At 44.4% G+C, this 57,671-nt stretch carries 49 protein-coding genes, 4 tRNA genes and 5 pseudogenes (2 of these 58 cut by a window edge); 30 read left to right on the forward strand and 28 right to left on the reverse strand.

Annotated features, from left to right (window positions below):
- The 4 genes from sapC to pspF all read right to left on the reverse strand — a co-directional run.
- Positions 1–667, reverse strand: partial view of a putrescine export ABC transporter permease SapC gene (sapC, locus tag Vt282_RS05360; protein ID WP_162046607.1) — the 5' portion only. The gene continues 221 nt to the left of window position 1, outside the view; the window shows 667 of its 888 coding nt (coding positions 1–667); it begins with the start codon at positions 665–667; its stop codon lies off the left edge, out of view.
- Positions 654–1,616 (reverse strand): ABC transporter permease, encoded by a 963-nt coding sequence (locus tag Vt282_RS05365; protein ID WP_162046606.1) that lies wholly within the window; start codon positions 1,614–1,616, stop codon positions 654–656. The genes sapC and Vt282_RS05365 overlap by 14 nt, the downstream gene beginning before the upstream one ends.
- Positions 1,617–3,224, reverse strand: coding sequence for an ABC transporter substrate-binding protein (locus Vt282_RS05370; RefSeq protein ID WP_162062764.1), 1,608 nt, complete (start codon positions 3,222–3,224; stop codon positions 1,617–1,619). It abuts the gene before it with no gap.
- A 292-nt stretch (positions 3,225–3,516) separates the two neighbouring features.
- A complete protein-coding gene (gene pspF, locus Vt282_RS05375; protein WP_162063685.1) occupies positions 3,517–4,512 on the reverse strand; it encodes a phage shock protein operon transcriptional activator in 996 nt (331 codons plus the stop codon).
- 191 nt (positions 4,513–4,703) lie between these two features.
- Between pspF and pspA the strand changes: the two genes are divergently transcribed.
- From pspA to Vt282_RS05410, 7 genes are all read left to right on the forward strand, one after another.
- Positions 4,704–5,372 carry a phage shock protein PspA gene (pspA, locus tag Vt282_RS05380; protein ID WP_162046603.1) on the forward strand — a complete coding sequence of 223 codons (669 nt, stop codon included), beginning with the start codon at positions 4,704–4,706 and terminating at the stop codon, positions 5,370–5,372.
- A gap of 102 nt (positions 5,373–5,474) precedes the next feature.
- Positions 5,475–5,708 carry an envelope stress response membrane protein PspB gene (pspB, locus tag Vt282_RS05385; RefSeq protein WP_162046602.1) on the forward strand — a complete coding sequence of 78 codons (234 nt, stop codon included), beginning with the start codon at positions 5,475–5,477 and terminating at the stop codon, positions 5,706–5,708.
- A complete protein-coding gene (gene pspC / locus Vt282_RS05390) occupies positions 5,701–6,087 on the forward strand; it encodes an envelope stress response membrane protein PspC (RefSeq protein ID WP_162046601.1) in 387 nt (128 codons plus the stop codon). The genes pspB and pspC overlap by 8 nt, the downstream gene beginning before the upstream one ends.
- Before the next feature lie 191 nt (positions 6,088–6,278).
- Positions 6,279–7,310 carry an efflux RND transporter periplasmic adaptor subunit gene (locus tag Vt282_RS05395; protein WP_162062765.1) on the forward strand — a complete coding sequence of 344 codons (1,032 nt, stop codon included), beginning with the start codon at positions 6,279–6,281 and terminating at the stop codon, positions 7,308–7,310.
- A gap of 2 nt (positions 7,311–7,312) precedes the next feature.
- Positions 7,313–8,398 carry an efflux RND transporter periplasmic adaptor subunit gene (locus Vt282_RS05400; RefSeq protein ID WP_162062766.1) on the forward strand — a complete coding sequence of 362 codons (1,086 nt, stop codon included), beginning with the start codon at positions 7,313–7,315 and terminating at the stop codon, positions 8,396–8,398.
- Positions 8,388–11,519, forward strand: coding sequence for an efflux RND transporter permease subunit (locus tag Vt282_RS05405; RefSeq protein WP_162062767.1), 3,132 nt, complete (start codon positions 8,388–8,390; stop codon positions 11,517–11,519). The genes Vt282_RS05400 and Vt282_RS05405 overlap by 11 nt, the downstream gene beginning before the upstream one ends.
- Positions 11,519–12,094 (forward strand): DNA-3-methyladenine glycosylase I, encoded by a 576-nt coding sequence (locus Vt282_RS05410; RefSeq protein WP_162062768.1) that lies wholly within the window; start codon positions 11,519–11,521, stop codon positions 12,092–12,094. The genes Vt282_RS05405 and Vt282_RS05410 overlap by 1 nt, the downstream gene beginning before the upstream one ends.
- 338 nt (positions 12,095–12,432) lie before the next feature.
- On the opposite strand, the gene Vt282_RS05415 is transcribed toward Vt282_RS05410, so the two are convergent.
- Positions 12,433–13,638, reverse strand: a complete 1,206-nt coding sequence (locus tag Vt282_RS05415) for a cystathionine beta-lyase (RefSeq protein ID WP_162062769.1) — start codon at positions 13,636–13,638, stop codon at positions 12,433–12,435.
- A 203-nt stretch (positions 13,639–13,841) separates the two neighbouring features.
- Positions 13,842–15,292 (reverse strand): annotated as a pseudogene (gene cls / locus Vt282_RS05420) (cardiolipin synthase).
- A gap of 385 nt (positions 15,293–15,677) precedes the next feature.
- Here cls and Vt282_RS05425 point away from each other — a divergent pair.
- From Vt282_RS05425 to Vt282_RS05435, 4 genes and pseudogenes are all read left to right on the forward strand, one after another.
- A pseudogene (locus Vt282_RS05425) lies at positions 15,678–16,628 on the forward strand (sodium-dependent transporter); the annotation flags it as partial.
- 48 nt (positions 16,629–16,676) lie between these two features.
- Positions 16,677–17,006 (forward strand): annotated as a pseudogene (locus tag Vt282_RS21645) (sodium-dependent transporter); the annotation flags it as partial.
- 61 nt (positions 17,007–17,067) lie between these two features.
- The gene (locus Vt282_RS05430) at positions 17,068–17,763 is read left to right on the forward strand and encodes a TIGR01621 family pseudouridine synthase (RefSeq protein ID WP_162062770.1); all 696 of its coding nucleotides are present in this window, start codon (positions 17,068–17,070) and stop codon (positions 17,761–17,763) included.
- Between the two features lie 8 nt (positions 17,764–17,771).
- Positions 17,772–18,707: a class I SAM-dependent methyltransferase gene (locus Vt282_RS05435; protein WP_162062771.1), complete on the forward strand. Its 936-nt coding sequence runs from the start codon at positions 17,772–17,774 to the stop codon at positions 18,705–18,707.
- 71 nt (positions 18,708–18,778) lie between these two features.
- On the opposite strand, the gene Vt282_RS05440 is transcribed toward Vt282_RS05435, so the two are convergent.
- The 5 genes from Vt282_RS05440 to Vt282_RS05460 form a co-directional block, all read right to left on the reverse strand.
- Complete coding sequence (locus Vt282_RS05440) at positions 18,779–19,387, reverse strand: CDP-alcohol phosphatidyltransferase family protein (protein ID WP_162062772.1); 609 nt, start codon at positions 19,385–19,387, stop codon at positions 18,779–18,781.
- Positions 19,380–20,051: an ATP-binding cassette domain-containing protein gene (locus Vt282_RS05445; protein ID WP_162062773.1), complete on the reverse strand. Its 672-nt coding sequence runs from the start codon at positions 20,049–20,051 to the stop codon at positions 19,380–19,382. The genes Vt282_RS05440 and Vt282_RS05445 overlap by 8 nt, the downstream gene beginning before the upstream one ends.
- The gene (locus Vt282_RS05450) at positions 20,017–21,714 is read right to left on the reverse strand and encodes an ABC transporter permease (protein WP_162062774.1); all 1,698 of its coding nucleotides are present in this window, start codon (positions 21,712–21,714) and stop codon (positions 20,017–20,019) included. The genes Vt282_RS05445 and Vt282_RS05450 overlap by 35 nt, the downstream gene beginning before the upstream one ends.
- Before the next feature lie 6 nt (positions 21,715–21,720).
- A complete protein-coding gene (locus tag Vt282_RS05455; protein ID WP_162062775.1) occupies positions 21,721–22,863 on the reverse strand; it encodes an ABC transporter substrate-binding protein in 1,143 nt (380 codons plus the stop codon).
- Positions 22,864–23,074: 211 nt separating this feature from the next.
- The gene (locus tag Vt282_RS05460; RefSeq protein WP_162062776.1) at positions 23,075–23,518 is read right to left on the reverse strand and encodes an META domain-containing protein; all 444 of its coding nucleotides are present in this window, start codon (positions 23,516–23,518) and stop codon (positions 23,075–23,077) included.
- Positions 23,519–23,747: 229 nt separating this feature from the next.
- On the opposite strand from Vt282_RS05460, the gene Vt282_RS05465 reads away from it, so the two are divergent.
- The gene (locus Vt282_RS05465) at positions 23,748–24,005 is read left to right on the forward strand and encodes a DUF1289 domain-containing protein (protein WP_162062777.1); all 258 of its coding nucleotides are present in this window, start codon (positions 23,748–23,750) and stop codon (positions 24,003–24,005) included.
- A gap of 25 nt (positions 24,006–24,030) precedes the next feature.
- On the opposite strand, the gene Vt282_RS05470 is transcribed toward Vt282_RS05465, so the two are convergent.
- From Vt282_RS05470 to Vt282_RS05500, 7 genes are all read right to left on the reverse strand, one after another.
- Positions 24,031–24,252 carry a hypothetical protein gene (locus tag Vt282_RS05470; protein ID WP_162046587.1) on the reverse strand — a complete coding sequence of 74 codons (222 nt, stop codon included), beginning with the start codon at positions 24,250–24,252 and terminating at the stop codon, positions 24,031–24,033.
- Between the two features lie 342 nt (positions 24,253–24,594).
- The gene (locus Vt282_RS05475; protein ID WP_162062778.1) at positions 24,595–24,984 is read right to left on the reverse strand and encodes a GspS/AspS pilotin family protein; all 390 of its coding nucleotides are present in this window, start codon (positions 24,982–24,984) and stop codon (positions 24,595–24,597) included.
- A gap of 2 nt (positions 24,985–24,986) precedes the next feature.
- Positions 24,987–25,283, reverse strand: coding sequence for a YciI family protein (locus Vt282_RS05480; protein ID WP_162062779.1), 297 nt, complete (start codon positions 25,281–25,283; stop codon positions 24,987–24,989).
- A 99-nt stretch (positions 25,284–25,382) separates the two neighbouring features.
- The gene (gene yciA, locus Vt282_RS05485) at positions 25,383–25,775 is read right to left on the reverse strand and encodes an acyl-CoA thioester hydrolase YciA (protein WP_162062780.1); all 393 of its coding nucleotides are present in this window, start codon (positions 25,773–25,775) and stop codon (positions 25,383–25,385) included.
- A 129-nt stretch (positions 25,776–25,904) separates the two neighbouring features.
- Complete coding sequence (locus Vt282_RS05490) at positions 25,905–26,444, reverse strand: septation protein A (RefSeq protein WP_162062781.1); 540 nt, start codon at positions 26,442–26,444, stop codon at positions 25,905–25,907.
- A gap of 175 nt (positions 26,445–26,619) precedes the next feature.
- Positions 26,620–26,841, reverse strand: coding sequence for a hypothetical protein (locus Vt282_RS05495; RefSeq protein ID WP_408647103.1), 222 nt, complete (start codon positions 26,839–26,841; stop codon positions 26,620–26,622).
- 71 nt (positions 26,842–26,912) lie between these two features.
- Positions 26,913–29,057 (reverse strand): hybrid sensor histidine kinase/response regulator, encoded by a 2,145-nt coding sequence (locus tag Vt282_RS05500; RefSeq protein ID WP_162062782.1) that lies wholly within the window; start codon positions 29,055–29,057, stop codon positions 26,913–26,915.
- A gap of 933 nt (positions 29,058–29,990) precedes the next feature.
- Between Vt282_RS05500 and ihfA the strand changes: the two genes are divergently transcribed.
- Positions 29,991–30,287: an integration host factor subunit alpha gene (gene ihfA / locus Vt282_RS05505; RefSeq protein WP_162046581.1), complete on the forward strand. Its 297-nt coding sequence runs from the start codon at positions 29,991–29,993 to the stop codon at positions 30,285–30,287.
- Positions 30,288–30,425: 138 nt separating this feature from the next.
- Here ihfA and Vt282_RS05510 read toward each other — a convergent pair whose 3' ends face one another.
- Positions 30,426–30,746, reverse strand: a complete 321-nt coding sequence (locus tag Vt282_RS05510) for an HI1450 family dsDNA-mimic protein (protein WP_162046580.1) — start codon at positions 30,744–30,746, stop codon at positions 30,426–30,428.
- Positions 30,747–30,748: 2 nt separating this feature from the next.
- The gene (efpL, locus tag Vt282_RS05515; RefSeq protein WP_162046579.1) at positions 30,749–31,318 is read right to left on the reverse strand and encodes an elongation factor P-like protein YeiP; all 570 of its coding nucleotides are present in this window, start codon (positions 31,316–31,318) and stop codon (positions 30,749–30,751) included.
- Between the two features lie 180 nt (positions 31,319–31,498).
- Between efpL and Vt282_RS05520 the strand changes: the two are divergent.
- The 3 genes and pseudogenes from Vt282_RS05520 (at position 31,499) to Vt282_RS05525 (ending at position 34,511) form a co-directional block, all read left to right on the forward strand.
- Positions 31,499–32,265 (forward strand): annotated as a pseudogene (locus tag Vt282_RS05520) (nucleotidyltransferase family protein).
- 196 nt (positions 32,266–32,461) lie between these two features.
- A complete protein-coding gene (locus Vt282_RS20445; RefSeq protein WP_232055109.1) occupies positions 32,462–33,127 on the forward strand; it encodes a hypothetical protein in 666 nt (221 codons plus the stop codon).
- Positions 33,072–34,511, forward strand: coding sequence for an EAL domain-containing protein (locus Vt282_RS05525; protein ID WP_232055110.1), 1,440 nt, complete (start codon positions 33,072–33,074; stop codon positions 34,509–34,511). Before Vt282_RS20445 ends, Vt282_RS05525 begins: the two co-directional genes overlap by 56 nt.
- On the opposite strand, the gene Vt282_RS05530 is transcribed toward Vt282_RS05525, so the two are convergent.
- Positions 34,482–36,845, reverse strand: a complete 2,364-nt coding sequence (locus Vt282_RS05530; protein WP_162062783.1) for a DNA polymerase II — start codon at positions 36,843–36,845, stop codon at positions 34,482–34,484. The two genes, Vt282_RS05525 and Vt282_RS05530, sit on opposite strands and share 30 nt — an antisense overlap.
- Before the next feature lie 451 nt (positions 36,846–37,296).
- Here Vt282_RS05530 and Vt282_RS05535 point away from each other — a divergent pair, with 451 nt between their 5' ends.
- The 8 genes and pseudogenes from Vt282_RS05535 to Vt282_RS05570 all read left to right on the forward strand — a co-directional run bounded on the left by Vt282_RS05535 (position 37,297) and on the right by Vt282_RS05570 (position 41,902).
- Positions 37,297–37,449: a DUF4223 family protein gene (locus Vt282_RS05535; RefSeq protein ID WP_162046576.1), complete on the forward strand. Its 153-nt coding sequence runs from the start codon at positions 37,297–37,299 to the stop codon at positions 37,447–37,449.
- 600 nt (positions 37,450–38,049) lie between these two features.
- Complete coding sequence (gene uvrY / locus Vt282_RS05540; protein ID WP_162046575.1) at positions 38,050–38,694, forward strand: UvrY/SirA/GacA family response regulator transcription factor; 645 nt, start codon at positions 38,050–38,052, stop codon at positions 38,692–38,694.
- Entirely contained in the window at positions 38,694–40,526 is a 1,833-nt protein-coding gene (gene uvrC, locus Vt282_RS05545; RefSeq protein WP_162062784.1) for an excinuclease ABC subunit UvrC, read from the forward strand. Before uvrY ends, uvrC begins: the two co-directional genes overlap by 1 nt.
- Positions 40,527–40,601: 75 nt before the next feature.
- Positions 40,602–41,157 (forward strand): annotated as a pseudogene (gene pgsA, locus Vt282_RS05550) (CDP-diacylglycerol--glycerol-3-phosphate 3-phosphatidyltransferase).
- Positions 41,158–41,481: 324 nt separating this feature from the next.
- Positions 41,482–41,555, forward strand: a tRNA-Cys gene (locus Vt282_RS05555).
- 8 nt (positions 41,556–41,563) lie between these two features.
- A tRNA-Gly gene (locus Vt282_RS05560) sits at positions 41,564–41,639 on the forward strand.
- A gap of 86 nt (positions 41,640–41,725) precedes the next feature.
- Positions 41,726–41,812: transfer RNA gene (locus tag Vt282_RS05565), tRNA-Leu, on the forward strand.
- A gap of 14 nt (positions 41,813–41,826) precedes the next feature.
- A tRNA-Gly gene (locus tag Vt282_RS05570) sits at positions 41,827–41,902 on the forward strand.
- A 127-nt stretch (positions 41,903–42,029) separates the two neighbouring features.
- Here Vt282_RS05570 and Vt282_RS05575 read toward each other — a convergent pair.
- A complete protein-coding gene (locus Vt282_RS05575; RefSeq protein ID WP_162062785.1) occupies positions 42,030–43,103 on the reverse strand; it encodes a PQQ-dependent sugar dehydrogenase in 1,074 nt (357 codons plus the stop codon).
- Between the two features lie 376 nt (positions 43,104–43,479).
- Between Vt282_RS05575 and Vt282_RS05580 the strand changes: the two genes are divergently transcribed.
- Entirely contained in the window at positions 43,480–44,595 is a 1,116-nt protein-coding gene (locus tag Vt282_RS05580; protein ID WP_162062786.1) for a GGDEF domain-containing protein, read from the forward strand.
- A gap of 6 nt (positions 44,596–44,601) precedes the next feature.
- On the opposite strand, the gene Vt282_RS05585 is transcribed toward Vt282_RS05580, so the two are convergent.
- Positions 44,602–45,084: a GNAT family N-acetyltransferase gene (locus Vt282_RS05585; protein WP_162062787.1), complete on the reverse strand. Its 483-nt coding sequence runs from the start codon at positions 45,082–45,084 to the stop codon at positions 44,602–44,604.
- 246 nt (positions 45,085–45,330) lie between these two features.
- On the opposite strand from Vt282_RS05585, the gene pheS reads away from it, so the two are divergent.
- Complete coding sequence (gene pheS, locus Vt282_RS05590) at positions 45,331–46,314, forward strand: phenylalanine--tRNA ligase subunit alpha (RefSeq protein ID WP_162046569.1); 984 nt, start codon at positions 45,331–45,333, stop codon at positions 46,312–46,314.
- A gap of 18 nt (positions 46,315–46,332) precedes the next feature.
- The gene (gene pheT / locus Vt282_RS05595) at positions 46,333–48,720 is read left to right on the forward strand and encodes a phenylalanine--tRNA ligase subunit beta (RefSeq protein WP_162062788.1); all 2,388 of its coding nucleotides are present in this window, start codon (positions 46,333–46,335) and stop codon (positions 48,718–48,720) included.
- Positions 48,721–48,898: 178 nt separating this feature from the next.
- Here the strand turns inward: pheT and Vt282_RS05600 are convergent, their stop codons facing one another.
- The gene (locus tag Vt282_RS05600) at positions 48,899–50,338 is read right to left on the reverse strand and encodes a sucrose-specific PTS transporter subunit IIBC (RefSeq protein ID WP_162062789.1); all 1,440 of its coding nucleotides are present in this window, start codon (positions 50,336–50,338) and stop codon (positions 48,899–48,901) included.
- 245 nt (positions 50,339–50,583) lie between these two features.
- Between Vt282_RS05600 and Vt282_RS05605 the strand changes: the two genes are divergently transcribed.
- Positions 50,584–51,573: a LacI family DNA-binding transcriptional regulator gene (locus Vt282_RS05605; protein WP_162062790.1), complete on the forward strand. Its 990-nt coding sequence runs from the start codon at positions 50,584–50,586 to the stop codon at positions 51,571–51,573.
- A gap of 179 nt (positions 51,574–51,752) precedes the next feature.
- On the forward strand, positions 51,753–53,378 hold the full coding sequence (locus Vt282_RS05610) for a glycoside hydrolase family 32 protein (RefSeq protein ID WP_162062791.1): 1,626 nt from the start codon (positions 51,753–51,755) through the stop codon (positions 53,376–53,378).
- A gap of 61 nt (positions 53,379–53,439) precedes the next feature.
- On the opposite strand, the gene Vt282_RS05615 is transcribed toward Vt282_RS05610, so the two are convergent.
- Complete coding sequence (locus Vt282_RS05615) at positions 53,440–54,357, reverse strand: aminoimidazole riboside kinase (RefSeq protein WP_162062792.1); 918 nt, start codon at positions 54,355–54,357, stop codon at positions 53,440–53,442.
- A 275-nt stretch (positions 54,358–54,632) separates the two neighbouring features.
- Here Vt282_RS05615 and Vt282_RS05620 point away from each other — a divergent pair, with 275 nt between their 5' ends.
- Entirely contained in the window at positions 54,633–55,637 is a 1,005-nt protein-coding gene (locus Vt282_RS05620) for a substrate-binding domain-containing protein (RefSeq protein ID WP_162062793.1), read from the forward strand.
- A 49-nt stretch (positions 55,638–55,686) separates the two neighbouring features.
- On the opposite strand, the gene Vt282_RS05625 is transcribed toward Vt282_RS05620, so the two are convergent.
- The 3 genes from Vt282_RS05625 to Vt282_RS05635 all read right to left on the reverse strand — a co-directional run.
- Complete coding sequence (locus Vt282_RS05625) at positions 55,687–56,616, reverse strand: DUF7916 family protein (protein ID WP_162062794.1); 930 nt, start codon at positions 56,614–56,616, stop codon at positions 55,687–55,689.
- A 104-nt stretch (positions 56,617–56,720) separates the two neighbouring features.
- Positions 56,721–57,188, reverse strand: a complete 468-nt coding sequence (locus Vt282_RS05630; protein ID WP_232055111.1) for a hypothetical protein — start codon at positions 57,186–57,188, stop codon at positions 56,721–56,723.
- 81 nt (positions 57,189–57,269) lie between these two features.
- Positions 57,270–57,671: the 3' end of an MATE family efflux transporter gene (locus tag Vt282_RS05635; protein WP_162062795.1), read on the reverse strand. It continues 858 nt past the right edge of the window; the window shows 402 of its 1,260 coding nt (coding positions 859–1,260); its start codon lies beyond the right edge, outside the window — the gene reads right to left on this strand; the stop codon is at positions 57,270–57,272.

Raw genomic sequence — 57,671 nt, forward strand, 5'->3', positions numbered from 1 at the left:
GCGCGAGCGTAAACTCGACAGCAAACACGACTAGAACGTTAGGTAAAATGGAATTCCAAAGCAGGTAAATGTTATTCGCACCATCAAGACGCGAGGCGAGGATGTAATCTTTCTCAACTTCATTGTGTACAGCGATATAGATCGAGCGAATAAAACGCGGGATCAACGCGATACAAATGGCCAACAGAACGTTGAACTCCCCGAACCCTAAGAAAGCGACAAAAATGATCGCCAGTAGCAGTGAAGGGATCGACATCACTGTATCGAGTAGGTGGTTTAGAACACTAGAAAGCAGACCTTTGGTCATCCCTGCAAGTGTACCGATAGCACAACCAATCGTTGCCGCGACGAGAGTGATAAGCAGTGCAGCACCAAAGGTGGGTTGAGTGCCAACCAGTAAGCGAGACAGAATATCGCGGCCTAAATCGTCAGTACCAAGAAAATACTCAACAGTGCCTGCAGGGCTCCATGATGGTGGAAGCAGTAGCTCTCCGGTTTGCATTTGAGGATCGTGTGGAGTAATCCAAGGAGCGATGAGGGTAATAATGGCAATGATGATCAGACACCAAAGTCCAAACATTGCCAAACTGTTCGCTCTATAACTGCGCCAAAACCGCTCGAATTGAGTTGGGATGCGCTCTTCTTGATAAATATTATCGGTTAGCATACCACTCTTTCCTTACTAGCGGGTTGATCATGGCGCCAATCAAGTCAGACAAAATATTGGCAGTGAGTACAAGGGTGGCAACAACGATAACGCCAGCTTGAATCGAAACGTAATCTTGATTTGATAATGCATCGAGCAGCCAGCGGCCAATGCCAGGCCAGTTAAAGATGGATTCAGTAACAATGGTTAAGGTCAACATACTTGATAGCTGAACACCAATCTTAGGAATAATCGGCGGAATCGCATTGCGCAGTACGTGCTGCATAACGATCTCACGAGTAGAGAGACCTTTAATGCGCGCGGCACGAATGTAGTTTTTGCTCATTACTTCAGATACTGAGGAGCGCATCAAGCCGATAACTTGTGTGGTCGGTGCCAGCGCCAGTACGATACAAGGCAAAATTAGATGATCAATCACACTTTGCAGAGCGTGGGCGCGTTGTGGGCCTTGCATTAAAAATGCGTCAACCAGAGCAAACCCAGTGACATGGTCGATTTCATACAGCAGATCGTAGCGACCCGCGACAGGAAATACCTGATAGTGAAGTGAAAAGACCATGATCATGAGTAGGGCGACCCAAAATATCGGCGCTGAGTAGCCTGACATTGAGGTAAACGAAATGATGGTGTCTACCCACTTACCTTGTCGCATCCCAGCTAAAGTGCCAATAGGAATGCCAATTAAGAGCGAAATTAAGAACGCGATTAATACCAATTCTAACGTGGCAGGAAAAACCGCTCTCAATTCAGTAATAATCGGTACGCCGGCTTTATTGACGCCAAAATTAAGATGGAGAAGTTCTCCGAGATAGTGTAACCAACCCGCGCCAAATGGTTGCATTGCCCAATGTGAGTTTGGATCTAAACGAAGTAAGCTGTAACCCACCAAAGTGAGGATCAGCAGAGTGATGATAAATAAGTTCAGTCGACGAAGCGAGTAGAGAAACATCTAGCGAACCCTCTCTACATTATCGAATGGCTGAGCATTGAATGGGCTCATTTTAAAACCTTCTAACGAACTATCATGGGCTTGGAACTGCATTCCGTGATTTAAAGGGATCACGGGAAACTCTGAATTCAGGATATTTTGTGCTTGTTTGTATAAATTAATTCGATAGCGTGGCGTTTCAACTTCTAATGCTAAATCAAGCAAGAAGTCGAAATCCGGGTCACACCAGCTCGACATATTAAGGCCTACTCGCTCAGAATCACAAGAAAGTAGGGGACGTAAGAAGTTATCCGGTTCACCCGTATCTGCAATCCAGCCAGTAAGGTACAAATCGATCTCATGCTCGTGACCAGATAAGCGATCATCGGTGAGCAAGTTTAGAGTTATCCCTATTTCAGCAAGATTGGCTTGAATTAATTCGGCGGTTTTCAATGGACTTGGGTTATATGATCGTGGTTCAAGAGGCACCAACATGTTTAGCGTTAGGCCGTCAGCAAACCCAGCTTCACGAAGTAAAGCAATGGCGTAATTGCGATCATAACGAACTTGAACGGTGTCACCATTATACGCCCAAGAATTTTCCGGTAGCACTGAGTATGCGTTGCTCCCCGTGCCATAGTAAACCGAATCAAGAATATTCTTGCGATTGATAGCATGGTTCAATGCGCGACGCACTCGGACATCACTCAAGGCAGGATGTTCAGTATCTACTGCGATATAAGAGATATTCATTGCGGGCTTGACGGTGAGTGTTAGTTCCTCGTGAGCCTCGATGGTAGGAATTTGGCTTGAGCGCGGCGAGGTGAGTACATCACATTCGTTGCGCAGTAGCTTAGCCAGTGTACCTGTACCTCGATGGGAAATATCGAACACCACCTGACGCATTATCGCTGCCCCAGCCCAATAGTGATCGTGGCGTTTTAGGCGGACCAAGTCATTCACTTGATAGTCGTCCAAATAAAACGGTCCAGTTCCGACTGGATGGCTATCGATGCGTTGAAGCTCATCACTAAGCAACAATTGATTGGCGTATTCTTTTGAGTGAATGACCGCATGGCTCGTGGCGATATTGGATAGAAAGCTGTTGTGTGGTTTGTTCAGCACAAACTTGACTGTTTCATCATCCAGCGCAATCACGTCAGCAATGAGGTTTTGAAAATCTATACCGCTAAACCAAGGGTAACGACCGCCACCAACCATGTGAAAAGGATGTGATGGGTCGACAATTCGACGGAAACTGAATACGACGTCTTGAGCATTTAACGGGCGAGAAGGTGTAAACCAAGGCGTAGTTTGAAAAGAAACGTTTTGCTTCAGTTTGAAAATATACTCAGTGCCACTGTCATTCACTTCCCAGCTTTCCGCAATACTTGGTTGTGGCTGATAAGTGGTTGAATCTAAGGTTAAAAGTGTATCAAACAGCTGTGAGCTTAATGTTTCAGAGGTAATACCGCTGTCCACCAACTGAGGGTTAAAGGTCGAAGGGCCTGCTTGCCCACAAAATACGAACCCGGTTTGGCGTGCTTTCTCGTGACTGATTTCTTCTCCACATCCGACTAAAAAACCGGCAGCGAAGAAGCTAATTGTCAATTGTATGAATGCTTTCATATGATCTAGCGTTTATAGCGCAATGGAACCTTTAATTATGCCTTAATGAAGTCGAGATTGACTACTAATTGTTGATACTCAGCACGTTATTCTCAAAGCAAATTTACATTTTTTGAGGATTAGTAAGCATATTGTTGATGTGAGAGTGCGTTATGTAAACAAACTCGGCGCTTTTGCTTGAGGCCTTTTTATCTTCCTCGTTTAAATTAAGCTTGAAAGATAAACGAGTCCTACTAGCAAACTCGTTTTTCGACTCAGATTTTCATGGCAACGATAGGTCTTGCTTGGATGGTTACGATGACTTTTCTCTGCCTAGTTTGTACTTACGCACCATCCCCCTTAATTGGTGGTAGCTCAAACCAAGTAACTCTGCGGCTTTACGTTGATTGAATTGACTCTCTTTGAGCACTGCTTTGAGCAATTCCTGATCTTGTATTTCTTGCCACTCTTTGTAATCAAGCGGAAAGCTAAAGTCGCGTTGAGACTGGTTTGTCTCGGTATCTTCATCTACTTCATTTAAAGTGTGGCGTGCAAATGGGTCGAACACAAGTTCGTCAATAGGTTGATCAAGCTCACCATGCTGATAAACCGCTCGTTCAACCACATTTTTTAGTTCACGGACATTACCTGGCCAAGCATAGGTTTGCAGTGCTTGTTGAGCAGCGCGACTGAAACCAACAAAATACTCAAAGCCTAGTTCGCGACACATTTTGATGGCGTAATATTCCGCTAATAACAGAATATCTTCTTGTCTTTCGCGCAGTGGCGGCAAATGAATAACATCAAAGGCGAGTCGGTCGAGCAAGTCCGGACGAAACAAGCCTTGCGCTGCCATTTGGGGTAGATCGGCATTGGTTGCGCAAATTAATCGAACATTGGCATTGAGAAGGTCGTGCCCACCTACGCGTTCATATTGTCCATACTCGATCACTCGAAGGAGTTTTTCTTGCACCAGTAGCGGCGCGGTGGCCAATTCGTCGAGAAATAAGGTGCCGTTTTCTGCGCGTTCAAAGCGACCTTTATGGCGGCCTTTTGAACCAGTAAACGCGCCCGATTCATGACCAAATAGTTCGGAGTCAATCAGACCTTCACTGAGTGTTGAGCAGTTGAGTGAAATAAGCGGTTGGTCCCAGCGTTTGGACAAGTAATGTAAACGCTGAGCAATCAACTCTTTACCTGTACCACGCTCGCCAATAATCAGAACTGGTCGTTCAATGGTGGCCAGTTTAGAGACTTTGTCTAACACAGAAAGGAAAGCGGGAGATTCCCCAATCAGGTTTTGTTTCATCAATCTATAACTCGAGCATAGTGGTAAATTTTACCCATAGTTGGCGAAAATCATCATTCACTCAAGTAATAATTTCTGGTTTGATTATTATGTTATTGATATTTAATAACTTAAATATTGGCACGAGATTTGATTGCTCTATCGGATAACAGAGTAAACAAATCGCAATAATGAAACATAAGGAGCGTTCTATGGGTATTTTTTCTCGTTTCGCCGATATTGTAAATTCGAACATCAGTGCACTGCTGGATAAAGCGGAAGATCCAGAAAAAATGATCCGTCTTATTATTCAAGAGATGGAAGATACATTAGTTGAAGTACGCACCAATTCAGCTAAAGCGATTGCTGACAAAAAAGAGCTAGCTCGTAAAGTTGAGGCGATTGAGGATCAAGTAAAAGAGTGGCAGCAGAAAGCAACGCTGGCATTAACCAAGCAAAGAGAAGATTTGGCACGTGCTGCACTGATTGAAAAGCAAAAGTTGCAAGACGTACTAAAAGGTTTGCATACTGAGCAAACGTTGGTTGAAGAAACGATTGACAAATTGACCGGTGAAATCGGTAAACTTGAGAGTAAGATTACTGAGACACGCGCAAAGCAACAAGCACTAGCGATTCGCAGTCAAACCGCATCAAATCGTCGTGATGTTCAACGTCATCTGCATACGGCACGCACTAGCGAAGCAATGGCGAAGTTCGACCAATACTCTCGCAAAATTGACGAACTAGAAGCGGAAGCGGATCTGTATGCCAAAACCGGCCAAGGTAAATCACTTGAGCAAGAGTTTGCTGAACTTCAAGCACAAGATGAAATTGAGCAAGAGCTGGCGAAACTAAAGCAGCAAATGGAAGAGAAAAAGTAATCCAATATGAATAATGAAGTCTCATGGCTTATGGATTACGTTGTGATTAAGGTTCTGGCAGGCAAACTGTCTGTCGGTAACCTCTATATTTAGGAGTTACTTATGTCTTCATTTTGGATTGCAGGACCACTGATCGTTTTCCTGATTTTCGTGGCTCCACTTTGGCTCATCCTGCATTATCGCAGTAAGAAAAAAACCAGCAGCGGTCTTTCACAAGAAGATTATCAACGTTTGCAGGTGTTATCAGAACGTGCCGAATCGATGCAAAAACGTGTCGATACGTTAGAGCGAATTTTGGATGCAGAATCGCCTAGTTGGAGGCGCAATTATGAGTAAAGAACTCTACCGTGATACGGTCAATGGAAAGTTAACCGGCGTCTGTGCAGGTCTTGCGAACTATATTGGTGCCGAAGTTTGGCTAGTGCGTATTCTGGTTATTTCAGCGGCACTGCTTGGCGGGTCGTTTTTAGTATTATTGATCTATATCGCTTTGACGCTGATGTTAGAGAAGCAACCCGCCAACTACGTTGAGCAATTGAGAGCAAAACAAGAGCACAAGTTGAAAGATAAGCCTTGGCAGTCAGGGCAATCACCAGAGCAACTATTGGCGACGCTGGATAATGACTTTAGTGTTCTGGAAACCAAACTACGCCGAATGGAAGCGTATGTGACGTCAGATACATTCAAAGTCAACCGCGAATTCAACAAGCTGTAGCGAACCCTTAAAGAAAAAGCGATAGCAGAACGCATATCGTAAACCAATGATATCTTGAGAGGTTGTCTGGCCTCTCAAGTGATTAATTTTATTACTGAAACTATCCTCTCTGATTGGCACTATCTAAATCGATCATCTATGTTTTGTTAAAGGCTGGTGAAAAGTCTCGCAATACAAATGGATGATTGATTATGCTCAAATTCTTTTCTTTCCTTGCTTTCACGCTGGTAGTGACTGGCTGTGGTAAGGATCTTCCTCCTGTACCTGAACCAGAATCTCGTCCCGCCAAATTGTTCACGGTTACTGTTGGTAACTCAGCATTTGAACGCCGCTTTCCTGCCACAACCGAAGCGGGTGATAGGGCCGTATTAGCGTTTCGTGTTCCCGGACTTTTACAAACGATTGATGTGGTGGCTGGGCAGTCTGTTGTGAAAGGCCAAGTGTTAGCAACACTTAACCCAGATGAGTATGAGTTGCTCGCGCAACAAGCCCAAGCTCAATATCGACTCGCTGACGTGCAGTATCAACGGAGTAAAAAACTTCGCAGAGATGCCGTTGTGTCGGAGCAGGATTTTGATGAAGCGAAAGCCAATCGCAATTCAGCGAAGGCGTATTTAGATCAAGCGAACGCTAATTTGCGTTATACCCGTTTGGTTGCTCCCTATGATGGCACCATCTCTCTCGTTCCCGCAGAAAACCATGAGTACATTGCAGCGAAAGCGGGCGTAATGAATATCCAAACCAATAGCTTAATGAAGGTTTTTTTCCAGTTGCCAGATGGATTATTAGGGCGTTTTTCTACTGGAGCGAACCCTGAAGCCTACATGCTGTTTGACGCGTTCCCCGGCAATACATACCCACTTACTTTTCAAGAGATAGACACTGAAGCGGATCCCAAAACAGGCTCTTATAAAGTGACGATGGTGATGGAGAGGCCAGAGAACACCGGTATTTTGCCAGGTATGTCTGGCACGGTTCGAGTCGTTGCAGCCTCTTCGACAGCGACCCGAATTCCTTCGTCCGCCTTGTTTGATGAAAACGGTAAAACATGCGTTTGGCGCGTCAACGATCAGGGTATCGTTGAAAAGGCGGCGGTAGAGCTCAACGACAAACAACAAGTGGTCTCTGGACTTAATGATGGGGATAAGATCGTGATGTCTGGGGTCAGTGGTATCACACCAGGGATTAAAGTACGCGAATGGATCAAAGAGCGGGGGCTGTAGGAATGAAAAGTCGAATTATTTTAATTTCTTCAGTACTTGGTTTGCTCACGGCGTGTGGTGAGCCAGTAGATTATACCGATCTTGGATTACCTAAAGTTGAAACACTGGTGGTGAAGCCTATTGAGCGTGGAGACAACCTCTATTTTCCTGCCGTTGCGAATGCAGCGGAGCGTTCTCATCTGAGTTTTCGTGTTGCAGGCGAGGTTAGCCGAGTTTATGTCAAAGAGGGGGATATGGTGAAGCAAGGTGCGATGATCGCCGAGTTAGAGCCAACAGATTTTCAACTTGAAGTGGATAATGCTTCCGCACGTTACTCAGTGATTGATAGTCAATATCGCCGCTCTCAGCCGCTGGTAAAGAAAGGCCTACTAGCGAAGTCTCAATTTGACGAAATCGCAGCAGAGCGAAGAATAGCGCTCGCGGAGTTGGAGCTTGCCAAACTTAGGTTATCTTTTACCCACCTCAAGGCGCCAGTGGATGGCATTATTTCGCGCGTCGCGGTTGATCAGTTTGAAAATATTCAGGTGGGCCAAAACATAGTGAATATTCACAGCATTGATAGTGTGGAAGTCTTAATTCAGCTACCAGATCGTATTTACGTCAACCAGCCTGAGCAAGAAAAACTTTCCCGCATCGATGCCATTGTTCGTGTGCCAAGCGGCAATCAATATCACGCACGGATTAAGGAATTTACGACAGAGCCAGACCCCGCCACAGGTACATTTAATGTTACGTTGTCACTTCTAATGCCAAAGGATGAATACATTCTTGATGGCATGGCGGTTGAGGTGACATCGAATCATGAGGATGTTGGACTCGATCTCCGCGAGGGAGTGCAGGTGCCGATTGAGGCGATTTTTAACCAAGACGGCGATGATTTAAATAAAGAAAACAAATTTGTATGGTTACTCAACCCTGACAATACAGTGAGTAAAACACAGGTCACGCTGGGTAAAGCAACCAAAAATTCGGTACAAATCCTATCGGGGTTAGCGACAGGCGACACCATTGTAACCGCGGGTATCTCGCGGTTGACTGATGGACTGAAAGTGGAAACGGTAGCCAAGGAGGCAGGAAATGAACAGTAAAAGCAACCAGCCTCAAACAGACGATGACATCACGGGTATTGCAGCCTACTTTATTCGTAATCGCGTCATCAGTTGGATGATTGCTCTGATCTTTTTGATTGGAGGTATCGCTTCATTTTTCGGGTTAGGGCGCTTGGAAGATCCTGCCTTTACGATCAAGGATGCAATGATCGTTACTTCTTACCCAGGAGCAACACCGCAACAAGTGGAAGAAGAAGTCACTTATCCACTCGAAAAGGAAATTCAACAATTAACTTACGTTGATGAGATTAATTCAATTTCTACTCGTGGCTTATCGCAGATCACCGTCACCATGAAAAACAATTATGGCCCGGACGATTTGCCACAGATATGGGATGAATTGCGTCGTAAGGTCAATGACCTTAAAGGTTCCTTACCTCCAGGTGTCAATGATCCTCAAGTTATTGATGATTTTGGCGATGTGTACGGAATTTTGTTAGCGGTTACCGGTGAGGGCTATAGCTATAAAGAGTTGCTGGATTATGTTGATTATTTGCGCCGTGAGTTAGAGCTGGTTGATGGGGTAAGCAAGGTCTCTGTGACGGGGCAGCAACAAGAACAGGTTTTCATTGAAATATCGATGAAACGCTTGGCCAGTCTTGGTTTGGCACCGAATACGGTATTTAATCTTCTCGCTACGCAAAACCTCGTTTCAAGTGCAGGCGCGGTGCGTATTGGTGATGAATATATTCGTATTCATCCGACAGGAGAGTTTGAAAGTGTTGAGCAACTGGGTGATTTGATCATTACTGAGAGCGGTGCTCAGGGGCTTATCTATTTGCGTGACGTTGCAGAGATAAAACGTGGCTACGTAGAAGTGCCGAGTAACTTAATCACGTTTAATGGCAGTGTCGCGCTCAACTTAGGTATCTCTTTTGCGCAAGGCGTCAACGTGGTTGATGTGGGTAAGAGCTTTGATCGTCGTCTGGCTGAACTTAAGTATCAACAACCCGTTGGTATTGAGATCTCAGAGATATACAGTCAGCCAAAAGAAGTGGATAAGTCGGTAAGAGGATTTGTGGTCAGTTTAGGCCAAGCAGTCGCGATCGTGATTATCGTTCTGCTGTTCTTTATGGGCTTACGATCAGGTTTATTGATTGGCCTGATTTTGCTGCTCACGGTACTCGGCACCTTTATCTTTATGAAATACTACCAAATCGATTTGCAGCGCATATCGCTTGGGGCGTTGGTCATCGCGCTCGGGATGCTGGTGGACAATGCGATAGTGGTGGTCGAAGGGATCTTAATTGGTACGCAGAAAGGGAGAACGCGGCTGCAAGCTGCCACTGACATTGTTACTCAAACCAAGTGGCCTTTGCTTGGCGCAACGGTGATAGCGGTGACTGCCTTTGCGCCAATCGGGTTATCTGAAGACTCCACTGGTGAGTACTGCGGTACTTTATTTACCGTTCTTCTTATTTCTTTGATGTTGAGTTGGTTTACCGCTATTTCACTGACGCCATTTTTCGCTGATTTGTTTTTCCGAGGTCAAAAAGTCCCTCAAGGCGATGAAGATTCTGACCCGTACAACGGAGTTATCTTTGTTGTTTACAAGGGTTTTCTCGAGTTTTGTATGCGCCGTGCGTGGCTTACCGTAATCGTATTGGTCGTGGGGCTTGCGGCGAGTATTTACGGGTTTACTCATGTAAAACAGTCGTTTTTCCCATCTTCAACTACGCCAATCTTCCAAGCCGATATTTGGTTGCCAGAAGGGACTGACATACGCGCGACCAATACCAAGTTAAAAGCGTTAGAGACATGGATTGCTGCGCAAGATGGGGTGGAACATGTAACAACGACGGCGGGTAAAGGTTTACAACGCTTTATGCTGACCTATGCACCAGAAAAAAGTTATGCCGCCTATGGTGAAATTACCACTCGAGTGGCCAGTTATGAACAATTGGCGGATCTCATGAGTCGTTTTCGAGAACACGTAGTGAAGAACTACCCTGAGATTAACTACAAACTCAAGCAAATTGAATTAGGACCGGGCAGTGGGGCGAAAATTGAGGCACGTATTATCGGCTCAGATCCAACTGTATTACGCTCAATTGCCGCTCAAGTTGAAGCGATTTTGCATGCTGATCCAGGTGCAACCAATATTCGTCATGATTGGCGCCAACGAACTAAGATCCTTGAGCCACAGTTTAATGAGAGCCAAGCAAGACGTTACGGTATTACTAAATCCGACGTGGATGATTTCCTTGCGATGTCTTTTTCAGGCATGCCAGTGGGTGTTTATCGGGATGGCACGACACTAATGCCAATTGTGGCGCGTTTACCAGAAGGTGAGCGTGTGGATATTCGTAATATTGAAGGAATGAAGATCTGGAGCCCGGCATTAAGTGAATATATTCCACTGCAACAAGTGACGTTGGGTTACGACATGCGTTGGGAAGACCCAATCATAGTGCGTAAAGACCGCAAACGAGTGCTGACCATCATGGCGGACCCAGATATTTTGGGTGAAGAAACCGCTGCGACACTGCAAAAACGAATTAAAACCCAGATTGAAGCCATTGAGCTGCCATCTGGCTACAGCTTAGAGTGGGGTGGGGAATATGAGTCGTCTGGTGACGCGCAGGCATCACTGTTTACCACCATGCCGTTGGGATACCTATTTATGTTCCTTATTACGGTGTTCTTGTTTAATTCGGTTCGAGAGCCTCTGATTGTTTGGTGCACTGTTCCGCTAGCGATTATTGGCGTAACCACAGGGCTGTTAGCTCTCAATACCCCATTTGGCTTTATGGCGTTACTTGGCTTTTTGAGCCTTTCAGGAATGGTGTTGAAAAACGGTATCGTATTGCTTGATCAGATAAATATCGAAATCCATGCTGGTAAAGAGCCATACACGGCTGTCGTAGATGCCGCACTTAGTCGTGTACGCCCTGTTTGTATGGCGGCGATTACCACCATTTTAGGTATGGTGCCGCTACTGCCGGATATCTTTTTCAAACCGATGGCGGTGACTATTATGTTTGGTTTGGGTTTTGCTACGGTACTGACGCTAATTGTGGTTCCGGTACTGTATCGACTCTTCCACCGCGTACCTGTTCCGAGTTATGCTGCAACAAAACTCGAACCGGCAGGGGAATAATGGATCATCAAGTTTGTGCATGGGCACTAAAGCATGAGTTAGAGAGGGAGTACCACGATAAAGAGTGGGGGATTCCAGTTTACGATGATACTCAGTTGTTTGAGTTTATAACCTTGGAAGGAGCGCAAGCTGGGCTAAGCTGGATCACCATTTTGAAAAAGCGTGAGGGTTATCGCCAAGCGTTTGAAGGGTATGATTTACTGAAGCTGGCCCAATACGTGGAAGCCGGGGCAGATGAGCGAGTTGATGAGATCATCGCTCAATTTGATGTGGTGAAGCACCGTGGCAAAATTGCTTCTGTATTCACCAATGCCAAAGCGGCATTGGCATTGATTACGGAATATGGCAGCTTGTCTGAGGCGCTTTGGCAATTTGTTGATCATAAACCAGTGATCAACCATTGGCAGTCAATGGAAGACGTACCTGTTTCGACGGAAAGTTCTAAAGCTATGAGTAAGTTTCTCAAGAAACGCGGCTTTAAGTTCGTCGGAGAGACAATCTGCTATGCCTTCCAACAAGCTGTCGGTATGGTAGATGATCATTTAGATGGTTGTCCCAAAAAGACTCAAGTGTAACGATTATTCCGTTCCGTAAACAAAAGCCCGCTAAACTTTAGCGGGCTTTTACTTTCACTCTCATAGGATGTGTACTCAAGTGACTTCAAGATGCCGGATTCAGAGCATTGCCACTGCGTTGATTTTAAGGAAAACTACGAAGCGAAATAGCCATCTATTTTCGAGTAGTTTGACGCTGAAATCGGTGTAGTGACTTGCTCCCGAAGGGCGAGTTAACCTGGTTCGTATTCTTCGTTATCGATTTTTGATTTAGAGCCACTAGATTTTCAAATCGCTGCCTCGTCTACAAACCAAGCTATTCTCGCTGAACCTAGCACCTTGAGGTTACTTGAGTACAATTACAACTCGGCGGCACTCTCGAGTATCACGCTATTGTAGCGTGCTAGGCCAGCCTCTAAATCAGCAATAAGATCATCAACATCCTCTAACCCGATATGAAGGCGAATCAACGTGCCAGTAAAATGCGGGTGAGCTACTGTACGTAAATGATCAAAACTCTTAGGTTCATTGGCCAGTATTAGGCTTTCGAAACCACCCCAAGAGTAGCCCATGCTAAAGTGTTTCATCCCATCGAGTAGCGCTGTTGTTGCCTTTGTATCAGAGGTTTTAAGTACAAATGAAAACAGTCCGTTACTGCCAGTGAAATCACGCTGGAAGAATTCATGGCCGGGACAAGTCTTTAACGCGGGGTGTCTTACATGGTCTACTTCTGGTCGCGACTGTAACCAGTTAGCGACTTTTAAGCTACTTTCGGCATGTTGGCGCAAGCGCACATCGAGAGTTCGAATACCGCGCAGTGCAAGGTAAGCATCATCTGGAGAAATGCATTGCCCCATCAAGTAGCTTTGTTCGCGCAGTTGATCCCAACATTTTTCGTTCGCGACAGCGGTTCCTATCATGACATCGGAGTGACCAACGATATACTTGGTTGCCGCTTGAATAGAAATATCCACACCAAAATCAAACGGTGAGAAGTTCACTCCCGCCCCCCAAGTATTATCAAGCATCACTACGATGTCATGTTGATGGGCAATTTTGGTGAGTGTTGGCACATCTTGCACTTCCATGGTTACTGAGCCTGGCGATTCAAGGAATAACACTTTGGTATTGGGTTGGATTAACTCTTCGATTTCTTTACCAATGGTTGGCGAGAAATAGGTGGTTTCTACCCCCATTTTTTTCATGATCTTATTGCAAAAATCACGTGTTGGCTCATAGCACGTATCGACCATTAGAATATGATCGCCAGCCTCTACAAAGGCTAAAATCGAGTTTGAAATTGCCGCGGTACCACAGGGGTAAAGAGCGCAACCAACACCACCTTCAATTTCAACCATCGCATCTTGCAGAGCAAAATGGGTGTGTGTGCCACGGCGACCATAAAATAGTGTTTGGTTGGCACGATTGATAATCGCGTGTTTTTTCTCTGCAACCGTATCAAATATAACTGTAGAGGCACGTTGTACGGGTGGGTTAACCACACCGTTGGTCCATTTTTTATCACGTCCAGCGGTGATGAGTTTGGTCTTTTTCCCTTCTGACATTACTAAATCCTTATTCTACCGAATGCCTTTATTTAAAACATGCCGGGGTATACAAAGCAAGGGATGATTGGCTTAGTCACTGTGCAATCTCATCATTCATGCAACACCAGTAAGGCAAATTATTATTTGTAAGTTTGAGATATGAGCAGATGCGAGGGTAGAAATGAGAGGTGTCGTTACCAACACCTCTATGCTGAACGGAGTTAGAGTAATGGATTGAAGAGATAGAAGGTGCGTTCTAAAAAGCGAGAGAAAATCGAACGTTCACGCCAAGTCTCTAAACAAACCGTATGCGATTGTGCAATATACTGATCTTGCAATTGATGCATTTGTCGCGTGAAGTCTAGATCATCAATCGCTAACGTCACTTCAAAATTGAGCCATAGACTGCGCATATCCATATTAACCGTGCCAACCAAGCAGAACTGCTCGTCAATTACGACTGATTTGGTATGCAGCAGGCCACCATAAAACTCATAAATTTTTACGCCAGCGAGCATTAATTCACTGTAGAACGCGCGAGATGCCCACTGCACCATCAGAGAGTCATTCTTATGCGGAATAATCAGCTCAACAGTGATGCCTCGTTGCGCCGTCATCTTTAGCGTTTCGAGCAAGTCCGCACTTGGCACAAAGTATGGCGTAGTAATTCTTACTGATTTATTGGCTTGATGAATGGCTAAAGTGAGCACTTGATAAATCAGATATTCTGGCATTCCGGGGCCTGATGGCACGACTTGAATCGGATGTTCCGCAAGTTTTTCATCAACTTTACATTCAGGGACCGGAGGGAAAGAACGCTCGCCAGTCTCGACTTCCCAGTCCCAACTGTGGATTGCAGATAAGACGTTCACGGTTGGCCCTGTGACTCGCACCATGATGTCTATCCATTGGCCCACGCCTGCATCTTGTTTGAAAAACGCTGGATCGACCATATTCATCGATCCGGTATAAGCAATTTTTTCATCAATAATGATGATTTTGCGATGTTGACGTAAATCAAGACGACGTAAAAAAATACGCCACGGGCTAACTTCTAAAGCTTGAACAACAGTGATGCCGACTTGCTTCATTTTCTCAACCCACGGGCTGGAAAAAGCGTGGACTGCCTGCAGAATCAAGAAGCAACTTAATTTTGACTCCCCGCAGCGGCTCAGATTAGCGCATTGGCTACCTCATCGGCCATTCCGCCAGGATGCCAAATATAAAACACCATGCGAATGCTATGTTGTGCTTGCTCAATATCGTCGATTACTGAGCGCATCACTGATTCTGGAGAATTTTGCAGAGAAAGCTCGTTACCACTTAAAGCCGGCAAACCAAGGCGATTGTTGCAAAGCTCGTCAATGCGATAAATATGCCTGCCAAAGTTTTCTGGAGAGTGTGCGTGGCAATTACGCAGTTGAGAGAACCATTCAATAAAAGGCGATAGCATTTCTTTGGCACGATCGGCTCGCTTGCGTCCCAAATTGAGCTCGCCAAACAGGAAGTAACAGGCAACGCCCACAATGGGGATAATATAAATCACCATCAACCATGCAAGGGAAACGCTGACTGCTCGACGTTTAAGTACTACGCGTAAGGTGACACCTGCGACAAGAATCCAGTACAGAACAATACTTGCTAGCGTCATGAAGTGGTAAAACTTTTCCATCGACCATCCTACATCTATTAACTCTTTAAATACTATGCTGAATTCGACCGAGTTAACAACTAAACCCGGTCACAATGATGCAAAAACTTACATTTCCAAATCGTACCTGTTGCTAATTCAACCAACAGGTACGCTGAGTTGCTTCTATCATCATATGAAACGCAGATGTTATAAAATGTTTCTACTGCATGCATTAGCAGCGATAAATAGGGGGTAACCGACAAAATGGCGGAAAAACAAGCTAATGGGGTTCCTTTTTTATCCTGAAACTGGTTTACTTTCCTGTAGAGCGTTAACAAATTTATCCATAACACTTATAAAAGGATACATTTGCAACCAAAAGCGCCAAAGCAAACAAACACAACAAAATTTAAATGGTGATTATGTGGCTACAGTTACAACCAATAAACCCCGCGATAACTGGGGGTCTAAATTAGGTTTCGTTATGGCCGCTGCAGGTTCTGCGGTAGGTCTCGGTAATATTTGGAAATTTCCGTATACAGCAGGTGAAAGTGGGGGCGGCGCATTTGTTGCTATCTACCTACTTTTTGTTATTTTTATCGGCTTTAGCGTGATGCTAACCGAATTCGCGATTGGTCGTAAAACCGGTGTCTCAGCCGTTGGTGCATTCAAATCGACGGACCGTCGCTGGACGTTTGTCGGTGTCTTGGGGGTGCTAAGTGGTCTTTTGATCATGGGCTTCTACCCTGTAGTGGGTGGTTGGGCTGTCGCTTACATCTACAAAATAGCCACGGGGCTCCTCAGTACACCTGAAGCGATCGGTGACAGCTTCGGTGCCTTTATTTCAGATCCAATTCAGCCGCTATTGTGGATGGGTTTATACCTTTTATTCAACATTTTTGTCGTTATTCGCGGAGTGTCTGGAGGGATTGAAAAGCGGGCAAAATTCAATGCCGTTGCTATTTATCATTCTTATCATCGTAGCGGCAAAGGTTTGAGCCTACCGGGTGCGATGGCAGGTTTAGAGTTTTTGTTTAAGCCAGATTTCTCTAAGGTAGACAGCAGTGTGGTTCTTGCTGCTCTTGGTCAAGCATTCTTCTCATTGAGCCTAGGTATGGCTGTATGATTACCTATGGTAGTTATTTGAGGAAAAAGAAAACTAGAGCAAACGACCGCAATGGTGACGGCAATGGATACGGGCGTAGCGTTGCTTGCGGGTATCGCAATGTTCCCAGCGATGTTTGCCTTTAGCATGGAACCAGCAGCTGGCCCTGGTTTAGTATTCGTCGTTGTTCCACAACTATTTGCTGAAATGGGTGGTGTGATTGGCCTATTGCTCGCACTGCTGTTCTTTATTGGTCTTAGCGTTGCAGCATTGACCGTGTTTTCCATTTAATTGATATCGTCAACGGCAGGTGAACCGGCCCCAAAACTGTTTGATACAGGTGCATTTGATATCTTTGATCTGCTAACGGATAAGATTTTCCTAGCGGTTGGCGGTATGTTTGTGTGTATCTTTGCGGGTTGGCGCCTCAATCGTGAAGAATTACATAAAGAGATCACTAATGATGGTGAAGTGAAATTCCCACTCTTTGGTCTTTGGTACAACTTGGTTAAATTCATCATTCCATTTGCGATTGCAATCGTGGCTTATGCCGGTATCAAAGGCGGGTTTGATGTAGGTAAAGGGGAGATTATGATGTTGGGTGTTGCGATTATCGCGCTGACCGCTCTAGTCTCGAAAAAGCTATAACTTGGCTTTAGACCAATAACGTTTACGTATATACTCACGGCTCCTAATAGGGGCCGTTTTCATGTTTGACATTCTATATACCCACCCAGATTTTCTCATCATCAATAAACATCCTGGTGTGTCAGTGCACAAAGATACTGGCGAGACCATGTTGCTTAATGAAGTTGCGAAATGCAGCGGTGATTCTCAACTCTATCTTGTGCATCGTTTGGATAAGATGACGTCAGGTATTCTATTGCTGGCGAGAAACGCGCAAGCAGCGAGTGAGCTTTCTCAGGCCTTCGCTAATCGTCAAGTAGAGAAGTACTATCTGGCGATTGGGGCAAAAAAACCAAAGAAAAAGCAAGGTCTTGTGAGCGGGGATATGGAGCGCTCTCGTCGCTCTGCGTGGAAGTTGGTCAACTCACAACATAACCCTGCAATTACGCAATTTTTTTCGGCGAGCGCCAAACCGGGTGAGCGTCTGTTTTTATGTAAGCCACACACCGGCAAAACACATCAAATCCGTGTCGCATTGAAATCAGTCGGTTCAGCGATTGTTGGCGACCCAATTTATAACGCAGGTGACGATGCCGACCGTGGTTATCTGCACGCTTTTGCGTTGGCATTTACCTACCAACAGCAGGCGTATCAATTTTCATGTGATCCTCGTGAACACAGTTTACTTGGGCAAAAATGGCAAGATGCAGAGGTTCAAGCAGGTATTGATGCTTGGCTAACGCCTTGGCAACTCGCATGGCCGAACATTAAAAAGTAGTGACAATAATGCAAGCAAATCAAATTCCAGTATTTATTCGCCATGTAGAGCAACAATTGGCGGTGGTGCCAAATGAAGTCCGTCGTTTGTTTCATGGCCGCGGTCAGCGTTGGCAAGGGCTAGAGCAGTTGACGTGTGATTGGCTAGAAGGGCAGCTCATCGTCAATCTTTTTAAAGCGGCAGACGATGAGTTTTTAGAAGCATTAAAGCAGGGCTTAAGCGACTTATCACGTAGTGAAGTGTGGCAACAGCGTCAAGGTCAAGTGATCCTACTTCAGCACCGCTATGCAGATGGCACACCGTCAGAAGTGCTGCTGGGTGAACTAAACCCAAGACCAGTGGTAGAAGAATTGGGTTTAAAATACCAGCTCGATATTGGTCGTAATCAAAACTTTGGTCTGTTTTTAGATATGCGTTTGGGCCGTGAGTGGGTGCGAGAGCATGCGAAACACGCCAATGTATTGAACCTGTTCGCCTATACGTGTGGTTTTTCGGTTGCAGCGATTGCTGGTGGTGCAGACCAAGTGGTGAACGTTGATATGGCGAAAGCGTCACTATCCAAAGGTCGCGAAAACCATAAACTTAATGAGCACAACCTCAACCAAGTGAAGTTTATGGGCCATGATATTTTCAAATCATGGGGCAAAATCAAGAAATCGGGTCCCTATGATCTGATCATTATCGATCCGCCGTCATTCCAAAAGGGCAGCTTTGCATTAACCAAAGACTACGCCAAGATTTTACGTCGTCTACCCGATTTATTGAGCGAGAAAGGCCAAGTCTTGGCTTGTGTGAATTCACCGGCAGTGGATTGCAGCTTTTTGATTGATGGAATGGCGGAAGCAGCGCCTGAGCTTACGTTTGTGGAGCGTTTGGCTAACCCAGAAGAGTTTGCCGATATTGACGAGCAAGCGTCGCTAAAATGTTTGGTGTTTAAGAGATAATACCGCACTTCCATATTGAACTAGCCCCGTCGTTACTATATATAATAATCGCGGGGCTTTTTTACACTCATTTATTGTTTTAGCGTGTGGTAGCCGGCCCAAATTCGGGTCGCTGTTGTAAACCAGCAAGCCGCACCATACACATAGGCGATCAGCGCAAAATGAGTAGGGAATAGACAAAACAGAACAAAGCAGGCGATGGTTTCAGTGCCTTCCGTTAAACCACTCATGTAATAGAGCGATTTGTTTTGATAGACCGGATTTTCAATTCCGCGTTTACTCGCCATCACAGCAAAAGCAAGAAAGCTTGAACCGGTGCCAATAAATGAAAAAATCAAAAACGCACCTGCGACGGCATTTTGTTCAGCATTGGCTAGCACAAACCCAAAGGGTATCAGTGAGTAAAATAGAAAATCCAAACTGATATCGAGAAACCCGCCAGCATCAGTAATGCCTTGAATGCGGGCAATCGCCCCATCAAGCCCATCACAGATTCGATTGAGCACAATAAACGTTAGAGCTAGCCAGTAATTTTCCAGCGCTAAAGCAGGCAATGCCAAGCAACCAATTACAAAACCAACCACCGTAGTTTGGTTGGCGGTAATGCCGCTTTTATTTAGTGCTTTCGCACCAAGGGTTAATGGCGCACGAATAATTTTAATACTAAATCTATCAAGCATGGTCTGGTACAACTTGTGGTTCTAAATGGTTTTGCCATGGCCAGTGCAACACTTGCGCATTGCTTGGCACGTCATCGATATCATGGGTGACTAATAATGTCGGTACATTCGCTCGCTGTAATTGTTCAAATACCCAATCTCGAAATTGGCTGCGTAACTCTTTGTCTAATTTGCTAAATGGCTCATCCAATAGGGCGGCTTGCGGCTTGGCTAACAGCATTCTCAGCAAACTAATGCGAGCACGTTGCCCGCCTGAGATTTGGTCTGGATAAGCGTTAGCCAATGCTTCTAATTGAACTTGCTCTAAACATGCCATCGCCTGTTGTTGTCTTTTGATGCCTTTCACTTCGTTAGGGAGAGCAAATGCAAGGTTTTGCCACACGTTCCAATGAGGAAAAAGCAAATCATCTTGAAACAGAATGCCAATTTGCCGAGCGTGAGGCGCAACGTGATCGAGCGCCTTTTGATTCAGTAGTACTTCTCCGGTGTAGCGAAAGTCTTGGCTCATGTGGCCGGCAATAAGATTGAGCAACGTGGATTTTCCACAGCCGCTTGGTCCCATCACGGTGAGCACTTGTCCCGGTTCAATTTGAGCATGGAACTGCTCAAATAACACCTCGCCGTTTGGCTTAGAAACGGTGAGGTTGTTTAGAAATAGAGTCATAGATTGCTCGCTGATTCATTAATGGTTTTGAACGTCTTCTGGTAAGTCGACTGAAAAAGAGTGCCATCGTGAAAAACACCAGTGGCAGCAGCGCTTGCCAAAGTGCATAAATGGCGGTTACTCGACGGTCAAAGCCGCTCGATAGCGCAACAGCTTCGGTCGTAATGGTCGCGATTCGCCCAGCTCCTAACATAAGTGTGGGTAAATATTGGGCTAAGCTGACACTGATTCCGACAGCCCAAGCATAAAAAATAGCGGGTAGTAACATACGGAATTTAATCGAAAACAATACATGTAATGGTGACTTACCTAACCAACCCGCTTTGGTATAGTTTGGGTCATAGCTTTTCCATGGGCCATCAAGGGCTAAGTAGACAAATGGAAAAGCAAAAAAGATGTGCGACCAGATCACCCAAAACCAGAAGCGATCTCCAGAGAGGTAGAGCGCAATCACCTGTATGCCAAATAGCATCGACAATTGCGGAATGAGCATAGGCAGGGCGATAACATAATCAGGTAAGTGCTTTTTACCATTATGTTTATATTCTTGAGCGATCAGTGCTAAAAGCAGCGCTAAAGAGGCAGAAACTAGTGCCAGCAGTACGCTATTTAGTACAATTGGCACAATGCCTTGCCATTCAAATTGCCAAAAACGCAGGCTAAACTGAGTTGGTACTAAATCAGGAAAACGCCAGCGCTGCGCAATGCTCCAAATCAGCAGCAAGGGCACGATACTCACCGCAATTGAAACGGCGGAGCCAAGAATAGTTAACCCCGGCAGCGAAAAGCCCGATCTTCCAGAAAACTGCCAGCGGTTACACCATCGTGTCACCAACCTCTCGGTACCCACAACCAATAACATTAAGCAGCTTGCGAGCACGAATAATGTAATTGCGCCTGCAGAGGCTCTAGGTAATAGCGCCAAATCAGGGTCGTTAAACCATTGCCAAACGAGTACCGCAAAGGTAGGTGGATTGGATGGGCCAATCACTAAAGCGACATCAACCACGGCAACGCCATAGGCAATGACCGCAAAGATGGCAAAGCGCATTTTGCTTAGCCATTGAGGGAAGATGACTTTGAGCCACATTTGCGCTGGAGTATAACCGAGCATGGTAGCGACTTGATTACTTTGTTCTACCTTTAACTGCTGTAACACAGGAATGCTCATCAAGAGCAAAAATGGCAGCTCTTTCAGTGCTAGAGCGAGTGTTAGCCCCAAGCCATAAGGATCGTTAACCAGAAGTGGCTGCCTACTGGGATCTGTTTGCCAATCGAATAGCGTAAAAGCGGCACGAGCGATAATCCCAGTTGGCGCCAACAGAAACGAAAATCCAATCGCAAAAGCGACGTGGGGTAGGGCGAGCAAAGGTGCTAATAGACTTTCCACCTTATGCCAACTTCGGCTTAGCCATAGTCGTTGCACAATCGCAAAGCTGAATAGCGTCGCAAGTACAGTGCTGACGATAGCGCTAAACAAGGTGATTAGCAGTGACTGTTGCACGCCATGCCAAGCAAACATCTGCGCGTACCCATTTGCACTTACCTCGGTCATTGCTAAAGGTGGGATATACCCAAGCGATGAAATTAATACACCGAGTAGACCCGGTGCAATGGGTAAGCAGCAAACAAGTACGACTAGGCTATAACTCAGTTTTCGCATTAATGGCTAGTTTCCGTATCGCTCGAGCCATGCTTTTTCTAGTGCGAGTTGCCAATTCGGGTGTGGTTCTGCAATAGATTTAAATAGCGTGGTGTTTTTCGCGCTGCCGGTAAGATATTGGTTTTCCAGCACCGATGGATCACCCCAAATATTAAGATCGCCTTTACGTGATTGTGCTTCTGGACTGAGGAGGAAGTTAATCACCACTTGCGCTGCTTCTGGAGAATTCGCGTTCCACGGGATAGCAAGAAAGTGGATATTGGACAATGCGCCTGACTGCATCGCATAAGCGGCAGTAGTGGGGGCAAGTTTTCCGGTTGCTTGCGCTGAGAACACCGCATTCGGATTAAAGGTAATTGCCAAATCCAATTGCCCGTCATCAAGCAATTGAGTCATTTCGGAACTTCCATTCGGGAATTGTTTACCTTGACGCCAAGCGACTTGGTGAAGGCTATCCAGGTAAGTCCAAAGTGGTTCAGTAACAACTTCAAAATCGCTTTCTGTTACTGGTTTGCTTAATCGAGGATCATTGTTGGTTAACTCAATCAACAGTGCCTTAAGAAAACTAGTGCCGTGAAACTCAGGTGGACGAGGGTAGCTAATACGATTTGGGAATGCATTCGCATAGCTTAGAAGCTCGGCAAAAGACTTAGGCGGATTATTTAAAGTCTCGGTATCGTGAATAAATACCAACTGGCCAACACCCCAAGGTGCTTCAAGTCCAAGAGTTGGCTCGGAAAAGTCACTGTCGACAGGCAAAGACTTATCGACATAGCGCCAGCTCGGTAATTTACTCACAAAGGGACCGTATAGCAGACCATTATGCTTCATGGATTTGAAGTTCTCACCATTAATCCAAACCATATCTACACTGCCACCACGGTTTTTGCTGGCGGCTTTTTCTGTGATTAAACGAGCCGTGGTTTCGGCAATATCGCTCACTTTGACGTGTTTGAGCGTTATTCCGTATTTTTGCTGCACCTGTTGAGCCGTCCAACGCAGATAGTTGTTAATTTCTTGGCTACCACCCCAGGCGTGAAAGTAGACAGTTTGACCTTTTGCCTTGTTGGTAATAGTTTGCCAATCGTCAGTGGCTAACGAGTTGAAAGAAAATAAAAAGCAAGAGAGAAGGATAAACAGCCTTGTCATAATGATTCCTAGTTTAATTAGAGAAAATGGAAGCTAGCTCGTACTAGACCTACCTAAGCTAAGATTTCGTTCATTATGACTGAAAAAATGTTTTTTAGATATTTGTAGATATTGTTGCTGTTGGGTTGTGAAAATGTGTCACACAATAAAAAAGAGCAGCCTAGAGCTGCTCTTCAATAACTAAATCTTCAATGTCTAATGGACTGAAAGATTATTTCCAATCGCTTAGTTTAAATACTAAAGTGTGCGCTTCATTTTTAAGAACTAGGCCATCTTTAGTTAGAGTCATGTCGCTCCAATCTGAAAGTGCTTTAGAGAAAGTACTTTCGATATTCATGGTTTCACCCATGCACATCTTCATCGTCATGCCCATTTTTTCGATGCGGAACTGGTTGTCTTTCAGCTCAGCTTGGCCAAAGTATGTGTTACAGCCAGCGTTGCCGTTTGCTGTCATCTTTTCGCCAACTTCTAGGTTTGGTGCACGTTCACCTTCCTCAACTTGGATTGCTTTGCCATCAATTTGGACAAGTTCCCAGTTGTGGTGTTGAAGATCTGCTGCTGTAATAGTTTTCACGTCATCACCATTGCTTGCACAAGCGGTCATTAGAACTGGCAGAGAAAGTGCCGCAACTAACGTTTTTAAACTAAACTTCATAGTATTAAACTCCAAAAACAATAAGGTATACACTTATATTTAACAACTTCAAGAAAGGTTGAGTGTTGTACACCACGATGAATTTTCAACGCCTCTTATTATAGGCAACAAGTTGGTGTTTGTGTCAGTATTTAGTCATAGTTTCTTGATTTATTTTTATATTATTGGAGCGCGCTGCACGGTAATTCGCCTTGAAAACTAGGTCGGCTTATGTCGCAAAGGAGTCAGTATGGAGCAATTAGAATTTTTTACCGTACCCAGTCCCTGTGTCGGCGTGTGTACTGTGGATGAAAAAGGCTATTGCCAAGGATGTATGCGCCGTAGAGAAGAAAGATTTACTTGGCTGGAAATGACACCAAGCCAGCAGCTACATGTTATCAAGCTGTGCCGCCAGCGCTACAGACGGAAAATGCTGGCGGGTAACACAGCCAAAGAACAGTCTCAATCTTCCGAAGCATCATCTCCGCAGCGAAACCTGTTCGATTGAGTCTTGTTTGAGGTAAAGACCAAGGTTACTTCATTCCCCATTTATCACTGACCCAGCCTCCCGCATTATCATCGAAATGACAGCCAGAAAATCGTTGATTGTGCTCGCTATTTTTTTCTACATCAGGTCGTTCATCTAACAGATGTTGGATATAAGCCGCTAAAGGATCCCCACTGTGCAAACGTTCTTGGCGAACGGCTACTTCTTTAATGATTTGCAGGCGGTAAGAGTTACTAGCACGTTTCATAGCGGAATCCTATTGTTGTTGAGACCTTAAAAAAATTTAGATCTACTCAGTAGAGGCGTCAATTGATAGATAAGAATTATTTTGAACCAAAGGCAGGTGGATGAAATATTTATGACTATTGTTTGACGATAATAGTGAGGAAAACCAGTAGATTAATTGGTTTGGAGGTAATGAAAAGTGCAATAAAAGTTTAATAAAATGAAACCAGCAAGGAAGAGTCGGTTTATTTTTAGTCGACTAAGTCGTCACCTATATAATTGGGTAATTAGAATGCAAATGGGTGTATATCTTAAATTTCCTACGCACAAAAAAACGCCCGCATATTGAGGCGGGCGATAAATACTAATTTTGTTCGCAGGTGTCTTTTGTAACAAATTCGTCATACATAAGCTGGCCGCGAGTGTTGCGCATCTTGATGCGATAACTTAAGCCGGCTTCAAGGTTTTGCGTGGTGTCTTTATTGGTGCAATAGTAACGAACGCCTTGCTGCATAACTTGAGCGATAGGTTTCGCTCCAGCTTGATCTTGATTGTAGATCATCATGATTTCGATACTTGTCCCTTTCGCGTTAGCTCTCATGATAGATAGAGGTCCAGCTTCAAGGGGAAGCTCTGAAGACAGAACGCTAGCACGATTACTTGCTAATAACTCCAAATGTTTTTGGTCTGAGTTACTCGCACAACCAGCTAAGGTTGATAGCAAGAGAAAGGCTGAAAAAACACCGAATTTCATACTTAGAACACTTTCTTAAATGGTTTAACGATCACATTTTGGTACACACCCGCTGCGATGTATGGGTCAGCATCTGCCCACGCTTGTGCGTCTTCAATTGACTCAAATTGTGCGATCACAGTTGAACCGGTAAAGCCAGCTTCACCAGGGTTTTCTGAATCGATCGCTGGCATAGGACCTGCAGTCAACAGGCGACCTTCATCTTGCAATTGTTGTAAGCGAGCAAGATGCTCTGGGCGCACGCTTAGACGTTTCTCTAGTGAGTTTTCAACATCTTGAGAAAAAATAACGTACCACATTCTACTTTCCTTTTTTGAATCGTTCTTGTTAATGAGTAACTGTAACGTAGGGGAGAGCAAAGCAAATTTTCAATAAATGAAAATGTGACTTGCCCTATGCTAATTTATTGCTCGTGGTTTACCGTTTGCGTCGATAGCAACGTAATTAAACGTGGCATCACAAACCATGAATCTATCTTCGACACCATGCTCTTTAATTGGTTTCACCCAAACCTCAAGATCGATACTCATTGAAGTGCGGCCAATTTTAGTGCATTCGCCATAGCAGCAGACTACGTCGCCGACTTTCACTGGTTTTTTAAACGTAATGCTAGATACAGAGACGGTAACGATTCGACCGCCAGATATTTCTTTGGCGAGAATACCTCCAGCCAAATCTAGCTGAGACATAATCCAGCCACCAAAAATATCACCGTTGGCGTTGGTATCGGCTGGCATAGCCAGTGTGCGAAGGAGAAGTTGTCCGCGAGGAGAGTATGAATCCTGACTCATTTTGACATCCACAACATATTGACGTCACTGTCGAGAGTGAAGCGTAGGTTGACCAATTAGAAAGCGACCCGATTGTCGCTCAACGGATTATACCTGAGTTCACGAGAAAAGCATCTGGCGACTCAGAGCTTATTCTTCTATATCCGATTTAGCTGCATGCTTATAGATGTAGATGCCCGACAAAATGACGAAAGCAAATGTCGCGGCTAACAGACCAAAAACTTTAAAATTGACCCATGTATCTAGCGGTAGCGTGAATGCCACGTAAATGTTGGTCAAGGCGCAGGCAGCGAAAAATATTACCCAAGCCCAAGTAAGCCTTGTCCACACGAATTCAGGCAAAGTCAGTTCTTTGTCGAGCATGTTTTTGATGGCTGACTTTCCAAGTAATTGACTGGTGGTCAATCCAATGGCGAAAAGCGCATAGATGATGGTGACTTTCCATTTAATAAAGTTATCGTCATGTAGGAAGATAGTCATACTGCCAAAGATAGCCACCGTAACGAAGGTGATTAACTGCATTTTTTCTACTTTCTTATACAGCCAATAGGTCAGTGTGAGCTGCAAAGCGGTTGCTACGATCAATCCCCCTGTCGCGATGTATATATCAAATATTTTGTATAAAGCGAAAAAGATAATTAAGGGTATAAAGTCGAGCAGTGATTTCATTACTAAAGATCGTTTTGACGAAGTGAAGGACCAGTATATACCCAAATCTCCTCTAAATGCAGGGGGCACGACATTGCTAAGTCTCTAGAGCCTGGATTTTCGCTGAGCGACAGCTTTGGGGGCGGTTCTCGTGACACATTACAGCTGCAGAAAATGGCATAACGCAGTCTGCACATTAATGTGGAATGAGCCGCTTTATTTCCTCTAAGTAACCTTCTTGACGCAAATTGTCTACTGCATTGATCAGCTCATCATCACTCATATCTGAGCAACTGTCTTTGCCAATCATCAGGCTTAAGTACATTGAAAACTCGGGTTCAGAGTAAGCGCCAAGACGATCGGTGGCGAAACATCGAATACCATGATGGATTAAGTCGTAGTAGGTGTAGCGGTTCATAAATATGCCTCCTATAAACACCTGGACATAAGTTGCCGTTGGTGGGGAAAGAAGCATATTCAATGCCAATGTTAGGCAGTGTTAGCGATACTTGTTGCGTCTTTCATCGCCAGTGCGAGTTCAACCGCACGCTTTAATTCCTGAATTGTGGCTGGTTTTGATAGTCGGCCATCCATGGTCTGGGCTATTTTTTGTAATTCATACTCTCCAAATTCCCCTGACAGAGCAAAAACAGGCAGTGCTGGGTGGCACTGTTTTATCTGCTGGGTGGCCTCAAAACCGTTCATAACGGGCATTCGAATGTCCATTAAAACAAAATCGACCATACATTTCTCAAGTGTGTTAATCGCATCTTGGCCATTGGTTGCGAGCACGACCTGATAGCCTAGTCTGGTTAATAACATTTGCACCAATTCACGCTGGCACTGGTTATCGTCTACCACCATTATTGTTATTTGGGCTGGTGCGTGAACGTTGGGTGTCAATGCGGTATGACGAGGGGCGAATGGTGTGATACCGGGGCTTAGTAGACCGCTGGTGGGAAAAGAGAGGTGGAACTCTGTGAAGTGTCCTTGTTTTGAGTAGCACTCGATTGAGCCACCAAAAGACTTCATCACTCGTCTGCAGTAACCCAAACCTAACCCGCTGCCATCGGATTTGTTATAGCTGAAAAAATCGTCGAAAATTCGGTTAATGAGAGGCTTTGGAATGCCAGGGCCAGTATCTCGGACGATAAGAAAGTGCTCGTATTTTCCGACTTGCGACTTAATCTCAACGTTAGAATCAGGATGAGAATCAAAATAGTAAACACTGTTACGCAGCAGATTAAAGATAACAAAGTTAAACAACGTCTCGTTGATTCGTGCAACAAAGTCATGCTCGATATCAATATGAATACGTTGTTTAATTGTTTCACTTTCAAAGGCATAACCATCAATCGCTTGAGCAACCGCGTAACGCATTGACACATCGTTGGTTGGTACGTCTTCCAAGGCGGTGTTATTCACTTCACGTAAAATGATGTCGATTAATTGTCGGCCTCTTTCGATTGAGTTTTTGCCTCGATTCAGTGCGTCTTGCAATTCATGGTGCTCGGCATTGTGATTGATTTTGTGATCGAGCACTTCGAATTGATATTGAGCTTGGGTGAGGGGGTTGCGCATTTCATGCGCGATAGAATTGGCGAGCACCTGAGATTGATGCACTTTACGGTCAGCATTGATGTAACCTTGAGCAATGAGTAGTACATGTTGAAGGGCTTTTACCTCTTCAAAGAAGTACATTTGACCGTTGGCTTTATTTTTGGCGAGCAATAGATGGCTAAGGCGTTGGTTGTAGTCAAATATGGGGAGTACCAGCGAAACCGCCTCTGCTTGCATCTTGTTGTAGATAGAGTAGTGAATGTTATTGACCTCTCTACCACTTAAAACAATATCTTCGATCTCCTGAAAAATGAGCACGTTACCATGTTGATGTAATTGTGATGTGTAAAGTTGTTCATCTTGTAAGTTAGAGACTAGTTGTAAATCTTCACTATCAATTCCAATGATTTTTGCGATTTCTTTTAATGCATTATCCGTTGAACGTTGAAAATCTCTGCCCAGTAAACGGATCCTTTTTGAAGGGGAGCTGGCAGAACCAAAAATAATCTGACTGCAAAACACCTTGATGATACGTAATAGGTAACGCCACACAATAGCCGTGTATAGACAACTAACGGTGACAGCAATGATAGGATTTTGGATAGAGATTGCATTGAGCACCAATGCAATAGGCACAATGGTGACTATGCTTGTCAGCGTAAACGAACACAATGTGTAGACCACTTGTCGATTGCTAAAAAATCGAGAGGTTAGTAACCCGTATCCTATGAGGAGTATTTCACTGATCGCTAGAGTGGGAGGGATCCATGTCAACGAATAGTTGTTCCATAACACCGGAACAAAGCCACTAAAAACGATGGTTGAAATCATGAATATGCAGATACCAGTTAACACGTACATTGATTTCACCTGACGCAGCGGACGAGCTTTACGCGCGTAGAGCAAAATATTATGAAAGGTGACGCCCATTAGAATCACGATCGTCAGATAAAACCAGTGAGCTTCTGCGCCGAGGTTTATTTGGAAATCACCCACTTTATTGACGGTAACGTCGGTAATGGTGCGATTAGATGCGAAATTGAGATAGGTAGCCCAAATGGTAAGTGTTGCCAATAGAGCAAGTTGTATATACCGAGATCGCTTGCTTTCTACCTCAGCAATGAGAATGCGAGTTACGCTGCAAGCGCAAATAAAACCAACAAATGAGGCCGTATTTGCAATGAGCGCAACGGAAAGTATTAGAGGTTCACTTACTTTGATAATGCTGGGGGAGTAGAAAAAGGCATTGCTTAATACCCAAATCAAAATGCAGCTTGAATAAAGTATGTATGGCGTTCTAATTTTTGAGTCAAAATGCGACTGGCGAGTTCTCAATGAAAAAACAAAATAAATAATCCACGCCGATATCGCTGATGCGACACCATACAAAAGAATGAAAATGGGGTGTAAGTTCAAACTAAACATGCGATGTTCCGTTTCGTCGGCTGCAGATACTTAAGAGGCTTCAATACATTACATAGTGTGCAAATCGAGGCATTTTCTCTGAACCCAGTACTTGGCGATAGTTTGGGTGTAAACTACTCTAATTGCTACAATATTAACCACAATTTAACGGTTTATATAACCTTCAGTCAGTGTGTTGTGTCGCATAATTTGACCGTTTTTCAATCAACTCAAAGCACAAACATGGTTTAGTGGGCCATTTGATTAAGCAATTAGTTACACAAAACAACAAGTTCGTATTGGGCAATCACAAAAACGAGGAAAATTTTTGCAGATTAAAATGTTTTTCATAGGCTGAAATTTGGTGAAATAGACTGAATTTGTTTTCTATTTATTGAAAAATGTCGCTGAAATTAAGCAGATAGTAAATTTATCTGACTGGTTAGTATATGACCTCAATATCTTGACATAAAAAAGTTGGCGAAAATCATGAGCTTGGCATACACTTCCAAGTGTTGTACCTATGTCATTGATTGACGAGGCGAAATGCTTTGGCGCTGCCTAATGGCAGTGATGTTTAACGCAGCTTTTGAGGATATTTCTATGGCGCTCACTAAAGCCGATTTGGCCGAGAACCTGTTTGAAAAGCTTGGATACAGTAAACGAGATGCCAAGGAAACGGTTGAGGCATTTTTTGAAGAGATTCGCAAATCACTAGAAAATGGTGAACAAGTGAAGCTTTCAGGATTTGGTAACTTCGACCTACGCGAGAAGAATGAACGTCCTGGACGTAATCCTAAAACAGGTGAAGACATTCCGATCAGCGCACGCCGCGTTGTTACTTTCCGCCCAGGGCAAAAACTAAAAGCTCGTGTAGAAACAATTGAAGGCGAAAGTTAACGCGTTATCGATGGATCGATTACTCGCAATTACATAACCACAGGGAGGCTGATGCAAACCTTGTATTGGCTCTCTGGTTAGTAATAAAAAAACACCCAAGCATGCTTGGGTGTTTTTGCATTTATGGCACTACGTAATTTAGTCACGTTTCCATAAGATATGGCAGAACTTGTTGTCTGGATCGCGGCTTACAAGTAGGCGCGCAAAAACGTCATCCAGTACATCGTTTTCTTCGTTAACCAAACCAACACGCACTTCTGCATATACTTCTTTGTCAACTTCAAAACCAACATGAGCGACCCAATCATCACCGGTTTCAACCAGTTCTGCAGCGCCACGGTCTTCAAATTGCGCAGTAAACAAAATAACGTCAGCCGCTTCTAGGTTATCTGGCGCCATTTCCAAGAAAATATCGTACGCTGTGTCGATCGCGTCATCGTAAGAAATCAGTTCAGTCATAATTATGCACGGCTCATGTATTTACGTTCAGCAGTGTTCACAATTACACGGTCGCCTTGAGCGATGTATTCTGGAACTTGTACTGTTAGGCCAGTAGATAGGCGAGCAGGCTTAGTACGAGCAGATGCTGATGCACCTTTAATTGAAGGATCAGTTTCTTCAATCACTAGCTCAACAGCTGCAGGTAGTTCGATAGCCACTGGAGAACCGTTAACTAGTACTACCATTACGCCTTGGATATCTTCAGTGATGAACATAAGTTCGTCTTCAATATCCGCTTTTTTGAAGTTGAATTGAGTGTAATCTTCATTGTCCATGAAGATGTACTCGTCACCATCAACGTAAGAGAAAGATACCGCACGTTTGAACATGTCTACAGTTTCAACAACGTCGTCAGACTTGTAACGTTCGTCTGCACGAGCACCTGTGTTTAGATCAACACAACGTAGTTTGTAGATCTTAGAGCCACCACGGCCGCCAGGAGTCGTTACTTCGATATCTTTGATTAGTAGTGTTTTGCCGTTTGAGTCAACGATAGCAAAACCTTTCTTTAGCTCACTTGCCTTAGGCATGAACAGTTTTCCTTCATATGAGTGATAAGCGCGGCATTATATACCCAACTAAATAGAAGATGCTATTTCAACACGCACGGATTTCGTGCGAATGATGCAAATAGCCGCCTGATAGTCTTGATTGAAAGGGCGTAGTCATGGATCATAACTCGCTAACGGCCTTAGATTTTTGAAATATAGATGACTTTATCGGTAATCGATCCCAAACAACCCTTTCAAGCAGAGTATAGTCAAGCAGTGCAGGATCTTGTGAGCTTTTTGCGCGCAGGTCTAGGTAGCAATCTACACAGCGTATATGTGTACGGAAGTGTTGCTCGCAAGACAGCAATTCCATCTCGCTCTAACCTCGATATTATCATTGTGACTCAGCAGAGTTTTGGTGAGCAGCGCAGCACGATTATCAATACCTTACGTTGGCGCTTTCAGAAATCCTATCCCCACATTTCAGATATCAGTATTAAAACGGCATTAGTCAGCGAGGTCGCATCATTAGAGAGCTTGTTTTCATGGGGGTTTCTACTGCGTCACTGTAGTGTCTGTGTATATGGTGAAAATTTGTCGGAATGTTTTGGTGATTATGAACCAAGCTGGGAAATTGCCAAACATTGGAATATGGACGTTGTCGATTGGCTAGCCGTCTATCGCAATCGTATTGTGCGCGCGAAGGAAGACAGTGAAATCCTTAAATCGCAAAGAATCATTGCCAAAAGATGCTACGTGCCAGTTATTCGCTCGTGATGCCGAAAGATCTTGGTTGGTATGATTCTCCCATTGAATGTGGCAAACACTTTTTACGCTACTACCCAGAGATGCAAGTAGAGATCGAACGTCTAGTTATTATGTTGCAGTCTCGAACGATTGCTAAGCGCTCAATAATTGGTGTAATAGATTCCTATGGTGATTGGCTGGTGAAGCAGTTTAAAAAAACGGAATTTCGTATCGGCTAACCGCATTGAAGTGACTCACATATTTGAAGGTAAACAGTTAAATTTAAGCAGTTGAGTTGGATTGTAGTACTTAAGTTGATGTTTCTCACAAAGAAATTAAATGGAATGTTTTAGTATCGTAACTACATGTCATTCAGGATGAGCGGTCAGGTTGTTGATTCACGTTAGTCAGTATGTTGATCAGATCAGAAAGTTTATGGCGGGGCAGTTGCAGGCGATAAGAGAGAGTCTGCTTTGGATTCTGCCTTGCTTAATGATCATTTCATTGCTGTTATTCGTTGCCTCGATTGGCGAATTTATCTATGGACGTGACAACCCGCAAATCCAGATCCTGTTCAGGCTCTACAACTTTGTTAGCGGCCTGTTCCCAATCTTACTCACGGCAGCGTTAGCGTATATTCTCGCGATGCGCTGGCGGTTACCTCGTCCTCCGATTGCCTTGGTATTGATTGTCTATTTATCGCTATTCGACCAGTTGGTGGGTTTGCAAGGTAGCGCGATAGTATTCGAACTGCTGCTCGCATTAATCACGCCGCTCTATGCCGTGCCAATGATCGCGTATATCTACGGGCAGCGTTGGACAAAATTTGTCACTAACGATCATTTAGGCCACATTGTAAAAGAAGCCTTGAATCTCATCCTACCTTGCTTGGTTGTTGGTTTGGTCGTTTTGATGCTCAACGCATCTTTCATTTATGCGCTAGAATCCAGTCAAATCCTGACACATTTTTCGATTGATTATGCTGATTCACCGCTAGGTTTCGGTGTCATATTTGCTACCTTAAATTCGCTATTCTGGTTTCTTGGTGTATGGTTATTACGCCTTATTACCGATGGTGGAGGTGTTATATCAAGCGGTTGATTTTGCCCAGCAAGATTGGATTTCATATGGGACAACGGAGCATATAGTCAATCACTCGTTTATGGCTGTGTTCACTTTTGTAGGTGGGGCAGGGGCAACCTTAGGGTTGGTATTTGCACTGTTGATCTTTAGTAATAACCGCGCTTACCGTTTAATTGCTTTAGCCAGTCTTCCTCTGGGAATGCTTAACATTAACGAAGTGTTGTTGTTTGGCTTACCTATTATTTTTAATCCAAGGCTGATCTTGCCGTTTATTCTTGCACCTGTAGTTAATACGATCGTGTCTTACTTCTTTGTGTCGGCGGGTTGGGTTTCACCGCCATTAACGGGGATGTCTTTCAGTAGCCCAGTTTTCATTAACGCATGGATCGTGACTCAAGGTGACTTTAACGCAAGTTTATTACAGCTGTTTAATATCATGCTTTCTTGCCTCGTCTATACGCCGTTTGTTTTATTGCTCAACCGCAATACCAGTGCCAAAACCATCATGTTTTCTTCGCTTGATACGACCTATTCGCGTCGAGCCGAAGAGGCATATACGTTGAGCGATGATCGAGTTGGTCAATTAGTGAATGCGCAGAAACAGCAACAAGAGTTAGAGACACAGTTAAACGCTTTTAGTGACAAAGAGTTCTGTCTTGAATATCAACCACAAATTTGTCGAATTACCGGGCAGGTTGTAGGGTGTGAAGCATTGATTCGTGCGATGGATAAGTATGGAAATTTATACTACCCAGCCGCGTTCTTACCTGCTTTTGATCAAGCGGGCTTAATGAAAGATATTGATCGTTGGGCAGTGATTCAAGTGGTACATGATCTCAAGGTAGCTATTGCAGAAGGGTGGGCGGTTCCAACCAGTGTCAATCTCACCCCCGCAACGATTTTAGACCAAGAGTTGATGAAACAGCTGACGTCCTATATCAGCCGTGTCGGTGAGTATGTGCATGTTGAGATCACCGAAGAATCGTTACTTAAGAGTAGTGAGCAAGTAGCGGCATCGTTAAACGAGCTGCATAAAGTGGGCGCCAAAATATATATTGATGACTTCGGGGCAGGATTTTCTTCACTCAGCTACCTCACTTTGTTTGATATTGATGCGATTAAAATTGACCGAAGCTTTGTTCAAACGATAGAGCACATTAAAGGTCAGAAAGTTTTCAATGGTTTAATTAGTGTCGCGCAGGACCTCAACCTCGCAGTGGTCGTAGAAGGCGTAGAGACAGAATCTCAACTAGAACGCATTCCGTTGCGTAATCATTTGTCGATTCAAGGCTGGTATTACAGTAAATCGATCCCTCTAAAAGCATTACGCGAATATGTGGCACAACGACGAGTCGTTGCTGCTGAAGAGGAGCTAGAACAACCCGAGCTGAGGTTCACTTAAGGTTTTAAAGTCCAAACCAATAAAAGGCAATATTGCGTCTGCCACTGGTTTTAACTGTTTATCAATATAGTGTTGATAATCGATGCTGCTCTTGACGTATTCTTTTGGTTCAGGACCGTTTAACGTGATCAAGTATTCGATTTGACCACGATTTTGATATTGCAGTGCGCGGCCAAGTTTTTGGTTTATTTCATCCGCCATTCGCGCAGCCCTTACTTGGGGTGGCACATTTTTTTGATATTCACTCAGCTTTCTTCTCAAGCGCTTCTGATATACCAATCGATCGTCATATTGGCCCGCGAGTGTGTCTTCAACGAATTGACGCACGAATGACGACGGATCTTGGTCGTGAAACACCATTGAATACAACTGTTGCTGGAATGACTGAGCAAGCGGTGTCCAATCAGTGCGAGCGCTCTCTAGGCCTTTGAAGACGATTTTTTCATTAGCGCCATCGCCAATAAGTCCGGCATAGCGTTTTTTTGAACCGGTTTCTTGGCCGCGAATGGTTGGCATTAAGAATTTTTTATAGTGAGTCTCATACTCTAATTCTAAGATTGAGGTAAGCCCATATTGGCGAGATAGATGCTCATTCCACCATTGATTAATATACGTGACTAGCTCGTTGCCGATTTGGTCCGCTTGCGCTTGTGAAAACTGACCATTGAGCGAGACAAATGTTGAATCGGTATCACCATAGATGACTTGATAGCCTTTTTCTTCAATAAGAGCCTTGGTTTGCTTCATGATTTCATGCCCGCGCATTGTAATGCTTGAGGCAAGGCGTGTATCAAAAAAACGGCAACCTGAAGATCCAAGCACGCCATAAAATGAGTTCATAATGATTTTAATCGCTTGAGAGAACGCTTTTTCGTTATTGCGTTTTGCTTCATCTCGCGCAGCCCAAAGGGTTTCGATCATATGGGGTAAAAAATGGCGATGACGGTGGAATTGACCACCGCGAAATCCAGGAACGGCTTGGTTATCTGCGTTACCTATCTCTTGTTGTAAACCTTCAATTAGCCCCATAGGATCAATCAAGAATGAACGAATGATCGATGGGTAGAGGCTTTTAAAATCGAGTACCAATACAGAATCGTATAAATTTGGAATGGAATCCATAACATAGCCACCAGGGCTAGCTAACCAATTCTCCGGATGTAAATTGGGTGCAACGTATCCCGCGCGATGCAGTTGTGGCAGGTAGAGGTTGGTAAACGCAGCAACGGAACCACCAACACGGTCAAGCTCTACGCCGGTCAATTTGGCGCGCTCAACCGCAAATTCAAGTAGGTGAGTATGAGCAAAAATCTTATTAACCAGTACACAGTCTTGTAAGTTATAACGAGCAAGAGAAACTTTGTCGTGATGAAACATATGATTGATTTCAGCCATACGATCGTGCACGTTATGGATCTGTTTACCTTCACCGAGCAATTCTTGCGCGACAGACTCTAATGACCAGCGTCGAAAGTGATAGGTCGCAGTTTTTAGAGTATCGATGCCGTCCATCACCACTCGCCCGGGAATGGAGATAAATGCCTGTTGTGTATTGGCTGAAGTACGGAAATAGCTTGCTTGTTTGGCTCGTCCTATAGTGAATTTCAGCTGATGCCATTCTGCTCGCTTGTGCAAAAGGCGGAAGTCAAAATCGATCACATTCCAGCCAATGATGACGTCTGGGTCATAAGTTTCAAACCATGAAATCAAGGCGTTTAAGAGTGCTTTCTCATCTTTCACCCATTGAATGGCTAAGTCGCTTTGCTGTGGTTCACCAACCATAATGACTCGGCTATCCATCGGGCTATCGAGGCCTACTGAATAGAGTATGCCTTTTTCAGAGCACTCAATATCGAGTGAAACCACGTTGAGCTTTGGTGCGTAGTCGGCTTTGCGCGATTTGACTTGAGAAACTTGGGTATAGTTGCTTTTACGAGAGAACTGCCCAGTAAACTCGATACTGCCTTGAATAAATCTCTCCATCAAAAAGCGATCGGCCAGTCGAATATCATCCTCATAAGTAGCAATCGACTGCTGATTGAGCGTTTCAGATAATCGTTGACTCTCTTTCACTGTATGGCAATAGCAAGCAGACAGAGGAGTTTGATCAAAATGCTTAAGTGGCAGTGATTTCAACTCAACACTTAAATGGAGTTGCTCGGCGAGCGTCCTGATTTGCGTTACTTCGCTGGTAGGCACAAAGAAGACAGGACGTTCATTTCCTATCAGGAGTTGATGCGGACCATTCGTTGTGGAAACCCACAGCTCAATCTGAGTTGTACCGGATATGTCTCGTGCTTGGCGGGTGAGTAAAAAGCCTTGTTCAATGGTCAAAAAAACATCCTAAGTTTCGCTTAAAAGGAGAGGGCGTAATTAGCAAATAGATTACTTGGGTATAGATAATAACACACGGTTTGCGGGCTTACTCAATGCTATGTGTACGTCTCGCGTTGTTTACGCTCAGCATGGTTCTGCATAACTCTTCCCCTAAGACTGGTGATTGAGATAAATATTGAATTTGAAAATGAGCTGATATTTTGTCTTTAGCCCAAGATATGTGACAAATTATCCGAAAACTTACGATTAAATAGTATTTAATTGTGCATGCATACGTTATTTCGATGTTAATTTTACATTAACGCAATGGTTATTTTAAAGCGGTGAGTATTTATCGCTTTGATAAAAAGTCAAAATTTATGTGTATATGCAAATAAATGATGTAATTTTATATAAAACTGTATTAGCATGCGCTGGCAATTTAAACGCTATTAAAAAAGGATAATTTATGAAAGTTGTTAAACTAGCGATCATCGGCGCAGTGCTATCAGTTCTTGCAGGTTGTACAGGTACTACTTACAACGCAGCTAAAGATTGTTCAATGGACTACCTACTAGTTCCAGCACTATCTATTCCAGCAATGATCGGTGCTTGTAACTAATATTTAGTTGCATTAAAAATAAAAAGGTTGCAGAAATGCAGCCTTTTTTATTTCCTGCTGTAAGTCGAATTAATACACAAAGCTAGTATGGTTTTATCTTAAGCTAAATAAACTATGCCGCGATCTTAAGAATATATAATTGTACATTTTATGATCAATTAATAATTTTTCCAGCAGAAAGTTATTTAAAGATAATTATATCAATTAAAACCTCAAAAATTGCGATGCAGTAGTTATAATGGCGATGATGTCGTTAATGTTGATTCCGAAATGTAAACAACCCTAATCGCGGCAAATCAGTACTTTTCTCATCGGATAACGCGGGCCCCCCTTTCATTTTTCAAAATTCGTTACTGGTGACTTGCACCAGACAACAGCAAGGAACCTGCTGATGTCGCTCTTTGCCTTGTTGCGTCCAATTGCTAACCATGATTTGTTTTACTTGCCTTCAAAAATCGTAACTAGTACTTGCTAAACTTTGCGTTTGCGCACATATTCGGAGTGATGGTTTTAGATTTTTTGAGTTAGAATAGGCAACCAAATTGCTATCCACTGGGCTAGGTGGGTGCAGAGCCATAACAACAGTGTGGAGATACAAGAGTGATTAGTGTTTTCCTTGTAGATGATCACGAGCTGGTTCGCACAGGGATACGACGTATTATTGAAGACGTCCGTGGCATGAACGTAGCAGGGGAAGCTGTAAGCGGTGAAGACGCAGTAAAATGGTGCCGAACAAACCATGCTGACGTCGTATTGATGGATATGAATATGCCAGGTATCGGTGGCTTAGAAGCCACGAAGAAGATCCTGCGTTTCAACCCAGATGTAAAAATCATCGTTTTAACTGTTCATACGGAGAATCCGTTTCCAACTAAAGTGATGCAAGCAGGTGCTGCTGGTTATTTGACCAAAGGTGCCGCTCCTGACGAAATGGTCAACGCTATTCGTGTTGTGAATAGTGGTCAACGTTACATTTCGCCAGAAATTGCTCAGCAGATGGCGTTAAGCCAATTTTCACCAGCATCGGAAAACCCTTTTGCCGATCTGTCTGAGCGTGAATTGCAAATCATGATGATGATTACCAAAGGTCAGAAGGTCACAGACATTTCTGAACAATTGAGCCTGAGTCCAAAAACAGTCAATAGTTATCGTTATCGATTGTTTGCTAAGCTCGGTATTAGTGGCGACGTAGAGTTGACCCACCTAGCTATTCGACACGGAATACTAGATACCGAGACTTTGTAGTGAGCACCTCTTTCGACTCAATTTCTTTTCTTAAGACAGTAACTAACCAACCCGGCGTTTACCGAATGTACAACGCCGAGTCGGTTGTTATTTATGTCGGCAAAGCGAAAGATCTCAAAAAGCGCCTTTCTAGCTATTTTCGCAAACAAATCGACAGCGAAAAAACGCGAGCTTTAGTTAGCCACATCGCCAAAATTGATGTGACAGTGACGCATACCGAAACTGAAGCATTGATTCTCGAGCACAACTACATCAAACAGTATTTGCCCAAATACAATGTATTGCTGCGCGATGATAAATCTTATCCTTATATTTTTATTAGTGCCCATAAACATCCGCGTCTCTCAATGCATCGTGGTGCCAAAAAACGTAAAGGTGAGTATTTTGGCCCGTATCCAGACTCTGGTGCTGTAAGAGAGACGCTGCACCTAATCCAAAAGATTTTTCCTGTTCGCCAATGTGAAGACAGTGTCTATCGTAACCGTACTCGGCCTTGCTTGATGTACCAAATTGGACGCTGTGCGGGGCCTTGTGTCAGCAGTATTATTTCTGATGACGAGTATCAAGAGTTGGTGGAATACGTGCGTTTGTTTTTGCGTGGCAAGGACAAACAAGTGCTTGAAACTTTAATAGGCAAAATGGAAGCGGCGAGTCGGGAGTTAAAGTTTGAGAATGCGGCTAAGTTCCGCGACCAAATTCAAGCGATACGACGAGTGCAAGAGCAACAGTTTGTTTCTGAAGACTCGACGGATGATATGGATGTTCTCGGATTTGCTCAGGAGAAGGGGATAGCGTGCATCCATATTTTGATGATTCGCCAAGGCAAAGTGCTGGGTAGTCGTAGTCACTTTCCTAAGATTCCACATAACACCACTAAGCAAGAAGTGTTTTATAGCTTTTTGAGTCAGTACTATCTCAGCCACAATGAAGCACGTACGGTACCGACTCGTATTATCCTCAATGCCGGCTTGTTGGATGAAACAGACTCTCTACAAGAAGCGTTATCTGCTATTGCGGGAAGAAAAGTGCAGTTCCATGTTAATCCTACGGGGACCCGAGCTCGATATTTGAAACTCTCGAATACCAACGCGTTGACTGCGATCACCACGAAGATTAATCACAAGATGACTATCTCGCAGAGATTTTCTGAATTGCGAGAGTTGTTGGGTTTAGAGTCGATAACGCGTATGGAGTGTTTTGATATTTCACATACCATGGGCGAGAGCACGATCGCATCTTGTGTGGTCTTCAATCAGGAGGGACCCGTTAAGCAGGAGTATCGTCGTTACAATATCACTGGTATCACCGGTGGTGATGATTACGCCGCGATGGGGCAGGCTTTAGAGCGTCGATATTCAAAACAACTCGATATTGAAAAGATTCCTGACATCGTGTTTATCGACGGTGGTAAAGGGCAGCTAAATCGTGCGTATGAGATTATCAGTCAGTTTTGGCAAGATTGGCCCAAGCGTCCGCGTTTGATTGGTATTGCCAAAGGGGTGACTCGAAAACCAGGTTTGGAAACTTTGATTACCACTGATGGTGATGAATTTCACTTGCCAAGTGATGCACCAGCACTGCATTTAATGCAGCATATCCGTGACGAGAGCCATAATCACGCGATTGCGGGCCACCGAGCAAAACGAGGTAAAACTCGTCGAACCAGTGCGTTAGAGGGAATTGAAGGCGTGGGTCCGAAAAGACGCCAAGCATTATTAAAATATATGGGTGGATTACAAGAATTAAAAAGAGCAACTGTCGAAGAAATCGCCAAAGTACCAGGCATTAGCCGTTCTTTAGCAGAAATCATTTATCAAGCATTGAAACAATAGCCAAAATCCAGCACCATAAGGACCTGTTTTTAGGCAGCAAACAGCGCAATACGCAAAACATAAGAGCCAATAAATATGCGTTTTAACATCCCTAACATACTCTCTTTGCCGACTTTTTCTTATTCCAGTTTTCGTAGTGGCATTTTATTTACCTTACACATGGGCACCATTTGCTGCAGCTATGATTTTTTGGGTTGCAGGTTTCACCGATTGGCTAGATGGCATGTTGGCGCGAAAATTGGGCCAAACTTCTCGTTTTGGTGCATTTATCGATCCGGTCGCTGATAAAGTGTTAGTTGCGACAGCACTGATTTTGATCACTGAGCATTATCACTCCATTTGGGTGACAATTCCGGCTGTTACAATGATTGGACGTGAGATTATCATTTCCGCATTGCGTGAATGGATGGCTGAAATTGGCAAGCGCGCGAGTGTAGCAGTTTCATGGGTTGGAAAAGTTAAAACCGTGTCGCAGATGTTTGCGCTTTGGGTGTTAATTTGGCGTTATGACGATTGGATGATTTGGCTTGGCTATGCTGCTTTGTACGTAGCAACAATTTTGACTTACTGGTCAATGGCGCAATATCTAATGGCCGCAAAAGACGATCTGCTTAATGAAGAGCATCACTAATTGATACGAAAACGGGCTTAGGCCCGTTTTTTTATGCCTTACGATCGCCTTTGATGCTTAGTCGTCATTGTGGTCGGTTTGACATTGAGCGATGTGTGCCATTTCTTCCACCTTGCTCTGCTGATAAAAGTGTAAATTTGTGCTTAAACACAACACCTTGTGGGATCGTATTGGAAGAAAAATAAGCAAATTAACGACTTTTGACGTTATTTTAGCCAAACGATTTAAAAATCAAAAAAATAGTGTTGACTCAGTAAGGCGAATCCGTAGAATGCATCCCGTACCCAAGAGGAACTCAACAAAGAGTTCTGGGTAGTAAGAGATGGCGCCTTGGCAGAGTGGCTATGCAGCGGATTGCAAATCCGTGGACCTCGGTTCGACTCCGGGAGGCGCCTCCATCTCTTATGCGACACTAGCTCAGTTGGTAGAGCGCAACCTTGCCAAGGTTGAGGTCACGAGTTCGAACCTCGTGTGTCGCTCCAAATTATAAGTTAGCGATTAACCAATATCGATAACTAGATGGTGTTTTACTTAGTTCAGTAAAGGCATCGCAAATTTAGATTTGTGTGCCCTGGTGGTGGAATTGGTAGACACAAGGGATTTAAAATCCCTCGGCGTTCGCGCTGTGCCGGTTCAAGTCCGGCCCGGGGCACCATCTAACCTATTAATGCGACACTAGCTCAGTTGGTAGAGCGCAACCTTGCCAAGGTTGAGGTCACGAGTTCGAACCTCGTGTGTCGCTCCAAATACAAAAAACGCTCCGATTTATCGGGGCGTTTTTTGTTTGTCTCTGCAAAAATTAGTGCACATTTTTAATATCACCAGCGCACATTGATTATGTGGTATATCAATTTCTGTTCAGGCTTATTTTTTCATTTACTGCTGTTAACTAAACGGTAGATTGTCCCGCTATCTGTACCAAATAAAATGTCACCATGTGTCGTGACCACGAGTGAACGAATACGTTCTCCTAACTCCTCGAGTATTCGTTGCTCAACAATTTTGCCATTCACGTCGATTGAGACAAGATTAAGGTGAGTGAGTTTTAAAGCGCCTATCAGGAATTTGTTGTGCAATTCAGGATAAAGCGCACCTTGGTAAATTAAAAAACTGCTAGGCGCAATGGAGGGTGTATAAACCCATTTAGGTGATTCAATCCCTGGCAGTTCCTTGGCTTCCCCAACTGCGATCGGTCCCCAATACTCTTTGCCATGTGAGGTGATTGGCCAGCCATAGTTACGTCCTTTTAGCACCAGATTAATTTCGTCCCCACCTCTTGGGCCATGTTCGACCGCCCACAGTTGCTTAGTGCTGTTATTGAAAAAGATCCCTTGTGGGTTGCGGTGTCCATAACTCCAGATTGCACTTGCAATTTCCCCCTCAGTAACAAATGGATTGTCTGGTGGAATATGTCCATCCGGTGTGAGACGAATAATACTTCCGGCATGAGTCTGCTTGTTTTGCCCATTAGCACGCTCCCCGCGATCACCCACCGAAAAGTAGATGTGAGTGCTATCGAAAGTGATCCGGCTACCGTAGTGTCGTGATGATGTTGAACCCGACTGAGTAATAAACAGATCACGTAAGTTGACCAGTCTGTTCTCTGTCAATGTTGCTTTGGCGAGCACTGTTTCAATACCAGTGCCAATATCGCGGCTGTAAGTGAAATAGAATTGATATCGTTCAAAAGGGGAGTGAGCGATGTCCAATAAACCACCTTGACCATTAGCAGTGACATTAGGGAAAGTAAAGATACGTTGATAGTCACCAGTTTGATGATTGAGAATACCGACAAAACCGGAGCGTTCGGTCACCAATACACGTTGCGAGTCTATATTCGCCATACCCCATGGTACATTTAAGCCACTGGTTATAACTTCTGCTTGCCACTGCTGCGCATAGCTCAAATGACTTAAGCACATCAGTAACAGTAATATCCTTTTCATTGCAGCACTTTCCTTAGTGAACTGTCCTATGGATAATCTTAGCAATGGCTTATGTTTAGCGTTAGCTCATTTTATGCTTAACCTGCCCAACGCTAAATGGGGCTAAAGGTTATTTGGGGTATTAGCCTCTGAAGAGGTATCGCGTGGCAGTTGAGAGAACAATGCTCCGCTCAATTGATAAAACGGTCTCTTGGCCGAATTCATGTCGGAATACGACTTTGAGTCCTTGTAGGAAATTTCAGACAAAAACTTAACCAAGGGAGCAGATCAAGCTCCTTTTAAACATTTTGTATGAGTATTGATAATAAATGGATATGATGCCTCTACTAGGTAAATGAAAATTAATAAAAAATACTACCAGGTAGAAGGTGAGGTCATGAATTCATTCCTTTGGGATCGCTGCTATGAAACAGGCATTGATGATGTCGATGAACAGCATCAGGTTTTAGTTGATATTATCAATCGCTTTGGCTCTCTTGTGGCAGAAAACAACCTCTCTATGGGTGATATTCGAGCGATTTTGTTTGAGCTTTCCCAATATTCGCAGTTTCATTTTCAGCAAGAAGAAGCCTTAATGCGCAGTAAAGGTATCTATCATAGGCATTTAGATGAGCATATTAAGATTCATCGCGCATTTATGACTGAGATCTTTAGCATGCAAGCATTTGTCTCTGAAGATGACAAGCAGGCTTCAGAGCTACTGCTTAATTTCCTGATTCATTGGCTTGCTTATCACATCCTCGGCATCGATAAAAATATGTCACGTCAATTGGCCAAAATAGAGCGGGGTATCGATCCCGAAACTGCCTATTTGGAAGAGGAAAAAGCGCAAGATGACAGTACAGGACCTCTTTTGGAGGCATTGAAAGGTTTATTTGAGCAGGTTTCAGAGCGCAACAAAGCGCTGCTAGAACTCAACCAGCGTTTAGAAGATATGGTTGGTCGCCGTACTGAGCAATTAGTGAAAGCGAACAAGCAATTGGAGCTACTTTCATTCACTGATGAATTGACACAATTACCTAACAGGCGCAGCGCCATGCAGCAATTGGAAGAGTTGTGGGCAATTTCACGCGATAAGCGCGAGCCTTTAGTGGCGATTATGATTGACGTTGATCACTTTAAAGAAGTCAATGACACCGTGGGTCATGACGCTGGCGATATGGTTTTACAAGAGATCGCTACGGTGTTGAAAGATCACTTTCGTAACGATGATGTGGTATGTCGTTTGGGCGGAGATGAGTTCTTTGTTATTTGCCCAAATACCGATCGCGATGGGGGGCTGTTTGTCGCTCGGCAAGCGCAAGAGTCAATCGCAGAATTACAACTTGATCTTGGTAAAGCATTTTGGCGCGGTAGTATCAGCGTGGGCATTGCAGAGCGAAATGCGCAAATGAGCAGCTATCATGATTTAATTAAACAAGCCGATAATGCTTTGTACCAATCTAAATCGGCTGGGCGCAATCGAGTGTCGGCTTGGTTAAATGTTGAATAAACTTCTTTAAAGCGATTTTAGCATCCACACATCACAGCCATTGTGTATGGTTTCGGCCATTGGGCCGTTCAAATGCGCAAAGCCCAAAGCTTGATAAAGGTTAATAGCTGAAGTCATGCCACTAAGAGTATCGAGATAACATTGTGTATAGCCTTGCTGTTTAGCAAAGTCTAAACATGCTTGGCTCAATTTTTTGCCAATACCATGACCACGTCCGTCGGGTAAAAGAAAGAGTTTTTTCAGCTCACAGGTCTCTATGCTGCCGTTGAAGGGGGCGATACCACATCCACCAACGATCTTTCCCTGCCACTGAGCGACTAAATACAAACTTTGCTTTTGGGGATGATAATGTTGACTCATCGCTAACACTTCTTCATCTGAAGGGCCAAAACCTTCGCCAACTGCACCAAACTCTTCACCTACTGCTTTGATAATTTTGCAGATTTCATCATCTTGCTGGGCGGTGATCGGAGCAATACTTAGAGGCATAATATTTTCCTTACAAGCCTAATCGTTAGTACAAAATTGGGGTAAAACTGCCAACTATCAATAGTAGAGCGTAAATTTTACGCAAAGGCGGTGAGAAACGTGATTTCAGATTGGATTTAGACTTGTCATTCGTTACTATGTATAGCTATTTAAAGACCCAAGATCCCTAGTCGGGACGCTTATGGATACTACCGCTTATGTTGAACGCAGAATTTTCTGCGGGGGGCATAGGTAGATGAGGAAACGATGCAACATCTAGAAGAGATCATTGCTAATGCGAACGCTGCGATTGAAGCGGCTGATTCGCTAGTCGCACTTGATGAAGTGCGTGTTCAGTATCTAGGTAAGAAAGGTGAACTAACGGTTCAACTTCAAAGCCTAGGTAAACTGCCACCAGAAGAACGCCGTGAAGCTGGTCAAGAGATCAACAAAGCGAAAGGCGTAGTTCAGCAAGCAATCGCAGCTCGTAAAGATGCACTACAAAGTGCTGAGCTTGAAGCGAAACTTGCAGCTGAAACTATCGATGTGACTCTACCAGGTCGTCGCATTGAGAATGGCGGTCTACATCCAGTGACTCGTACAGTTGAACGAATCGAGAAATTCTTTGGCGAGCTAGGCTTTAAAACTGAGTCAGGCCCTGAGATCGAAGATGCATTCCACAACTTTGATGCACTGAACATTGCTGCTGATCACCCAGCACGTACTGATCACGATACATTCTTCTTTAACCCTGATTTGATGCTGCGTACGCACACATCTGGTGTTCAGATCCGTACGATGGAAAATGGTCAACCTCCATTCCGTTTCATCGCACCGGGCCGTGTTTACCGTAACGACTACGACCAAACACACACGCCAATGTTCCACCAAGTGGAAGGTATGCTCGTTGACGAGAACGTAAACTTCGCGCAACTAAAAGGCATTCTGCATGATTTCCTATGTAACTTCTTCGAAGAAGAAGTGCAAGTACGTTTCCGTCCTTCTTACTTCCCGTTCACTGAGCCTTCAGCTGAAGTAGACGTAATGGGTAAAAACGGTAAGTGGCTAGAAGTTCTAGGCTGCGGTATGGTTCATCCGAACGTACTACGTAGCGTAGGTATCGACCCTGAGAAATACTCTGGCTTCGCATTCGGTATGGGTATCGAGCGTCTAACTATGCTGCGTTACGGTGTAAACGACCTTCGTTCATTCTTCGAAAACGATCTTCGTTTCCTAAAACAGTTCAAGTAATCCAGAGGATCTATCACAATGAAATTCAGCGAATCATGGCTTCGTGAGTGGGTGAATCCTGCGATTACCACTGACGAACTAACACACCAAATCACTATGGCTGGTCTAGAGGTTGACGACGTTCTTCCTGTAGCAGGCACGTTCAATGGCGTTAAAGTGGGTCACGTTGTTGAATGTGGTCAACACCCAGACGCTGACAAACTGCGTGTAACGAAAGTAGACGTAGGCGAAGAAGATCTGCTAGACATCGTATGTGGTGCAGCAAACTGTCGCCAAGGTCTGAAAGTTGCAGTAGCAACTGTAGGCGCAGTGCTTCCAGGTGATTTCAAAATCAAGAAAGCAAAACTACGTGGTCAACCTTCTCACGGCATGCTTTGTTCATTCTCTGAACTCGGTATTGATGTTGAGTCAGACGGCATCATGGAACTAGCAGAAGACGCAGTAATCGGTACTGATTTCCGTGAATTCCTAGGTCTTGACGACGTAACGGTAGACGTAGACCTAACCGCTAACCGTGCTGACTGTTTCAGCATTCGTGGTCTAGCGCGTGAAGTTGGCGTGCTTAACCGTGCAGACGTAGCACAGCCAGAAGTGGCAGCGGTTGCTGAAACCATCGCTGACACTGTGTCTATCGAAGTGAAAGCACCAGCTGCATGTCCACGTTACCTTGGTCGTGTGATCAAAAATGTAAACGTACAAGCTGAAACGCCACTTTGGATGCAAGAGAAACTGCGCCGCTGTGGTATCCGCTCAATCGATCCGGTTGTAGACGTGACTAACTACGTTCTTCTAGAACAAGGTCAACCAATGCACGCGTTTGATCTTGCGAAGATCGAAGGTGGTATCGTAGTTCGTCTTGCTGAGCAAGGTGAAAAGCTAACGCTTCTAGATGGTAGCGAAGCAGAACTGAATGCAGACACATTGGTTGTGGCTGACCACAACAAAGCGCTAGCAATTGCTGGTATCTTTGGTGGTGAAGGCTCTGGCGTGACGACTGAAACTAAAGACGTTCTACTAGAGTGTGCATTCTTTGCACCAGACCACATTCGTGGCCGCGCACGTAGCTACGGTCTACACACTGATTCTTCAATGCGTTTTGAGCGTGGTGTGGATTACGCACTACAAGTAAGCGCAATGGAGCGTGCAACTCAACTTCTTGTTGAGATTTGTGGCGGTGAAGTTGCACCAGTTGTTGCTGTTGAGTCAGAAGCTGATTTACCAAAGGCAAACCAAGTTGCTCTACGTCGTACTAAATTAGATAACCTACTAGGTCACCACATTGCAGATGCAGACGTGGTTGAAATCCTTGAGCGTCTAGGTATGACAGTTGAAGCAAACGCTGAAGGTTGGGTTGCAGTTGCACCAACATGGCGTTTCGATATTGCAATCGAGCAAGATTTGATTGAAGAAGTTGGCCGTATTTACGGTTACGACAACATTCCAAATCAACACCCAGTTGCAGCACTTAAGATGCACAACCAAGTTGAAGCGGTTCAACCACTAAAACGCGTGCGTGATCTACTTGTTGATCGTGGTTACCACGAAGCAATCACTTATAGCTTCGTTGAGCCTGAGCAACAAAAACTGATCGTACCTGGTGTTGAGCCACTAATCCTGCCATTCCCAATTTCTGCGGATATGTCAGCGATGCGTCTTGGTCTAATCCAAGGTTTGCTAAATACTGTTGTTCACAACCAAAAACGTCAGCAACCACGTGTTCGTCTATTCGAATACGGTCTGCGTTTCATCCCTTGTGAATCAGCAGAAAACGGCATGCGTCAAGAGCCAATGCTAGCAGGCGTTATCTCTGGTACTCGCAGCGAAGAGCACTGGGATATTGCAACCAACACTGTTGATTTCTTTGATATGAAAGGCGATCTAGAAGCGGTTCTAGAACTTTCTTCAAATGAAAAAGCATACTCATTTGTTGCCGCTAAGCACCCAGCACTTCACCCAGGTCAGTCTGCTGCAATCATGCTAGACGGCAAAGAAGTGGGCGTGATCGGTACTGTTCACCCAGAGCTTGAGCGTAAGTTTGGTCTAAACGGCCGCACTGTTGTGTTTGAAATCGAATGGAATGCTATCAACTCGAAAGTGATTCCAGAAGCAGTAGCACTGTCTAAGTTCCCTGCAAACCGTCGTGATATCGCGGTTGTTGTTGATGAAGCAGTGGCTTCAGGCGACATCGTGAATGCTTGTCTAGCGCAAGGCGGCGAGTTCCTAAAAGCGGCGAAACTATTCGACGTTTACGTAGGTAAAGGCGTTGAAGAAGGTAAGAAGAGCCTAGCTATCGCACTGACTCTACAGTCTCTTGAGCGTACGCTTGAAGATGCTGATATTGCTGGTGCAGTAGACGCTATCGTTGCACACATCGGTGAGAAATTCGGCGCAACACTGCGTGACTAATCTCTGATTGAGTGAATTGAAAAACCTGCCAAAAGGCAGGTTTTTTTTCATCTGATGTTTGTATCGATACTAGCGTGAGACTAGATAAAGAGCTGGTAGATAAGAGGTTTTCGTCAGATAAATAAAAACCCCGAGAAAAGCTCAGGGTTTGAGAGTCATCATTTGTGATTTGATAACGTTATGCTGTCACGGTTTTCGCTGATTTAACACGTTCACGCGCAGCAAGAACGAGTGTTAGAACAAATGAAACTGCAAATGCGATTGCCATACCCGCGATGTAGTAACCGAGTTTATCTGGCACGATTGAAATAACGCCTGGTAAACCTGCGGCACCCAATGCTTGTGCTTTCACGTTAAACAGTGTGATAAACGCACTTGCGGAGGCGGCACCGATGATAGCTGCGATAAATGGGTAACGTAGCTTTAGGTTGACACCAAACATCGCAGGTTCAGTAATGCCAAGTAGCGCGGTTACACCAGATGGCATAGCAATGCCTTTTAGTTTTGTATCTTTGGTCATGAAACCAACCGCTAATGCTGATGCACCTTGAGAGATGTTCGACATTGCTGCGATAGGGAAGATGAATGTGCCACCAGTAACAGCAATGTCTGCGAGTAGTTGAGTTTCAATCGCGATAAAACTGTGGTGCATACCGGTAATGACGAATGGCGCATAGATAAAGCCAAAGAGAGCACCACCGATAAAACCAGCTGAATCATATAACCAGTTTAGGCCGTCACCCAGTAAGAAGCCGATATCTCGAGTGAACGGGCCGACCAATGTAAACGTCAGGAAACCCGTAATAAAGATCGCCAGCATTGGTGTTAGCAGGTTATCTAGTACTGATGGAATGAATTTACGCAGGCCATTTTCGACTTTAGCCAGAATAAATGCAGAAACCAATACAGGTAACACGGAACCTTGGTAACCGACTTTTTGGATCTCAAAGCCAAAGATGTTCCACGTTGGAATAGTGCCTGATACAGCGGCACCACCAAATCCCCAGCCATTTAGTAGATCTGGGTGAACCATCAACATACCCAGCGCAGCACCTAAATATGGGTTACCACCAAACTTCTTCGTCGCTGAGAACGCGAGCAATACAGGTAAGTAAACGAATGGTGCGTTCGCAAAGGTGTTGATCATCGATGCTAAATCAGCAAGGCCAGGATTCGCGTCGATCAATGATTGACCTTCAATAAATAGGCCTGGTGCAGTGAGCAAATTGACGATACCCATTAACAGACCGCCAGCAACAATTGCCGGAATGATCGGTACGAAGATATCTGACAGACCTTTTACTGCACGTTGCACAATGTTTTGTTTTTGTGCGCCAGCAGATGCAACATCGCTGGTCGACATTTCGCTCATACCAGTCAGCTTTGCCATTTCAGCGTAGACTTGGTTAACGATGCCAGAGCCAAAAATAACTTGGTATTGGCCTGCTACTTTGAATTGGCCTTTTACGCCTTCAAGATTACCAACCGCATCTTCATTAACTAATGAGTCATCTTTTAAAGCGAGACGCAGACGAGTCGCGCAGTGAGCCAGCGCTTGAAGGTTATCTTTGCCACCTAAGTGTTCGAGCAGTTGTTTAGCGATTATTGGATAGTTCATTCCAAACCCCGGTAAATGACATGGTTCTAGTTCTTATTAAAGTGTGTTCGAAAAAGATAGAGAACTTTTGGGAACGTTTGCGAAATGGATTTTTGAAGATTTATCGTCCATCGTCAAAGGGTAGTAGTGGTTTATGTGAGCTAGATCTGCTAAACATCTTCGCTAAATTTAGATTAAAAGGTAGAATTCAAGCCAATATAGACCTGTTTTTGCAAACATTCCCAACCAAAACAATAGGAAAGTGAATGGCGAGCTTACACGATGTGGCGAAACTGGCTGGAGTCTCTAAATCCACCGTTTCACGCGTAGTTAACAACGAATATGGCGTAAAAGACGCAACCAAAATCAAGGTAATGCAGGCGGTACAAGAGTGCGGCTATGTTGTTAACCAAGTGGCAAAAGATCTGAAAAGCCAAAAAACCAATCTGGTGGGTGTGATTGTGCCTCGCGTGGCCTCGAATGCCACATCGCAAGGTGTGGACGGGTTAAGTGCTGTCTTTGCGACAGCAGGAAAGCACGTATTGCTGGCCAGTTCTCAACAAGATTCAGCCAAAGAAATTGAATACATCCAGATCTACAACCAGAAGCGTGTAGAAGGAATTGTGTTGTACGCAACCCATATTGATATGGAGCTTGTGAATGCGATTAAAGGCTCAAAAGCGCCAGTGGTATTAGTGGGGCAGGATGGGTCTCTGTTTAATATACCAAGTGTGGTGCATGATGATTTGCGAGTGGGCTTTGAGGCTGGAAATCGTTTATTAGATAGAGGGTGCCAGCATATTGGTTTTGTTGGTGTTGATCCATCCGATATCGCGGTAGATAAATTGCGCTCTCAAGGCATTGAGCAAGCGCTACAGATGCGCGGTGCAAAGCCTCTTCTGTTTCATAGCCACGGAGAATTCTCCATTGAGTCTGGTTACGCACAAGTGAAACGCTTAATTGAAGAATTCCCGCAATTAGATGGCCTATTTTGTGCGACCGACCGTATTGCGGTTGGTGCGATTAAGGCATTGCAAGAAGTGGGTATTGAGGTTGGTAAACACATCAAGGTGTTGGGTGTTGGTAACGATGAACTGGGCTATGTGGTATCGCCAAATCTTTCTAGCTTTAGCTATCCATTTGTAAAAGCAGGAGAAAAAGGCGCTTCGCTATTGCTTGATCTGATCGAGGGTAAGCCGCAAGAAATGAGTAAAGTGGTGCTGACATTTGATAATGTTGAGCGCGAAACCTGTTAAATAAGGCTGTCTCGCAAAATTAAATTCTTAGCAGAAACTTGGGAAGCGTGAGCTTCCCATTTTTGTGCCTTTGATCACGTAATTTGGGGAATGTAACCATTCAATGTCTCTTGATGCTTGTTGATAGCGAGCAATTTCACTATTCTTGCAAACGTTCCCAATAATTTTAGGTTTGTTTGATGTCATTATCGTCGTTGGTCCAGATTGCTGGTGGTATGAAAAACGTCGCTCGAGTATTGGTGCCCGAGCAACGTTTGGTTTTAGAGGTGGTTGAACCTGCATTGATTGAATCAAGCAGTTCGCTGATTGCGTCGATCGATTTGGTTCAGGGGCAAACGCAGCTTTCATTTGTGCGTGATGAGACAATTGATGATGAGCAGTTGCTAGGATTAGGGAAGCAAATCGCTGAAATGCAAATCAGTAAATTGGCTCCTTTTACCGCTCCAACACCGTGTGAGCATCGCCCACAATGGCACATCTCTCCACCGCAAGGGCTGCTAAACGATCCTAACGGCTTTATTTTCCATAATGGTCAGTACCACCTGTTTTACCAGTGGTATCCATATCAGTGTGTACATAAAGATAAACATTGGGCACATCTAACCAGTTCAGATTTAATTAACTGGCAATGGCAACCTGTAGCGCTTACGCCATCGGATTGGTTTGATAGTCACGGCGTATTCTCCGGGCATGCATTAAGTAACAACGATGAGTTAATGTTGTTCTATACCGGCAACACACGTATTGGTGAAGAACGCGAGCGCCAAACGACGCAATGCTTGGCCACATCAAAAGACGGTATCGAATTTAAGAAATTAGGTCCGGTGGTACCCGAGTTACCTCCGGGTGTCACTGCGCATATTCGCGATCCTAAAATTATTCGTCGCAACGGTGAGTGGTTAATGCTACTTGGGGCGCAAACTACCGAACTAAAAGGGCGCTTAGCTATCTATCGCTCGCAAGATTTGCATCACTGGCAATTTGACAAGCTTTACGGCGATGAAACCGGCGATATGGGGTACATGTGGGAATGCCCAGATATGTTTGAATTGAATGGTGAGTGGTTCAGCATTATTGGACCACAAGGGATTGAATCATTCTCAAGCATGAACACGATTCCACATCATAACGGTTATTTTAAGACAACATGGCAAGATAGGGCGCCGCAACTAGGAGAGTTCGCTCATCTAGACTATGGATTTGATTTTTATGCCCCACAAACCGCGCTAACAGCCGATGGTCGCAGAGTACTTTCAGGTTGGATGGGACTGCCTGATGAAATTGACCAGCCAAGCAATGGTTGGGTGCATCAGCTTACTGCATTACGTGAATTGTCAGTACGTAATGGCAAGCTATGCCAATGGCCGATTGAAGAGATTGATCAACTGGTCGAACAACAATTGAATCTGAGTCTAAGTGCCCAGCCGTTAGAGGTTGGTACAAAGTCATTCGATCTTACGGCCACATTAGAGTGGGGACAAAGCCTCAAGCTGTTTGTTGGTGCTGACAGCGAGCTGACTATCGAAGCTCGTAGCGATACACGCAGCCTTGTTATGGATCGCACTAAAACTCTGAATCGTGCTGTAGACACGCAACGGGAAGTGCCTCTGGCTAGCGATAACGTACAGTTACGCATATTGGCAGACAATTCATCGGTGGAAGCCTTTGTTAATGGCGGTGAAGTGGTCATGACATCACGAGTGTTCACTCCAGCCAATGCTACCGCTATGTGCAGTGAAGGTGGTGACGTCAAGGTAATGGTAAAAACGCTCAAAGCCGCGCAAGCCCGTTTAATATCTAGTTAAATTGTTTACTATTCTAATAAGCCCCGCAGTGCGGGGCTTTGTTTTATCGTTTCTGGCTCAATTACCCAATGTATTCAGTCAGTGCTACTTGGGTTGGTAGTGCTGTCATTGCGCCTTTTTGTGTGGTTGCTAGTGCACCACAGCCGTTCGCCCATGTTACCGCTTGGCGCACAACCTCAATATTGTCCCATTCAAGGTGTTGAGATAGTTTCGCTAAAAGACCACCTACAAATGCATCGCCTGCACCCGTTGTATCAATAGGCTTCACCGCCTGACCTGAAATAAGCTCTTGTTCGCCGTTAAACAGTACCAGCGCACCTTTAGCGCCTTGAGTAATCAAAACTAACGCATTGTTGAATACGCTAAGTGCTTCGATACCTTGTTCTAATGAGTCGGTTTGAGTTAGATGCATTAACTCGTCATCGGAAAATTTAACGACGTCCGCGAGTTCAATCGCTTGGCGCACGACGGGAATTAATTCCTCTGGGTTAGCCCATACCTCTTCTCGTAAGTTGGGGTCAAAGCTAACAAAACCGCCAGCTTGTTTAATGCGGCGCATCGCTTCTAGTGTGGTGCTGCGGCTAGGTTCGTTTGCGAGCGCAATTGAACACACATGCAGCCATTCACCTTGGTTAAAACTTGGAATATCAGCAAGCTCTAAAAATTGGTCAGCGCTTGGTTTTACCATAAAGGTAAAGCTGCGTTCGCCTGAATCATCTAAATCGACAATCACGGTAGAGGTACGGTGTGCCTCATCAAGGAGCATCGCCTCGGTATTGACGTTTTCTTGGCTTAGTGTGTGCTTCATAAAACGGCCGAGTGGATCTTGACCTACACGGCCAAAAAACGCGGTATTACCACCCAGACGAGCGATGGCGACTGCAACATTGGCAGGGGCACCACCGGGGCATTTCAGATAGGTAGATTCCGTATCAGGAATCAGATCAACAACCGCATCACCCGTTAGCCATACTTTCATCGGTTACACCTTAAATTGGAGAATATTCACTTTGCTGATATGATTGCTAAAACGGTTTAGCAAATCAATTGGTAGGTTTAGTAAACGAAGGGGTATTGATCAAAAACGTGATCAATATCGTGATCTTTATTCACCAATAGTTACTTGAATTTACCTGAGTATAAAGATGGGTTTTTAGGGAAAGGCTCATGCTTTCCACTGACAAATATCGATGAAGCAGGTAGCATTGCGACCAAAAGTTCATTGCGATTTGAATTTACTCATACGGACGTAAAATGGGTCATAAAAAACTGAAGCTTGCCGATATTGCGGCGCTTGCTGGAGTCTCGAAATCTACCGTGAGTTTTGTTCTCAACGGTCATGCGGCAAAGCATCGCATAACGGAAGACACGGTTGAGAAAGTTAAACGTATTGCTGCGCAGTACAATTACACACCAAGCGTGTATGCACGAGCATTAAAAGTAAAAAAGACCTTCACGATCGGCCTAGTGATTCCCGATTTAGCTAATATGGGTTTTGCTAATACGGCCAAAGCGTTGGAAAGCTTGCTCAGGGATGCGGGTTATCAATTATTGATTGCGTCATCAAATGATGAGCCAGAGCAAGAGCAGCGAGTTGTCGAGCAGTTAGTTAAGCGCCAAGTCGATTTGTTATTGGTCGCATCATCAATGCCAAGCGAAGAGTTTTATCACGGGATCAAAACAGGGACGCCAGTCATTTTCTTTGACCGAACGTTTAAAGAGAGCCAATTTACCAATATCAAAACCGATGCTTTTCAGGCGACGAAACAGTTAGTTGAGCGCATGGCGAAGGAACTGGATGAATGTGTCTATATTGGTGGCCAAAGGCTGTTATCGCCAAGTTACGAACGTTTAGCTGGCTATCAAGCCGGGCTTGAACAAGCGTACCTTAGCTTTGATGAAAACCTCGTTTTTAAGCAAGACTACCAACCGCAATCAGGCTACGAATTGATGCGACAAGCGGTGAATACACTCGGGCGCACACCGCAAGCGGTATTCACTGCGTCTTACTCATTACTTGAGGGTGTATTGCGCTACCTCTCTGAGCACAAGATGCTCAATGATGAGATTCGCCTTGGTACATTTGATAACTATGACATTCTTGATTGCTTACCAATCAAAATAGATTCAATTGAGCAAGATAGCGGTAAAATTGCTCAGGCTTTATTTGATAAAGCGAATGAGCTGCTTCGTAATCCATTAAAAGAGCCAGAAACAGTGACGATAGCCGCTAAACTACACCTAAGAAGCAAGTCATAATGAGACCTCGCTTAGTTTTGTTGAGGTCTCATATATAACCGGCGAGGTTTTAACGACAAACAGAACGAGCCATGCGCGCGTAGGTGTGGCGAACCCCGCGTATTGCAATGCTGTATTCTCGAATATTTTCAGGTGCAGCAATACCAACAGCGCAGCCCGTATCACCAATATGATGCAGATCAGCACCAGCCATTTTACTCATTAGGGCGATTTGACGAATCGTTTCCACACTTGCTCCTTCTTGAGAGGTGCCAATGGCCGTCATCGCCATAATGCCAAGATCATGGGCGTAGTCGATAAGCTCAGCCGCATATTGTTGGCTAATGCCTGCAACAGTGCCAGGGGCTGGGATCAACACAATATCTACGCCGTTATCGGCAAACTCTTTAATATCTTGCTTAGTGATGATCTTTTCGCTGCGTGAGCGAAGAATGCCAGCAGCATGCATTTTGCCGGCAATCAGTACCATTGTCTGACCGATGGCAGAACGAATCGAGCGTAAGCTATGTGAGATTACCTCGTTACTTACACCATTGCCGGGGTTACCGGTGACTGTGATAAATCGTGCCCCCATTTCATACAGTTTTTGTGCATTTTCACCGGTGGCTAAACGGCCTGGAGATACTTGCCAAAAGTCTTTGTGGGCTTGCTCAAAATCAGGCGCTACCGCTTCTAAATTCACGCCGACAGCTCGACCAGTAAAGCGGGCCAATTCTTTCAAAAGCTGGCTGGGTTCGATATCACTGGGTAAGCCTTTTATTTCTGGTTGGTCGGCATCAAACAAATTGAGCAATAGCAAATCGGCACTTTGGCTTGCTGCCAATTCAGCATTACTTACCGAGACTAACATAGGCTGCAATGCGCCGATCGTTTCAGCCATCAAAATACGTCCTTCGCTCATACGCAGAGAATCAAGCAAACTTTGCCCTGATAACTGGGCAATTTCTGACGCAGAGCAATCTAAATAGCGTTTGGTCATACAACACCTCTAAACAAAATCGATAACCACGTACCTCTGTAAGACTCGTGGAGATTAACTGGTGTTGATGTTAGCAATAATGGCGTTGTGAAACGGGAGGTTGGCTACGTTTTGAATAATATTTGGGAGTTAAAACAGAATATTAGCCAGCTCAAAACGAGCATTCGATGCTTTATCTTCAGCTTGATACCAGTTTTTGGCATTTGATGACTTAAGCCTAATTGATCAAGCCGCTTTTTTTCTTCTTTGCTGATCACGACATAATCCAGCAAACTATCTAGGATTTCTCTTAATTGTTCTTCATTGGGTTTTGATTGTTTAAAGGTACGTTTAAGTTCACCAATAATCGCCACCAAAGGGACGACAGGTTCAAGTTCGGCATGTGTTGTATTAGTCACGCTTGATGAGCGACGGCAGTATTCTCTCGCTTGTTGCCAATCAGGCTTACCAGACTTAGATAAATAGCCGTGTTTAAAGCAGAAATAGCTGAAGAGAAACCGTTCAAGCATCGCCCAGCGCTGAAGACGGATCTCCAATAGAATATGTTGAAACTCAATGTCGATATCTGGCATAAGGGGCAATGGATTGTTGAATCAGGAGGGGAGTTTTACTGCCAAACAGGTAAGATGTAAAGTACCTGCTTGGCAATGAGGTTACGCTTGCTGACGACGAATCGCGACGATCAGTTGGCCAAGTAGCAATACCCCTGTGACCGCCAAACCAATCCCGATACCGCCCCAAATGCCGCCAAGTTGGTATGAATCCAATAACCACCATGCGGCGGGAATACCAAATAACCAATAACCAATAGCAGTCATGATGGTCGGGCCGATAACAATCTTCATTCCGCGCAGTAGATTGATAGCCAGTAATTGCCATGCATCTACCACAAATGCAAGTGCAACAACCCAAAGCACAGACACAAGTAACGCAGTGAGCTGGGCATCTAGGTTAAAGATATGGGCGATAAACTCAGGCCAGAGCATAAATCCACCCGCGAGAATTAAGCTGATCACCGTAGTAATGCCGAAGCTACGCACGGCCGTTTGCTTGAT

The sequence above is a fragment of the Vibrio taketomensis genome (assembly GCF_009938165.1).
GTDB lineage: Bacteria > Pseudomonadota > Gammaproteobacteria > Enterobacterales > Vibrionaceae > Vibrio > Vibrio taketomensis.

Excerpts from the sequence above, each read along its gene's own strand:
- Vt282_RS05370 (WP_162062764.1), bottom strand. The coding sequence starts at position 3,224 with ATGAAAGCATTCATACAATTGACAATTAGCTTCTTCGCTGCCGGTTTT.
- pheT (WP_162062788.1), top strand. The coding sequence starts at position 46,333 with ATGAAATTCAGCGAATCATGGCTTCGTGAGTGGGTGAATCCTGCGATT.
- Vt282_RS05600 (WP_162062789.1), bottom strand. The coding sequence starts at position 50,338 with ATGAACTATCCAATAATCGCTAAACAACTGCTCGAACACTTAGGTGGC.
- pspC (WP_162046601.1), top strand. The coding sequence starts at position 5,701 with ATGAGTAAAGAACTCTACCGTGATACGGTCAATGGAAAGTTAACCGGC.
- Vt282_RS05630 (WP_232055111.1), bottom strand. The coding sequence starts at position 57,188 with ATGCCAGATATCGACATTGAGTTTCAACATATTCTATTGGAGATCCGT.
- pspB (WP_162046602.1), top strand. The coding sequence starts at position 5,475 with ATGTCTTCATTTTGGATTGCAGGACCACTGATCGTTTTCCTGATTTTC.
- Vt282_RS05585 (WP_162062787.1), bottom strand. The coding sequence starts at position 45,084 with ATGCCTCTAAGTATTGCTCCGATCACCGCCCAGCAAGATGATGAAATC.
- Vt282_RS05395 (WP_162062765.1), top strand. The coding sequence starts at position 6,279 with ATGCTCAAATTCTTTTCTTTCCTTGCTTTCACGCTGGTAGTGACTGGC.
- Vt282_RS05490 (WP_162062781.1), bottom strand. The coding sequence starts at position 26,444 with ATGAAATCACTGCTCGACTTTATACCCTTAATTATCTTTTTCGCTTTA.
- Vt282_RS05510 (WP_162046580.1), bottom strand. The coding sequence starts at position 30,746 with ATGACTGAACTGATTTCTTACGATGACGCGATCGACACAGCGTACGAT.
- Vt282_RS05365 (WP_162046606.1), bottom strand. The coding sequence starts at position 1,616 with ATGTTTCTCTACTCGCTTCGTCGACTGAACTTATTTATCATCACTCTG.
- Vt282_RS05460 (WP_162062776.1), bottom strand. The coding sequence starts at position 23,518 with ATGAAGTTTAGTTTAAAAACGTTAGTTGCGGCACTTTCTCTGCCAGTT.
- efpL (WP_162046579.1), bottom strand. The coding sequence starts at position 31,318 with ATGCCTAAGGCAAGTGAGCTAAAGAAAGGTTTTGCTATCGTTGACTCA.
- Vt282_RS05465 (WP_162062777.1), top strand. The coding sequence starts at position 23,748 with ATGGAGCAATTAGAATTTTTTACCGTACCCAGTCCCTGTGTCGGCGTG.
- Vt282_RS05405 (WP_162062767.1), top strand. The coding sequence starts at position 8,388 with ATGAACAGTAAAAGCAACCAGCCTCAAACAGACGATGACATCACGGGT.
- Vt282_RS05450 (WP_162062774.1), bottom strand. The coding sequence starts at position 21,714 with ATGCGAAAACTGAGTTATAGCCTAGTCGTACTTGTTTGCTGCTTACCC.
- Vt282_RS05625 (WP_162062794.1), bottom strand. The coding sequence starts at position 56,616 with ATGACCAAACGCTATTTAGATTGCTCTGCGTCAGAAATTGCCCAGTTA.
- Vt282_RS20445 (WP_232055109.1), top strand. The coding sequence starts at position 32,462 with ATGGCGGGGCAGTTGCAGGCGATAAGAGAGAGTCTGCTTTGGATTCTG.
- Vt282_RS05495 (WP_408647103.1), bottom strand. The coding sequence starts at position 26,841 with ATGAACCGCTACACCTACTACGACTTAATCCATCATGGTATTCGATGT.
- Vt282_RS05445 (WP_162062773.1), bottom strand. The coding sequence starts at position 20,051 with ATGACTCTATTTCTAAACAACCTCACCGTTTCTAAGCCAAACGGCGAG.
- Vt282_RS05575 (WP_162062785.1), bottom strand. The coding sequence starts at position 43,103 with ATGAAAAGGATATTACTGTTACTGATGTGCTTAAGTCATTTGAGCTAT.
- Vt282_RS05475 (WP_162062778.1), bottom strand. The coding sequence starts at position 24,984 with ATGAAATTCGGTGTTTTTTCAGCCTTTCTCTTGCTATCAACCTTAGCT.
- Vt282_RS05430 (WP_162062770.1), top strand. The coding sequence starts at position 17,068 with ATGTTTGACATTCTATATACCCACCCAGATTTTCTCATCATCAATAAA.
- Vt282_RS05620 (WP_162062793.1), top strand. The coding sequence starts at position 54,633 with ATGGGTCATAAAAAACTGAAGCTTGCCGATATTGCGGCGCTTGCTGGA.
- Vt282_RS05605 (WP_162062790.1), top strand. The coding sequence starts at position 50,584 with ATGGCGAGCTTACACGATGTGGCGAAACTGGCTGGAGTCTCTAAATCC.
- Vt282_RS05615 (WP_162062792.1), bottom strand. The coding sequence starts at position 54,357 with ATGAAAGTATGGCTAACGGGTGATGCGGTTGTTGATCTGATTCCTGAT.
- Vt282_RS05610 (WP_162062791.1), top strand. The coding sequence starts at position 51,753 with ATGTCATTATCGTCGTTGGTCCAGATTGCTGGTGGTATGAAAAACGTC.
- Vt282_RS05535 (WP_162046576.1), top strand. The coding sequence starts at position 37,297 with ATGAAAGTTGTTAAACTAGCGATCATCGGCGCAGTGCTATCAGTTCTT.
- pspF (WP_162063685.1), bottom strand. The coding sequence starts at position 4,512 with ATGAAACAAAACCTGATTGGGGAATCTCCCGCTTTCCTTTCTGTGTTA.
- Vt282_RS05435 (WP_162062771.1), top strand. The coding sequence starts at position 17,772 with ATGCAAGCAAATCAAATTCCAGTATTTATTCGCCATGTAGAGCAACAA.
- Vt282_RS05410 (WP_162062768.1), top strand. The coding sequence starts at position 11,519 with ATGGATCATCAAGTTTGTGCATGGGCACTAAAGCATGAGTTAGAGAGG.
- Vt282_RS05455 (WP_162062775.1), bottom strand. The coding sequence starts at position 22,863 with ATGACAAGGCTGTTTATCCTTCTCTCTTGCTTTTTATTTTCTTTCAAC.
- Vt282_RS05470 (WP_162046587.1), bottom strand. The coding sequence starts at position 24,252 with ATGAAACGTGCTAGTAACTCTTACCGCCTGCAAATCATTAAAGAAGTA.
- Vt282_RS05415 (WP_162062769.1), bottom strand. The coding sequence starts at position 13,638 with ATGTCAGAAGGGAAAAAGACCAAACTCATCACCGCTGGACGTGATAAA.
- Vt282_RS05480 (WP_162062779.1), bottom strand. The coding sequence starts at position 25,283 with ATGTGGTACGTTATTTTTTCTCAAGATGTTGAAAACTCACTAGAGAAA.
- ihfA (WP_162046581.1), top strand. The coding sequence starts at position 29,991 with ATGGCGCTCACTAAAGCCGATTTGGCCGAGAACCTGTTTGAAAAGCTT.
- Vt282_RS05440 (WP_162062772.1), bottom strand. The coding sequence starts at position 19,387 with ATGCTTGATAGATTTAGTATTAAAATTATTCGTGCGCCATTAACCCTT.
- pspA (WP_162046603.1), top strand. The coding sequence starts at position 4,704 with ATGGGTATTTTTTCTCGTTTCGCCGATATTGTAAATTCGAACATCAGT.
- pheS (WP_162046569.1), top strand. The coding sequence starts at position 45,331 with ATGCAACATCTAGAAGAGATCATTGCTAATGCGAACGCTGCGATTGAA.
- Vt282_RS05400 (WP_162062766.1), top strand. The coding sequence starts at position 7,313 with ATGAAAAGTCGAATTATTTTAATTTCTTCAGTACTTGGTTTGCTCACG.
- Vt282_RS05580 (WP_162062786.1), top strand. The coding sequence starts at position 43,480 with ATGAATTCATTCCTTTGGGATCGCTGCTATGAAACAGGCATTGATGAT.
- yciA (WP_162062780.1), bottom strand. The coding sequence starts at position 25,775 with ATGAGTCAGGATTCATACTCTCCTCGCGGACAACTTCTCCTTCGCACA.